The sequence below is a fragment of the Fuscibacter oryzae genome (assembly GCF_016765795.1).
GTDB lineage: Bacteria > Pseudomonadota > Alphaproteobacteria > Rhodobacterales > Rhodobacteraceae > Fuscibacter > Fuscibacter oryzae.
The window spans coordinates 1-57,671 of sequence record NZ_JAESVP010000014.1; the positions used below are offsets into that span (position 1 = coordinate 1).

46 protein-coding genes (1 of these 46 running past the window's edge) are annotated in these 57,671 nt (G+C 62.2%); 26 read left to right on the forward strand and 20 right to left on the reverse strand.

What is annotated here, in order from left to right; translation table 11 throughout:
- Positions 1 to 1,369, forward strand: a 1,369-nt coding sequence (locus JI744_RS18350; RefSeq protein ID WP_202662635.1) for an AAA family ATPase, incomplete at its 5' end; no start/stop codon positions are given.
- Positions 1,370 to 1,426: 57 nt separating this feature from the next.
- Positions 1,427 to 2,482, forward strand: coding sequence for a ParB/RepB/Spo0J family partition protein (locus JI744_RS18355; RefSeq protein WP_236019549.1), 1,056 nt, complete (start codon positions 1,427 to 1,429; stop codon positions 2,480 to 2,482).
- Here JI744_RS18355 and JI744_RS18360 read toward each other — a convergent pair.
- The 3 genes from JI744_RS18360 to JI744_RS18370 all read right to left on the reverse strand — a co-directional run bounded on the left by JI744_RS18360 (position 2,479) and on the right by JI744_RS18370 (position 5,313).
- Entirely contained in the window at positions 2,479 to 3,900 is a 1,422-nt protein-coding gene (locus tag JI744_RS18360; protein ID WP_202662636.1) for an efflux transporter outer membrane subunit, read from the reverse strand. The two genes, JI744_RS18355 and JI744_RS18360, sit on opposite strands and share 4 nt — an antisense overlap.
- Positions 3,901 to 4,066: 166 nt before the next feature.
- A complete protein-coding gene (locus JI744_RS18365) occupies positions 4,067 to 4,795 on the reverse strand; it encodes an SGNH/GDSL hydrolase family protein (protein WP_202662637.1) in 729 nt (242 codons plus the stop codon).
- Positions 4,796 to 4,809: 14 nt separating this feature from the next.
- Positions 4,810 to 5,313 carry an acyltransferase gene (locus tag JI744_RS18370; RefSeq protein WP_236019550.1) on the reverse strand — a complete coding sequence of 168 codons (504 nt, stop codon included), beginning with the start codon at positions 5,311 to 5,313 and terminating at the stop codon, positions 4,810 to 4,812.
- A 258-nt stretch (positions 5,314 to 5,571) separates the two neighbouring features.
- Between JI744_RS18370 and JI744_RS18375 the strand changes: the two genes are divergently transcribed.
- The 6 genes from JI744_RS18375 (at position 5,572) to JI744_RS18400 (ending at position 12,121) form a co-directional block, all read left to right on the forward strand.
- Positions 5,572 to 6,678: an acyltransferase family protein gene (locus JI744_RS18375; protein ID WP_202662639.1), complete on the forward strand. Its 1,107-nt coding sequence runs from the start codon at positions 5,572 to 5,574 to the stop codon at positions 6,676 to 6,678.
- A gap of 81 nt (positions 6,679 to 6,759) precedes the next feature.
- A complete protein-coding gene (locus tag JI744_RS18380; protein ID WP_202662640.1) occupies positions 6,760 to 7,785 on the forward strand; it encodes a glycosyltransferase family 2 protein in 1,026 nt (341 codons plus the stop codon).
- Positions 7,786 to 7,831: 46 nt separating this feature from the next.
- Positions 7,832 to 9,280, forward strand: a complete 1,449-nt coding sequence (locus JI744_RS18385) for a lipopolysaccharide biosynthesis protein (RefSeq protein WP_202662641.1) — start codon at positions 7,832 to 7,834, stop codon at positions 9,278 to 9,280.
- A 291-nt stretch (positions 9,281 to 9,571) separates the two neighbouring features.
- On the forward strand, positions 9,572 to 10,117 hold the full coding sequence (locus tag JI744_RS18390) for a hypothetical protein (RefSeq protein ID WP_202662642.1): 546 nt from the start codon (positions 9,572 to 9,574) through the stop codon (positions 10,115 to 10,117).
- Positions 10,118 to 10,442: 325 nt separating this feature from the next.
- Positions 10,443 to 11,528, forward strand: coding sequence for a DegT/DnrJ/EryC1/StrS family aminotransferase (locus JI744_RS18395; protein WP_202662643.1), 1,086 nt, complete (start codon positions 10,443 to 10,445; stop codon positions 11,526 to 11,528).
- A gap of 176 nt (positions 11,529 to 11,704) precedes the next feature.
- Positions 11,705 to 12,121 carry a hypothetical protein gene (locus JI744_RS18400; RefSeq protein WP_202662644.1) on the forward strand — a complete coding sequence of 139 codons (417 nt, stop codon included), beginning with the start codon at positions 11,705 to 11,707 and terminating at the stop codon, positions 12,119 to 12,121.
- On the opposite strand, the gene JI744_RS18405 is transcribed toward JI744_RS18400, so the two are convergent.
- The 3 genes from JI744_RS18405 to JI744_RS18415 all read right to left on the reverse strand — a co-directional run bounded on the left by JI744_RS18405 (position 12,071) and on the right by JI744_RS18415 (position 13,707).
- Positions 12,071 to 12,289, reverse strand: coding sequence for a hypothetical protein (locus tag JI744_RS18405; RefSeq protein ID WP_202662645.1), 219 nt, complete (start codon positions 12,287 to 12,289; stop codon positions 12,071 to 12,073). The two genes, JI744_RS18400 and JI744_RS18405, sit on opposite strands and share 51 nt — an antisense overlap.
- Positions 12,290 to 12,473: 184 nt before the next feature.
- A complete protein-coding gene (locus JI744_RS18410) occupies positions 12,474 to 13,145 on the reverse strand; it encodes a rhomboid family intramembrane serine protease (protein ID WP_202662646.1) in 672 nt (223 codons plus the stop codon).
- 103 nt (positions 13,146 to 13,248) lie between these two features.
- The gene (locus JI744_RS18415; RefSeq protein WP_202662647.1) at positions 13,249 to 13,707 is read right to left on the reverse strand and encodes an Lrp/AsnC family transcriptional regulator; all 459 of its coding nucleotides are present in this window, start codon (positions 13,705 to 13,707) and stop codon (positions 13,249 to 13,251) included.
- Between the two features lie 179 nt (positions 13,708 to 13,886).
- Between JI744_RS18415 and JI744_RS18420 the strand changes: the two genes are divergently transcribed.
- Genes JI744_RS18420 through JI744_RS18445 form a run of 6 tightly spaced genes read left to right on the forward strand, consistent with a single transcriptional unit; the run spans position 13,887 to position 23,750 of the window.
- Entirely contained in the window at positions 13,887 to 17,336 is a 3,450-nt protein-coding gene (locus JI744_RS18420; RefSeq protein ID WP_202662648.1) for an indolepyruvate ferredoxin oxidoreductase family protein, read from the forward strand.
- 12 nt (positions 17,337 to 17,348) lie between these two features.
- On the forward strand, positions 17,349 to 18,515 hold the full coding sequence (locus JI744_RS18425; protein ID WP_202662649.1) for an isovaleryl-CoA dehydrogenase: 1,167 nt from the start codon (positions 17,349 to 17,351) through the stop codon (positions 18,513 to 18,515).
- Complete coding sequence (locus JI744_RS18430; protein WP_202662650.1) at positions 18,512 to 20,119, forward strand: carboxyl transferase domain-containing protein; 1,608 nt, start codon at positions 18,512 to 18,514, stop codon at positions 20,117 to 20,119. The genes JI744_RS18425 and JI744_RS18430 overlap by 4 nt, the downstream gene beginning before the upstream one ends.
- Before the next feature lie 7 nt (positions 20,120 to 20,126).
- Positions 20,127 to 22,130 carry an acetyl-CoA carboxylase biotin carboxylase subunit gene (locus tag JI744_RS18435; RefSeq protein WP_202662651.1) on the forward strand — a complete coding sequence of 668 codons (2,004 nt, stop codon included), beginning with the start codon at positions 20,127 to 20,129 and terminating at the stop codon, positions 22,128 to 22,130.
- On the forward strand, positions 22,123 to 22,980 hold the full coding sequence (locus tag JI744_RS18440) for a hydroxymethylglutaryl-CoA lyase (RefSeq protein WP_202662652.1): 858 nt from the start codon (positions 22,123 to 22,125) through the stop codon (positions 22,978 to 22,980). The genes JI744_RS18435 and JI744_RS18440 overlap by 8 nt, the downstream gene beginning before the upstream one ends.
- A complete protein-coding gene (locus JI744_RS18445) occupies positions 22,977 to 23,750 on the forward strand; it encodes a crotonase/enoyl-CoA hydratase family protein (protein WP_202662653.1) in 774 nt (257 codons plus the stop codon). The genes JI744_RS18440 and JI744_RS18445 overlap by 4 nt, the downstream gene beginning before the upstream one ends.
- A gap of 889 nt (positions 23,751 to 24,639) precedes the next feature.
- On the opposite strand, the gene JI744_RS18450 is transcribed toward JI744_RS18445, so the two are convergent.
- From JI744_RS18450 to JI744_RS18475, 6 genes are all read right to left on the reverse strand, one after another.
- The gene (locus JI744_RS18450; protein ID WP_202662654.1) at positions 24,640 to 25,809 is read right to left on the reverse strand and encodes a nucleotide sugar dehydrogenase; all 1,170 of its coding nucleotides are present in this window, start codon (positions 25,807 to 25,809) and stop codon (positions 24,640 to 24,642) included.
- A gap of 73 nt (positions 25,810 to 25,882) precedes the next feature.
- Positions 25,883 to 27,475 carry a VPLPA-CTERM-specific exosortase XrtD gene (xrtD, locus tag JI744_RS18455; RefSeq protein WP_202662655.1) on the reverse strand — a complete coding sequence of 531 codons (1,593 nt, stop codon included), beginning with the start codon at positions 27,473 to 27,475 and terminating at the stop codon, positions 25,883 to 25,885.
- A gap of 165 nt (positions 27,476 to 27,640) precedes the next feature.
- Positions 27,641 to 29,053: a porin family protein gene (locus tag JI744_RS18460; protein ID WP_202662656.1), complete on the reverse strand. Its 1,413-nt coding sequence runs from the start codon at positions 29,051 to 29,053 to the stop codon at positions 27,641 to 27,643.
- Between the two features lie 4 nt (positions 29,054 to 29,057).
- Entirely contained in the window at positions 29,058 to 29,699 is a 642-nt protein-coding gene (locus JI744_RS18465; RefSeq protein WP_202662657.1) for a polysaccharide biosynthesis/export family protein, read from the reverse strand.
- Between the two features lie 144 nt (positions 29,700 to 29,843).
- Entirely contained in the window at positions 29,844 to 32,297 is a 2,454-nt protein-coding gene (locus tag JI744_RS18470) for a tetratricopeptide repeat protein (RefSeq protein ID WP_202662658.1), read from the reverse strand.
- Between the two features lie 73 nt (positions 32,298 to 32,370).
- Positions 32,371 to 33,069 (reverse strand): sugar transferase, encoded by a 699-nt coding sequence (locus tag JI744_RS18475; protein ID WP_202662659.1) that lies wholly within the window; start codon positions 33,067 to 33,069, stop codon positions 32,371 to 32,373.
- A gap of 663 nt (positions 33,070 to 33,732) precedes the next feature.
- On the opposite strand from JI744_RS18475, the gene JI744_RS18480 reads away from it, so the two are divergent.
- From JI744_RS18480 to JI744_RS18495, 4 genes are read left to right on the forward strand one after another with little or no spacing between them, the layout of a single operon-like run.
- Positions 33,733 to 34,590, forward strand: a complete 858-nt coding sequence (locus JI744_RS18480; protein ID WP_236019551.1) for an ExeA family protein — start codon at positions 33,733 to 33,735, stop codon at positions 34,588 to 34,590.
- Between the two features lies 1 nt (position 34,591).
- Positions 34,592 to 36,106, forward strand: a complete 1,515-nt coding sequence (locus JI744_RS18485; protein ID WP_202662660.1) for a GumC family protein — start codon at positions 34,592 to 34,594, stop codon at positions 36,104 to 36,106.
- A gap of 51 nt (positions 36,107 to 36,157) precedes the next feature.
- Positions 36,158 to 36,994, forward strand: coding sequence for a CpsD/CapB family tyrosine-protein kinase (locus tag JI744_RS18490; RefSeq protein WP_202662661.1), 837 nt, complete (start codon positions 36,158 to 36,160; stop codon positions 36,992 to 36,994).
- Positions 36,969 to 37,865 carry a glycosyltransferase family 2 protein gene (locus JI744_RS18495; RefSeq protein ID WP_202662662.1) on the forward strand — a complete coding sequence of 299 codons (897 nt, stop codon included), beginning with the start codon at positions 36,969 to 36,971 and terminating at the stop codon, positions 37,863 to 37,865. The genes JI744_RS18490 and JI744_RS18495 overlap by 26 nt, the downstream gene beginning before the upstream one ends.
- Before the next feature lie 54 nt (positions 37,866 to 37,919).
- Here the strand turns inward: JI744_RS18495 and JI744_RS18500 are convergent, their stop codons facing one another.
- Positions 37,920 to 38,483 (reverse strand): VPLPA-CTERM sorting domain-containing protein, encoded by a 564-nt coding sequence (locus JI744_RS18500; RefSeq protein WP_202662663.1) that lies wholly within the window; start codon positions 38,481 to 38,483, stop codon positions 37,920 to 37,922.
- 566 nt (positions 38,484 to 39,049) lie between these two features.
- Between JI744_RS18500 and JI744_RS18505 the strand changes: the two genes are divergently transcribed.
- The 3 genes from JI744_RS18505 to JI744_RS18515 all read left to right on the forward strand — a co-directional run bounded on the left by JI744_RS18505 (position 39,050) and on the right by JI744_RS18515 (position 43,077).
- Positions 39,050 to 40,420, forward strand: a complete 1,371-nt coding sequence (locus JI744_RS18505; protein WP_202662664.1) for an O-antigen ligase family protein — start codon at positions 39,050 to 39,052, stop codon at positions 40,418 to 40,420.
- 14 nt (positions 40,421 to 40,434) lie between these two features.
- A complete protein-coding gene (locus JI744_RS18510; protein ID WP_236019553.1) occupies positions 40,435 to 41,568 on the forward strand; it encodes an acyltransferase family protein in 1,134 nt (377 codons plus the stop codon).
- Between the two features lie 219 nt (positions 41,569 to 41,787).
- Positions 41,788 to 43,077, forward strand: a complete 1,290-nt coding sequence (locus JI744_RS18515; protein WP_202662666.1) for a hypothetical protein — start codon at positions 41,788 to 41,790, stop codon at positions 43,075 to 43,077.
- On the opposite strand, the gene JI744_RS18520 is transcribed toward JI744_RS18515, so the two are convergent.
- Positions 43,019 to 44,347, reverse strand: coding sequence for an HlyD family type I secretion periplasmic adaptor subunit (locus JI744_RS18520; RefSeq protein WP_202662667.1), 1,329 nt, complete (start codon positions 44,345 to 44,347; stop codon positions 43,019 to 43,021). The genes JI744_RS18515 and JI744_RS18520 overlap by 59 nt on opposite strands.
- Complete coding sequence (locus tag JI744_RS18525) at positions 44,344 to 46,320, reverse strand: type I secretion system permease/ATPase (RefSeq protein ID WP_202662668.1); 1,977 nt, start codon at positions 46,318 to 46,320, stop codon at positions 44,344 to 44,346. The genes JI744_RS18520 and JI744_RS18525 overlap by 4 nt, the downstream gene beginning before the upstream one ends.
- 118 nt (positions 46,321 to 46,438) lie before the next feature.
- On the opposite strand from JI744_RS18525, the gene JI744_RS18530 reads away from it, so the two are divergent.
- From JI744_RS18530 to JI744_RS18540, 3 genes are read left to right on the forward strand one after another with little or no spacing between them, the layout of a single operon-like run.
- Entirely contained in the window at positions 46,439 to 47,413 is a 975-nt protein-coding gene (locus tag JI744_RS18530; protein ID WP_202662669.1) for a glycosyltransferase family 2 protein, read from the forward strand.
- Complete coding sequence (locus tag JI744_RS18535; protein WP_202662670.1) at positions 47,414 to 48,277, forward strand: glycosyltransferase family 2 protein; 864 nt, start codon at positions 47,414 to 47,416, stop codon at positions 48,275 to 48,277.
- Positions 48,278 to 48,320: 43 nt separating this feature from the next.
- On the forward strand, positions 48,321 to 49,127 hold the full coding sequence (locus JI744_RS18540) for a hypothetical protein (RefSeq protein ID WP_202662671.1): 807 nt from the start codon (positions 48,321 to 48,323) through the stop codon (positions 49,125 to 49,127).
- 6 nt (positions 49,128 to 49,133) lie between these two features.
- On the opposite strand, the gene JI744_RS18545 is transcribed toward JI744_RS18540, so the two are convergent.
- The 3 genes from JI744_RS18545 to JI744_RS18555 form a co-directional block, all read right to left on the reverse strand.
- On the reverse strand, positions 49,134 to 50,996 hold the full coding sequence (locus JI744_RS18545; RefSeq protein ID WP_202662672.1) for an SGNH/GDSL hydrolase family protein: 1,863 nt from the start codon (positions 50,994 to 50,996) through the stop codon (positions 49,134 to 49,136).
- Positions 50,996 to 51,256, reverse strand: a complete 261-nt coding sequence (locus JI744_RS18550) for a spike base protein, RCAP_Rcc01079 family (protein ID WP_202662673.1) — start codon at positions 51,254 to 51,256, stop codon at positions 50,996 to 50,998. The genes JI744_RS18545 and JI744_RS18550 overlap by 1 nt, the downstream gene beginning before the upstream one ends.
- A gap of 109 nt (positions 51,257 to 51,365) precedes the next feature.
- On the reverse strand, positions 51,366 to 52,787 hold the full coding sequence (locus JI744_RS18555; protein WP_202662674.1) for a right-handed parallel beta-helix repeat-containing protein: 1,422 nt from the start codon (positions 52,785 to 52,787) through the stop codon (positions 51,366 to 51,368).
- Positions 52,788 to 53,029: 242 nt separating this feature from the next.
- On the opposite strand from JI744_RS18555, the gene JI744_RS18560 reads away from it, so the two are divergent.
- Positions 53,030 to 54,709 (forward strand): LamG-like jellyroll fold domain-containing protein, encoded by a 1,680-nt coding sequence (locus JI744_RS18560; RefSeq protein ID WP_202662675.1) that lies wholly within the window; start codon positions 53,030 to 53,032, stop codon positions 54,707 to 54,709.
- Positions 54,710 to 54,786: 77 nt separating this feature from the next.
- On the opposite strand, the gene JI744_RS18565 is transcribed toward JI744_RS18560, so the two are convergent.
- Positions 54,787 to 56,022, reverse strand: coding sequence for a glycosyltransferase family 2 protein (locus JI744_RS18565; RefSeq protein ID WP_202662676.1), 1,236 nt, complete (start codon positions 56,020 to 56,022; stop codon positions 54,787 to 54,789).
- Between JI744_RS18565 and JI744_RS18570 the strand changes: the two genes are divergently transcribed.
- Positions 56,014 to 57,255: a glycosyltransferase family 4 protein gene (locus JI744_RS18570; protein WP_202662677.1), complete on the forward strand. Its 1,242-nt coding sequence runs from the start codon at positions 56,014 to 56,016 to the stop codon at positions 57,253 to 57,255. The genes JI744_RS18565 and JI744_RS18570 overlap by 9 nt on opposite strands.
- Here JI744_RS18570 and JI744_RS18575 read toward each other — a convergent pair.
- Positions 57,252 to 57,671 carry the 3' portion of an acyltransferase gene (locus JI744_RS18575; RefSeq protein WP_202662678.1) on the reverse strand. 141 nt of this gene lie beyond the right edge of the window, so only the last 420 of its 561 coding nucleotides appear in the window; its start codon lies off the right edge, out of view; the stop codon is at positions 57,252 to 57,254. The two genes, JI744_RS18570 and JI744_RS18575, sit on opposite strands and share 4 nt — an antisense overlap.

The following is a 57,671-nucleotide window of genomic DNA, read 5'->3' on the forward strand; positions in this document are numbered from 1 at the left end:
CCCCCCCCCCTATTTCAACATTCAGCCTGATGCGGCCCTTGCCGAGTTGGGGGATGCCACCGACACCGCCAGCTTTGCCCGCATCGCCGAGGCTTGCGGCCGGGGGCGCGATGACCTGATCGGACGTGGCCTGAACGACGAAGGCCGCAAGACCCTGCGCCTGTTTTCGACCTGGGAGATCACCCGCTATCTGATTCCCGTCGCACAGGCTCATTTTCGCCGCGTGCTGAAACAGAACCCTGATCTGCCGCAGGGCGCATCCGAAACCGAGGGCGGGGCCAAATGGTTCACGCTGGACGAGGTGCTGCGCCTGCGCGCCCATTTCGCCGCTGAAGGGTCCAAGGCCAAGGAATACCTGCCTTGGCGGCCAAAGGGCCTGCCCGCGAAGATCGTGGCGGTGGCGAACTTCAAGGGTGGCGTGGGCAAGACCAGCACCTGCGCCCATCTTGCCATGTCGGCAGCACTGGATGGCTACCGCGTGCTGGTGGTGGATCTGGACAGCCAGGGTTCGATGACCTCGATCTTTGGTGGCAAGGTGGCGGATGAATGGGGCACGGTCTTTCCACTGGTTGCCCGCCATTACGCCCGCCACCTGCGCGCCAGCAATCAGGGCCGGATTGACCGGGGAGAGCCGCCGATTCCGATCGACGACACCCTGGCCGAGGCGCTGAAGGTCACCGCGCCCGATCTGGTGCAAAAAACCCATTGGCCCAACATCGACCTGATCGGCGCGCAGCTGAACCTTTACTGGGCCGAGTTCCAGATTCCGGTCTGGCGGATGCAGGGACGCGGCTGGAAGCTGTGGGATGCGCTGACCGAAAGTCTGGAGCAGGACGGTCTGCTGGACCAATACGACATCATCTTTGTCGATACCCCCCCTGCCCTTGGCTATCTGACGATCAACGGCCTTGCCGCCGCCGATATCCTGCTGGTGCCGCTGGGGGCCTCGTTTCTGGAGTTCGATTCCACAGGTCGCTTCTTCGATATGCTGCATTCCACCTTCTCCAGCATCGAAGAGGGCGAGAATATCGCTGCCCGCGCCCTGGGGCGGCCAGAACTGTCGTTCGAATGGGATGCAGTGCGGGTTCTGGTCACAAGGTTTGATGGCAACCAGCAGGCCGAACTTGCGGGGCTGATGCAGGCCTATCTGGGCCGCACCCTGTCCCCCGCGCGTCAAGGCTTTACCGCGCTGATCGGGCAGGCGGGCGAACAGGTGAACGGAATCTACGAGGCCGATTACCGCGACTTCAACCGCGACACCTATATTCGTGGCCGCGAGACCTTTGACGCCACCTATGCCGCCTTCAAAAAGCTGCTGATCGGCACCTGGCGGCGCGATGAACTGGCCGAACAACAGGCGGCGGAGTGATGGGAATGTTTCGCGCGCGAAACATTTGCCTCAAGACCATGGGCGAGGAGAGCTGAAATGGCGAAACGCAAACGTCTGAGCCTGCCGGGGGATCTGGACGAAGGCACCCTGCCCGCCTTGCATGCCGAACCCTATGCCGCCGGTCCCCTGACCCGCGCGCTGGAAACCAAGGCGATGCACCCTTTCGGCGTCGCCCCTGCCCCGATTTCGCGAGAGGCCGCCGATGCCGCCGCCATGGCCGCGTTGCGCGAACTGGCCGAAGAGGTGTCGAATGCCCGCGCCGAGGGGCGCTTTGTGCAGGCCCTGCCGCTGGATCAGGTGGACGAAGGCTGGCTGGTGCGTGACCGGGTGACTGTGGATGCCGAGGCGCTGTCCAGCCTGACCGAGAGCTTGCGCGCCCATGGCCAGCGCATGGCAATCGAGGTGGTCGATCATGGGGCAGGAACCGCGCCGCGCTATGGCCTGATCTCGGGCTGGCGGCGGCTGTCGGCCCTGCGCGCCCTGCACACTGAGACCGGCGAGGCGCGGTTTGCCACCGTTCTGGCGGTGCTGCGACGACCGGAAACCGCAGGCGATGCCTATGTCGCCATGGTCGAAGAGAACGAGATCCGCACTGGCCTGTCCTATTACGAACGCGCCCGCATTGCCGCCAAGGCGGTCGAGGCGGGAGTTTTCGCGTCATCCAAGCTGGCCTTGCAGCGGCTTTATGCCAATGCGAGCCGCGCCCGCAGGTCCAAGATCGGGTCGTTTCTAAGTCTCTATTCGGCGCTTGGTGACACTTTACGCTTTCCCGAGGCAATCCCGGAGCGGCTGGGCCTTGCCCTTGCGATGCGGCTGGAGGCGGAGCCGGATTTCGCTGCCAACCTGGCGCAGGGTCTTGTCAAGGCTGACCCCGCCGATGCGGCGGCGGAAATGATGGCGTTGAATCAGGTGTTGAAGCCGGTGCCAAAAGGGCAGGTGGCCAGCCCTGCTATTACCCAGGAAAACAGTCACAAACCGGGCGATAGTGTCACATTCAGCTTTCGCAAGGGCGAGATAAGGCTGACCGGCCCCGGCGTGGATGCGGGGTTGCGGGACAGGCTGGAAATCTGGCTGAAAGGGCAGGGGTTTTAGTTGCCCGGTGGTGTGGCCGGGGCAGGGGCTTCGCCCGCCGCACTGCCCGACCCCAGCCGCACGTTCAGCGCGATGAAATCCAGCGCCTGCTGCCGTTGTGTCTGGGCAAGGGTGTTCGAGGCATTGGTCACCGACTGGTCGGCATCGATCAGGTCGCCCACCGTCGCTCCGCCAGATTGCACCAGATCGCGCGTCATGGTCTGCGCCTGACGATAAAGGGTCAGGCTGCGCTCGGTCGCGGCGCGGGCGCGGCGGCTGCCGTCATATTCGACAAGGGCATTCTCGACCTCCATCACCGCATTCAACACCGTGGCCTTCCAGTCAATATGCGCCTGACGTGCCGCCGAATAGGTGGCTTCGACCCCTGCCTTGGTGCTGCTGTTCGGAAACTCTGGCAGCGAAACCGAGGGGCCAAAGTAATAATCGCGGCTGGAGCCACCCTTGCGCACTGAAGTCAGGTTGATCGCCCCGGACAAGGACAGGCGGGGGTAAAGAGCGGCGCGCGCCACATCCACCTGATTGACAGCGGCGTAATACAGACGCTCGGCAATACGGATGTCGGGGCGGTTGCGCAGAAGGTCGGCGGGAATGCCGATGTCGGCGCTCATCCGCGCCTGAGGCATCCCCTTGCCAGGCTCACGCTCGGGGCCGGAGGTGCCGGGCTGGCGTCCGGTCAGCACCGCGATCTGGTTTTGCTGCACGCGGATTGCCGCCTCGATCAGCGGCAGATCGGCTTGGGCCTGGGCCAGTTCGGCTTGGGTGCGCGTCACATCCAGTTTCGTGCCCGAGTTCGTATCAAACAGGCTCTGTGCAAGGGAAAGCGTGCTGCGGCGGCTGGCGATTTCCTGCTGGCGCAGGGCCAGAAGGCGCTGCTGATAGCGCAATTCCACATAGGCGTTGCACAGGTTGTAAAGCACCAGCAGGCGCGCGGCATCCGTCTCGGCATCCGCGGCCTCTACTCGCGCCCCGGCGGCGGCCTTGCGCGCGCGCCGCTCGCCATAAGGGTCCAGCATCCAGGAAAGCCCCAGATCTCCCTCGGCAGAGGAGGTCACATCGCCGCCCTTTTCCCCTTGCTGACGGCCCGCGGCGGAAGCGGACAGACCGGCCCTGTCGGGCACCCCCCGCGCCTCGGCACGCGCTTGGACCACCCGCTCTCTCGCCGCCGCGATCGAGAGGTTTCCGGCCAGCGCCTGCGCCACAAGCTGGTTCAGAACCGGATCCTGAAACCCGTGCCACCATTCGGCATTCGAAAGCAGAACCGGGGCCGCCTGTTTTTGGGAATAAGAGCCAAAAAAGGGAAAATGCGGGGTTTTGTAGTCTTCCTTTTGCGCGCAAGCCGCCAGTGCCGTGGCCAGCGCCAGGGCAGAGATTGCAAAAGGTCGCCCCCAAGGGTGACGGGCTTGGCGCTGCGGCGCCATGCGATGTAGGTCCATGTGCCTGCTGCCGGTTTCCGGCTGTTGTTCCGGCGGTGGCCCGCCTTCTGCTCGGGCGAAAGGATGCCGCAGGGGAGGGTAGGCGGCAAGCCGGGTGTCGCAGGTTGGGGGGCGGGTGAGGCATCCTTGCCGCAAATTATGCAGCCGCAACCTATCTTGTACGCCAGTCACCACAGGATTTTGTGGCGGCCTGCCCGATATAGGCAACCAGAACAGGCACGATGACCTCTGTTGCAATAAGGGGGTCGGGGTGCTGCCCGTCACTCTGAAGACCCCTTTCTTGCCAAGGCAGGGCAAGCCATCGGGGGTAGAAGTCAAGAAGCCCGGTATCGAGTTGCCCGGCAAGAGCAGGGTAGATTGCCGTATAGCGCGGCAAGAGGGGGCGCATCAGGCTGGGCAAGCCGTATTTGGGGCTCATGACCATCAGGATGACCGGCAGATCGGGTCGGGCAAATCGCAATCCTGCGATCAGGTTGCGATGGTTTTCTTCGCTTTTGGCAAGGGAAACGCCGTCATGAAGGTCGGCATCATTTCCCGAGAATTCGATGGTAACGAGATCGGGCTTCGTTTGTTTGATCGCCTCAAGTTGCGCCACCCCCCAGTTCGAGTTCATGCCCGCGCGGGCGATGCGGGTGATGACCACATCCCTGCCGAGGCATTGTGCCAGCCTGTGTTCAAGGCTCTCGGGCCAGCCTGGGCGCGAAGTCAGGCTGGTGCCGATCAGCGTGACGCGAAAGGGCTTGGCCTCAAGGGTAACCGGGGCAGATAAGGCTCTGTCAGCGGGGGGAAGTAGCCGATGTTGCCACAGTTGCAGGCCCCAGAGAACCATCCCGACGAGGACGATCAGAACACTTGCCCCTATCTGCCAGCGGCTTGTCACCGTCTTGCTTCCGGTCAGGTCAGGCCGGCCTCGACCAAGGCACTTTCATTCGCATCCGCCTCCAGAAAGCGCCCCCCTACGATCGTGATGCCCTCACGCAGAATCTTGGCGGGATTGCCACCTACCAAAGTACGCGGAGGCACGGATTTTGTAACAACCGATCCAACGGCGACCATGCTGCCTGCCCCTATCTCGACCCCCGGCAAGATGATGCTGCGCCCGCCGATGAAGGCATCTTCCCCGATGCGGGTATGCAGGTAAAGACCGCGGGTCCGGTCATGTGTCATGATCCGCACCTCAAAGGCCAATCGGGCGCCTCGCGCGACATGCACACCCTTTGGGAAGGTCTTGTCCAGCTTGGCCGAGAGCGAGATCATGGTGTCAGGATGAATGTCCATGCCCCAGACCTTCACCAGCCAGAACCGCCGAATCCATATGACTGCGTTCCGCAATTCCTTGAAGTAGTTCAGGCCCTGTCGAGAAATCTTGCGGTGCTTTTGCGGGGTTGGCTGCGTCATGGAGGGTGCCTGGTCTGTTGCTCGGTTCATTCTGCGCTCAAGGTTAGGGGCCTGCTTGCTGCCCGGCAAGCTGCACTTGGTCAACACCGTTTCCAGCCCCAGGGCCCCGGAAATCAGGCAGGTCTGCCGTGGGCCTCGCTTTGGGGGGGATCTTTGTTCGGTGGTTAATGCTCTATTAACGATTGAGTAAGGTTTCCCCGGCTAGTCCTTGGGGAGATTCTGCGGCGCGGCAGGGTCATTAACCCTGCGGGTGGTCTTATGGGCAAGATCAAGGAGTTGGACGGTCTGCGGGGCCTTTTGGCCGTCTGGGTCGTGGTCGTGCATCTGTTGCCCTCGGTCGGGATAGCCCCAGAATCATTTGGCCTTTTCGCTCCGCTGTTCGGGTCTTTGATCCGGGTGAAGATCTTCTGTATCCTCAGTGGCTTCGTGATATTCCTGATGCTTGATCGGCGTCGGCAGGGCTACGGAGAGTTCATCCGGGGCAGGTTGCTGCGGATATATCCGGCCTATCTTGTTGCTTTCTTGCTGTCCCTTATGGTCGCGCCTCTGGCTGTCGAGGCGCTGAGGCAGGCCCCGTTCGAGGGCGCGCGCCTTTCAGATCGGTTGTCAGCATTTGAGAGCGGGCTAGATCGTCTTCCTGCACATGTGGTCGCGCATCTTACCCTTTTGCATGGTTTGGTTCCGCGACAGATTCTGCCCAATGCGGCCTATACGTTCTTGGGGCAGGGGTGGAATATCTCGACCGAGTTCCAGTTCTACCTTGTGGCCCCTCCGCTGTTTTTGGGATTGGCGACCGGCGCGATCTGGCGGCGGTGGACTGTGGGGCTTGCCTGTCTGCTGGCTTGGGTCTTTTTGCGGCACTGGCCAAATCCGGCCAACCTGGTAGCCTATGCCCCCTATTTTGGCCTGGGCATCGCCAGTTTTGCCTGCTGGCGAAAAGATTGGGCGGGTCGGGGCTGGCTCACCCCGCTTTCGGTGACGGGGTCTGCCATTGTGGCTTGCCTTCTGGCGGACATGGCCATCGGGATTTGGGGCCTTGTTTTGGGCTGGCTGTTGTTGGCGCGTGATCGGGGCGTGTCGCGACGACCCATTGCGTGGCTGTCGTCGCGCCCCATGCTGTGGCTGGGGCAGTTGTCTTACTCGTTGTATCTTCTGCACATGACCCCGCTTTATCTGGGGATGTACCTGTTGAACGACCAGAATCTTGACCGCTGGAGTTATCTGGGTCTGCTGGCAGCCTTTACCTTTACTCTTTCGATCCCGATGGCCTGGATATGTACCAACTGGGTTGAGCACCCCTTTTATCGCAAGGCGCGGCGCAAGCCTGTCTATGTTGCCGGACGCTTGCAGGAGACTGCGGGTTGACGGCATGCTGCGCCGCAGTATCGACAGCCATGTGCGAGGGCTGATAGTGTCCCGGCGTGATTTGAAGGAAAGTACGCGCTGTTGGCCAGTTTTGATCCAGATGCCTGCAAGGCCGTATCGCCAGATGGGGCAGGATGCAGTTTTTCGGTTGTGATCCCGGTCTATAATCGACCCGATCATGTTCGAGCCTGCCTGGCCCCATTCCTTCTGCCGGAAGCATCTGGTCTGGATGTGGTTGTAGTGGACGATGGCTCGACCGACGAAACGCCAGAGGTTGTCAGGGCCTTGGCGACCCAAAGCCGGGGGGCAACCATCCGGCTTGTTGTGCAGTCGAACAGTGGTCCCGGCCCCGCGCGGAACCGCGGTATGGACGAAGCGCTAAACGACTGGGTTGTTTTTCACGACAGCGATGACATCTGGCTGCCTTGGGGTGTTGGTGTCATGAAAAATGCCCTGGCTTGCCCCGAAGCCGCCAAGGCAACGGTCCTTTTCATCGAAGCAGTCCGCTTCCATGAGAATGCAGAGCTTGACCGGGTGACCGAGGCACCTGTGGCCCTGCGCCTGCATGATACGCTGCTGGACATGCGCCTTGATGATCCCATCACAACGGTATCATCGTGCAATGTCGGCTTCCGGCGATCTGTGTTTCAGGCACTGGGCGGTTTCACCGGCGCAGTGCGCCACAGTGAGGACACCGATCTGTTCTATCGCGCGAACGAATGCGGGCCTGTTCTGGTCATCGGTCAGCCGGCCATCATGGGCTATCGGCAAAGCCTGCCGGGAAGCGTCACACAGACCAATTCGGGCGATGCAATCCGCTATGTGCGCACAAGGTTTCTGATCGACCGTAACAAGGCAGGTCTTTATCCGGGCCCTGCGGACAAGCGTAATTTGGCGCTTGCCCGCACAGTCGCCTTCACGGTGCGGGATTATTTTGCCGAAGGGCACCTGGGGGCGGCCTATCGGGTTTGGTGGCAGGGGGTGGGCCTGTTCCTGGCGGCGGGGCAGTGGTCGTCTGTGGTCAAGCTGCCTCTTACGCCGTTGCTGCATTATCTGCGTCCTGGGCGCTATCGTTTCCGCTGGTCGCGCAAGGGTGGCCCGGCTTGATCCGGCCCATGCCCGCTGTTGAACAGGCCGACTGGATACATTCAGAATGACGCAGCAGAACCTCAGATCCAAGGCCATGAAGGGCGCCAGCTTCACCGTTGCGGGGCGGCTTTTGCGCGCCTTTCAGGGGGTGGCGGTCCTTGGAATTCTGTCCCGCTATCTTTCGCCTGCGGAGTTCGGCCTGATCTCGATGGTCGCCTTCGTGTCAGGAATAGCCCAGATACTGACCGATTTCGGCACTCGCATTGCGCTGGTGCAGCGCGGCAATGTGACCAAGCTGGAAGAGGATTGCGTTTTCTGGTGGAACCTTGGCATCGGGGCGGTGATGACGATGGCAACCATGATGTTTTCGCCCTGGATCGCCCAGGTGATGGGGGACAGCCGGATTGTTGGCCCCTTGTTGTGGGTCGCCCCTATATTTGTTTTCGGGGCTTTGCAGGGTGTTCCACAATCCGTGCTGGAGCGGCGTCTGGCCTTTGGCCATCTTACCATTTCAGAGGTTGCCGGAGCTGTGTCCAGTTCAGCCGTCGCTGTGGCCATGGTGCTGCTTGGTTTCAAGATAGAGGCCTTGATTGCCCAGATGATGGCTGGCCCCATCGTGACCATGCTGTGCATCATGTGGTTTTCGCGTTGGCGCCCCCGCTTGCAGTTCAGTTATTCCGTCCTGCGACCACTGCTGTCCTATGGCAGCTATGTTACGGCGGCGGGCGTCGTGCAGTTCCTCAGCTCGCAAATTGACCGTCCCATCGTCGGGAACCGGCTTTCGACCACCGATCTTGGTTATTCCCGGATGGCGGACCAGATCGTTTTTACCCCCCTGCGGATCACGGTGCAGATGGTGCGCAAGGTGATGTTCCCGATCATGGCGACCATCCAGGAGGATGATGCCCGGATGCGGCGGGGCTATCTGACCATGCAGCACGGCTTGATGGTGGTCATGGCTCCGGTTGCCTTCGGCTTATGGGCGGTTGCCCATCCCGCAGTCCGGCTGCTTCTGGGGCCGGGTTGGGACATGGTGGCGGTTCTGATGGGGCTTACGACGATCAGATCCATGTTCGGCACCGTAAATGACCTGAACAGTGTGATCTTTTCTGCCAAGGGTTGGGCAAAGTTCCAGTTCAAGTGGAGCATCTTTTCCGCATCGATGACGATCTGCACGCTTTTGGTGACCGTGAATTACGGAATTGTCGCTGTCGTGGCCGGCAAGCTTGTGTTGACCATTCTGCTGACGCCGATAAATTGCTCTTTCGCGCTGCGCCTCATCGGGCAGCCCCCGATGGAGGTCGTCAAGGTTCTGGGCCGGCCGGTCTTGTCAGCGGCGGCAATGGGCCTGGCGGTGGCGGTGGTGCAGGCCCATCTGACCATTAGTCCACTGCTGCAACTTGCAGTTTGTATTCCGCTGGGGGTGGCACTTTATGTCGCCGGGCAGCTTTTGCTGGATCGGGCGCGCTTTGTCCCGCTGCTGCGGCAGATTGTGACGCGGGGCCGCCGCTGAAGTTGCTGCATGGCGGAATCTGACAGGAGAACGCATTGGGGTTGTATTTTGGCTGTCCGAATCACCCGTGATGGGGAGTCGCGGCTTTTTTGTAAGCGGAAATCTGGCAAAGCTGCGGCCTTTAAGAACAATGCCTTGGCTATTGTTTCCGTGATCTGCCCATTTTTCGCGCTGTTGCGGCATTGTTTCCATCATATGTGCGTAATCTTGCCGGACCGAAAGATATTTATCGTTTTGCCATGCTGCATGTGCTAACTGGAAAATGAAGTTTTTCGACAGGAGTCCGCTTTCATGACGTTCCTCAAATCCCTCGTCCTTGCGGCTGCTCTTTTGGCGCCTGCCGCTTCCAACGCTGCCCCGATCTATGCGGATTCGGTGGTTTCCTATAACAAGGGCCTTTTCAAGAAGACCCTCGCCGGGCGTGACTACCCGACGGCCGCCCTTGGTGCCGAAGACGGCCTGTTCGTCTCGCTGGGCATCGGTGGTTCGATCGTTCTGTCCTTTGCGCAGCCCTTCCGGGCCGTGGGCAAGATTTTCGAGGTCACCTTCAACGACCCGAAGAAACAGCCGGAATTTGCCGACGTCTATGTTGGCGATGGCACGACCTGGACGCTGATTGCGTCGCTCAAGAACTACTTGGCCACCACTTTCGCGGCCAAGGGTGTTTTCACCCAGATCAAGATCGTTGATACCACCCCAAAGAAGGGCAAGTCCTTCGATGGTTTTGATATCGATGCCGTTTCGGTCTCGCCGGTTCCGGTTCCGGCTGCGGGTCTGCTCTTGGGCGGTGCCTTGCTGGGTCTGGGCTCGCTGCGTCGTCGCGGCAAGCGCGCCTGAAACCAGCCAATTCCTGATGATACTGTCGGGCGCCTTCGGGCGCCCGATTTCATTTGCATGAAGTGCTCGGCTTCACAGGAATAATTCTAAACAATATGGCAATATTCGTCTGATTGTTTCCGCTATGGTTGCAATTTGTAGGATGCCACAACTTCCACTCGACTCGGCGGCGGATTTCCGCTCACATCGCCAAATCCCCCGGTCTTGCCGCGGCGGATCAGCTTGGGGGAGCTGCGATGAAGGGTGGGATTTGGCCTTCCTGCGGTCTGGCTATTGGCAGGTCGTTTGTGTGGTTTCACAGGTGCTTGTGCGGTGTCGTGTTCAGATGAAAGTCAGTTTCATTGAAGACAAGCGGCCCGATCTTGCGCGGGTCGGTCGGTTGCTAGAGGCGAGTGCTGCCCGCAACCACTGGGCCAATGGCGGGCCGCTGTGGCATCGCCTGAGGGATGAGATGTCGGCCCATATGGGCTTGCCGTCCGATGTTTGCCTGATCCCTTGCGCCAATGCCGGCATCGCGCTGGAGGCGATGGCGCGACTTTGGGCCATGCGGTTTGGTCGCCGCTTGCGCTGGTTGGCACCCGCCTTTGCCTTTCGCAATCTGGGGCGCGGCTATTTCGCCGATGTGACCTTTGTCGATTGCGATGGCGATGCGATGCTGGACATGGCGGCGCTGCGGGCGGTGGACCCCGGCAGCTATGATGGCATCATCGCCGTCAATCCGATGGGCCATGCCCTGGGGTTTGACGCGGTGATCGCCTTTGCCAGGGCGCGGAACCTGCCCCTGCTGTTGGACAATGCCGCCGGCATCGGCACCCGGATGCCCGATTGGGGCTGGCAGGCCTTTAGCCTGCACCATACCAAACCCTATGGCATGGGTGAGGGCGGGCTGATCCTGGTGCCTGCCGAGGCGGTGGATGCGCTGGAACCCCTGATCACCTATGGCGACCGCCCGCCAGAGCCGCCCGAGGCCTGGCTGAACAACGGCAAGATCTCTGACATCTCTTGCGCTTTCCTGCTGGACCGGTTGCAGGATGCGCCGAACTGGATCGCCGCCTCGACCGAGCAGCGCCAGCGGATTGTGGCGCTGGCGGCAGAGGTCGGTCTGGTGCCCCTGTGTGGCGGCGGCGTGCCCCATGTGGCGCTGACTAGCGTTGCGCTGTTGTCGGATGCCACGGTGCCCGAAGATTTGCCTGGCCGGTTGCAGCATTTCATGGCGGGTAAATATTACCGCCCGCTGGCCGACCTGCCGCAGGCAAGCGACATCTTCCGCCGTATCATCAGCGTGCCCACGCATGGTGGCATGGCGGTGCTGTCGGATGATCAGATTCGCACCGATCTGGCCCGCATTGCGGGCGAGGGCAGGGCGGCGCCTGCCCCTTGGATGCTTTCGGGCACGGCTGCGGCTTCCTGACCCACCGGTTGACGAAAGTTAACCCTTTCCGAAGGCCGCGCGCGGCCGGTTCGGGCCTTGTCCACATTCCTCCCCCACCTTCGCCGCGGAAATGCCCCATCCGCGCGGCAGGTTGGGGCAGGGCATGCCGTTGCTGCGGCGGCTTGCCTTGGTGATCAGTATGAGAGGACGGGGGAGTGGACGAAAAGGTGCTGCGCGCGCGCCAGCTTTATGAGGCGCTGACCAAGGGGGGCCGTCCGCCCGAAGATCGGGTTCTGGCCCGGTCGCCCGAATATCGCGAAATGCTGGCCCTTGGCATTACCCTGTGCCAGGAGTTGGGGGCAGCGGAATTCGAAGCATTGTCGGGTCAGTTGTTCGGCCCCGAAGATCCCCGGTCTGCCGTTGCCGCCGGGGTGCTGCGGCATTGGTGGGCGGGCCTGTCGCGGCTCTATGGGCAGGACGATCTGGGGCGCAGCCGCGGAGGAGAATCTTCCTCCGCTAATGAAGATTATGTCATACTCAAGCTGGCGATGCCCCGGCATGCCGGGCGTCGGTCGCCTAAATCAGGCCCGGGCCTGCCGCCGAGCCATGGCCATCCGGTCAAGCTGCATTGAGATCAGCATTGCCGCCACGGCCAAGGGCCACAGGGCGCAGATCAGGTAGGCCAGCGGGGTGAAAACCTTGCTGCGGGTGGTCGTCTGGTGTTGCTCGACATAGGTCATGGCGCCCGCGAAAATCGCCACAAGCAGGTAAAGGCCCATGAAGATCGTGAAAACATCCATCTGAGGGTTCCTTCTGGAAATCTGTTCACAATAACCAGATCAAACTCTTACCCCCAAAGGGTGACAGACTTCCCGCCAAGGTCCAGCTTTTCCTGCGCGGGGTGGGGACAACCGGCGGTTTAGGCCCACTTTTGCCGCTATCGGGGGCGGAAATTTGCCAGATGCCCGATCTGAAGCGCCGCCTCTAAACCACGTCCGGCAGATCGCGGTCTGACGAATCGTCCGGCTCCGGGTCCAACCACAGGGCCAGAAGCCAGCCTGTGACAAAGCCCCCCAGATGGGTTTCCCAGGCCAGTTGCCCGTTCATTGCCCACCACAAGACCAGATTCAGTGCCACCAGCCCCAGGATCGCCCGCAGCACCGGCAGCTGTGTGGCATGAACTGCCCGCCGCGCCCGGTAATGCAGCGCCACATGCGCCCCTGCGAGGCCAAACAGCGCGCCCGATGCGCCGACCATCGGCAGGACGGCAGAGGACAGCACCGCGAACCCCAGCGCGCCCCCCGCGATCGAACCGGCATAAAGCAGCACCAGCCGCCGCCCGCCAAAGGCATCGGCCAAGGGCGGACCCAGCGAGATCAGCGTTGTCATGTTGACGATGAAATGCACCGCCCCGGCATGCAGGAAGCCATAGGTCAGAAACATCATATAGGGCTGCAGAACATAGTTCGGCCGCCAGTTGTGCAACAGCCCGGCCCAGAACCCGGCATTCTGAAATGCCCAAAGCCGCCAGCGTGGATCGCCCCACAGCCCCCAGTCGGCCCCCGACAGGATGACTTCTGGTACAAGGCACAGGATGAAAATGGCCAGCACCACCGGATGCCGCCAATCCGCCTGCTCTTGCCCGTCGCTGTCCATGCCTGCCCCGTTTTTCCTAGCGGTGACGCGTTCCGCGGCGGGCTGCAAGCAAAACCCGAACCGGGGCGTCCTGTTCGGGTTCAGGGGGACCGTTCAAGGGGTCTCAGATTGGCACGTTCAGGCTGTTCTTGACGCGTTTGAGGGTGAAGCTGGTGTTGACCGACTGCACATTGGGCAGTTCGACAATCGCATTCTTCACCGTCGCCTCATAGTCGCGGACGCTGGTGGCGATCACTTGCAGCACATAGTCGTATTCGCCGCTGAGCGAGTAGCACTGCATGACCTCGGGCACCTTTGCCACGGCCTCCTCAAAGGCGCGAAGCCGATCGCGCTGGTGATGCGAAATCTTGACGAAGCACAGCACAAGGATGTCGAACCCGATCGCCTCGGGATCGACGACGAACCGCTTGGCCCCGATCGCCCCCTCTTGCTGAAGCCGCTGCAGCCGTCGCCAGCAGGGAGAGTGGCTAAGGCCTGTCACCTCTCCCAGCTCGCGCAGCGTCAGTTCCGGCTGCTCTTGCAGGGCGCGAAGGATGCGCCGGTCCGAATCGTCAAGCTGCATACCATCCCCTTGCGCGACAGGATCATCAAGAAGTGATGCCTTTCATAACGGGTTACCGATTTTTACCGCCTATATGGTACAATGTTTCACGAACTGCGGCAACAAGGTCAGCATTAGAGACCCTGTTTCCAAGGCCGGGCGTAAAGTGAGCGGGAGGAGAGTCAGGCGGAGGAGATTGCATGTCTGTCTCGCTGGACGACAAATATGTGGCAGAGAGCGGTTCGGTCTTTCTGACCGGCACGCAGGCCTTGGTCAGACTGCCCATGATCCAGATGCGCCGCGACCGGGCTGCCGGGCTGAACACCGCGGGCTTCATCTCTGGCTATCGCGGCTCTCCCTTGGGCGGCTATGACCAGCAACTGGTCAAGGCCCGCAGGTTTCTGGATCGGCATGATGTGGTCTTTCAACCAGGCCTGAACGAGGATCTGGCGGCCACCGCCGTCTGGGGCAGCCAGCAACTGCATCTCTCGCCCGGTGCCCGCAAAGAGGGGGTTGTCGGCATCTGGTATGGCAAGGGGCCGGGGGTGGACCGTTCGGGCGACGTGTTCAAGCACGCCAATGCGGCCGGTTCGGCCCGCCATGGCGGGGTGCTGGCGATTGCGGGCGATGACCATACCTGCAAATCCTCGTCGATCCCGCACCAGTCGGATCATGCCTTCATCTCGGCCCTGATGCCGATGCTTTACCCTTCTTCGGTGCATGAGTTTCTGGAGATGGGCCTCCTCGGCATCGCCATGTCGCGCTATTCCGGCTGCTGGGTCGGCTTCAAGGTGATCTCGGAAACGGTCGAGATTTCTTCGGTTGTCGATCTGGCGCAAGAGGCGCGGCAGTTCGCTCTGCCCGATGATTTCGACCTGCCGCCCGGCGGGTTGAACCTGCGCTGGCCCGACCCGCCACTGGTGCAGGACGAACGGCTGCAAGAGCACAAGGGCTATGCCGCCCTCGCCTTTGCCCGCGCCAACGGGGTGGACCGGCTGATCGCTGATCATGGCCGCGCCCGCTTTGGCATCGTCGCCTCGGGCAAGGCCTATGAGGATGTGCGGCAAGCGCTGGCGGAACTGGGCCTTGGACCGGCAGAGCAGGCGGTGGTCGGCCTGCGGCTTTACAAGGTCCGCATGCCCTGGCCCTTGGAACCGGAAGGCATCCGTTCTTTCTCGCGGGGTCTGGAAGAAGTGCTGATCATTGAAGAGCGCCGCGAGATCATCGAGAACCAGATCAAGCAGGAGCTGTTCAACTGGCGTGCCGATGTGCGCCCCCGCATCGTTGGCAAGTTCGACGAGGCGGGCCGGCCCTTCCTTCACCTGTCCGCCGGGCTGACCGTCGGCATGGTGGCGGGGGCGATTGCCGAGCGGCTGTTGCGGCTTGATCTGCCCCACGATCTTGCCGACCGGCTGCGCGCCCGGGTGGAGGCCCTGCACAAGACCGAGGCGCGGGCCGCAGCCCATGTGCCCCCTGTCCTGCGCCTGCCGCATTACTGCGCCGGTTGCCCGCACAACACCTCGACCCGCGTGCCCGAGGGGTCGAAGGCAATGGCCGGGATCGGCTGTCATTTCATGGCGCAGTGGATGGATCGGCGGACCGAGACCTTCACCCATATGGGGGCCGAGGGCGTTCCCTGGACGGCGATCAGCCGCTTTACCGACGAGAAGCACCGCTTCGTCAATATTGGTGACGGCACCTATTTTCACTCGGGCACCCTTGCCATCCGCCAGTCGGTCGCGGCGGGGGTGAACCTGACCTACAAGATCCTTGTCAACGATGCGGTCGCCATGACCGGCGGCCAGCCGATCGACGGCGAGCTGACGCCCGAGCAGATCACCCATCAGGTCTATCATGAGCGGGTGGCGAAGATTGTGCTGATGTCGAACCGCCCCGAGCTTTACCGCGCCGCAGACCTTGCACCCGGCACCGAAATCCGCCACCGCGACGAGATCGACGCCGTGATGCTGGAACTGCGCGAGGTGCCGGGTGTCACAATCATCGTCTACGAACAGACCTGCGCCGCCGAATTGCGCCGCCGCCGCAAGCGGGGCACGGCACCAGACCCGGACCTGCGGCTGTGGATCAATCCGGCGGTTTGCGAAGGCTGTGGCGATTGCTCGCAGACCTCGAACTGTATCGCGGTCGAGCCGCTGGAGACCGATCTGGGCCGCAAGCGGAAGATCAACCAGTCAGCCTGCAACAAGGATTATTCCTGCCTCAAGGGCTTTTGCCCTTCTTTTGTGACGGTCCGTGGCGCGGCCCTGCGCAAGACCCTAGGACAGGGCGGGGCGGATGTCTCGGCGCTGCCGGATCCCGTGCTGCCGCAGATCGAGCGCGCCTGGAACCTTGCCCTTGCCGGGGTTGGCGGCACCGGCGTTCTGACCATCAGCGCCATTCTGGGCATGGCCGCCCATGTCGAGGGCAAGATTCCGATGGTGCTGGACATGGCGGGGCTGGCGCAAAAGGGCGGCGCGGTGATGAGCCATGTCCGCATCTCGCGGCCCGACCGGCCCATCGCCGCCCCTCGCATCGCCGCCGGGTCCGCCGACCTGCTGCTGGCGGCGGATGCCGTGGTGGCGGCATCGCGGGATTGCAACCTCTTGTGCAGCCCCGACCGGACCGAGGCCGTGCTGAACACCCATGTCACCCCGGTTTCCGATTTCATTCGCCAGCGCGATTTCGACTTCAAGGAGGCCGGGTCCGAGGCTGCTGTTGCAGGCTCGGTACGCTCGTCTCGGCATTTCCTGAACTTCTCGGGCCTTGCTGCCCGGCTGACGGGAGATGAGATCGGCGCAAACCTGATGATGCTGGGTTATGCCTGGCAAGCTGGGCTGGTGCCCTTGTCCAGGGCTGCGATCCTGGAGGCCATCGGGTTGAATGGCACGGCGGTCGATGCCAACACCAAAGCCTTCAACTGGGGCAGGCTTCTGGCGCATGACCCGGCGCGGGTGGTCGCACTGGCAGGCGGGGCGGCGGATGCACCCGCCCCCTCCCTGCCTCTGGAGGAACTGGTCGCGGCCCGCGCCCGTCATCTGCAAGCCTATCAGAACGCAGGCCTTGCCACCCGCTACCGCGAAAGCCTGGCCCGGATCACCGCCGCTGCGGAAGGCATTGGCACCCATGACCTGCCCCGCGTGGTGGCCGAAACCTATGCCAGGGTTCTGGCCTACAAGGATGAATACGAGGTCGCGCGGCTTTACAGCCTGCCCGCCTTCCGCAAGGGGATTGAGGCCGAATTCTCTGGCCCCTACCGCCTGTCGTTGAACCTTGCCCCGCCGATCCTGCCCGGCAAGGCCAGCGATGGACGCCCGAAAAAGCGCGAATTCGGCCCGTGGATATTGCCCGTCCTCGGCGTTCTGGCCCGGCTCAAATTCCTGCGCGGCACCTGGGCGGACCCCTTTGGCCACAGCCATGACCGCAGGTTGGAGCGTGAGCTGATCGCGCGCTACGAAGACGATCTGACGTTGGCAGAACAGGCTGTGACGGCCGAGACGCTGCCCTTGATCGCCGAGCTTCTGGCTCTGCCGCAAGAGATCCGCGGCTATGGCCCGGTCAAGGAGGCGGCCTGGCACAAACAGATGGCGCGGCGCGACGGCCTGCGCGCGACCTTGCTGGACAACAGACCCGTGGCCATGGCTGCGGAATAAGGAGGGACGGGGATGTTTCTGGCATCGCTGAAATTCGATCTGGGCGATGAGGTCGGTGCCTTGCGCGATATGGTCCACCGCTGGGCGCAGGACCGGGTCAAACCCCTTGCCGCCGAGGTGGACCGGCAGAATGCCTTCCCCGCCGAGCTTTGGCCGGAAATGGGCAGCCTTGGCCTGTTGGGCATCACCGTGCCGGAGGAATATGGCGGGGTGGGGATGGGATACTTGGCCCATGTCATCGCGGTCGAGGAAATCGCCCGCGCCTCGGCCTCGGTTGCCTTGAGTTATGGCGCGCATTCCAACCTGTGCATCAACCAGATCAAGCTGAACGGCACCCCGGCGCAGCGGCGGAAATACCTGCCCGGGCTGATCGCGGGCAGCCATGTGGGTGCGCTGGCGATGAGCGAGGCGGGCGCAGGGTCTGACGTGGTGTCGATGAAACTCCGGGCCGAGCGGAAGGGCGAGTGCTATGTGCTGACTGGCACGAAATACTGGATCACCAACGGCCCAGATGCCGATGTGCTAGTGGTCTATGCCAAGACCGACCCCGAGGCCGGATCGAAGGGTATCACCGCCTTCCTCGTGGAAAAGACCATGAAAGGGTTCAGCACCTCGCCCCATTTCGACAAGCTGGGAATGCGCGGATCGAACACGGCAGAACTGATCTTCGACGGGGTCGAGGTGCCCGCCGAAAACCTCTTGGGGGCCGAGGGCAAGGGCGTGCGGGTGCTGATGTCTGGCTTGGATTATGAACGGGTCGTCCTGTCGGGGATCGGCACCGGCATCATGGCCGCCTGTCTGGACGAGATCATGCCCTACATGGTCGCCCGCAAGCAGTTTGGCCAAAGCATAGGTCAGTTCCAACTGATGCAGGCCAAGATCGCCGATATGTACACCAGGCTGAACTCGGCCCGCGCTTATGTGTACGAGGTGGCCCGCGCCTGTGACCGGGGGGTGGTCACAAGGCAGGATGCGGCGGCTTGCGTGCTTTACGCCTCGGAAGCCGCGATGGAGGTGGCGCATCAGGCGGTGCAGGCCATGGGGGGCGCAGGCTTCATGAATGAAACCCCGGTCAGCCGGATCTTCCGCGATGCCAAGCTGATGGAGATTGGTGCCGGCACCTCGGAAATCCGCCGGATGCTGATCGGGCGCGAGCTGATGGGGGCGATGACGGTATGACGGTGCTTGCCACGAACATCTCGCCCCGCAGCGAGACCTTTCGCGCCAATCAGGCGGCGAACATGGCCGCGCTTGAAACCGTCCGCGCCGCCGCCGGACTGGCGCTGGCTGGCGGCGGCGACAAGGCCCGCGCCCTGCACCAAAGCCGGGGCAAGCTCTTGCCGCGTGAGCGGATCGACCGCCTCTTGGATCCCGGTTCGCCCTTTCTGGAGGTGGGGCTGTTTGCCGCGCATGGGCTTTACGAGGGCGCCAGCCCCGCGGCGGGCCTGATCGCCGGCATCGGGCGGGTCGAGGGGCAGGAGGTGATGATCCTGTGCAACGACGCCACCGTGAAGGGCGGCACCTATTTTCCGATGACGGTGAAAAAACACCTTCGCGCGCAGGAGATCGCCGCCGAAAACCGGCTGCCTTGCGTCTATCTGGTGGATTCCGGCGGTGCGAACCTGCCCAATCAGGATGAGGTGTTCCCCGACCGCGACCATTTCGGCCGCATCTTCTTCAATCAGGCCAATATGTCGGCCCAGAGCATCGCGCAGATCGCCGTGGTGATGGGGTCTTGCACGGCGGGCGGCGCCTATGTGCCCGCGATGTCGGATGTCACCATCATCGTCAAGGGACAGGGCACGATCTTTCTGGCCGGTCCGCCCCTTGTGCGCGCCGCCACGGGCGAGGTGGTCAGCGCCGAAGACCTTGGCGGCGGCGATGTGCATACGCGGCTTTCCGGCGTGGCCGACCTGCTGGCCGAGGATGATGCCCATGCGCTGGCGCTTGCCCGCCGGGCGGTCGCCAGCCTCAACCGCCGCAAATCCCCCGCCGTTGTCCTGCAAGCACCCGAAGACCCGCTGTACGACCCCGCCGAAGTGATGGGCGTTGTCCCACCAGAGGCCAAGACCCCCTATGACATCCGCGAGGTCATCGCCCGCATTGTCGACGGCTCTCGTCTGGATGAATTCAAGCCGCGCTATGGCACCACGATTGTCTGCGGTTTTGCCCATGTCATGGGCATGCCGGTCGGCATTATCGGCAACAACGGGGTGATCTTCTCGGAAAGCGCGCTGAAGGCCACCCATTTTGTCGAACTGTGCTCGCAACGCGGCATCCCATTGGTCTTCCTGCAAAACATCGCAGGCTTTATGGTCGGGCGCACCGCCGAAAACCGGGGTATCGCCAAGGATGGTGCCAAACTGGTGACGGCGGTTGCGACCAGCCAGGTCCCGAAGATCACGCTTCTGGTCGGCGGGTCGTTCGGGGCGGGCAATTACGGCATGTGCGGCCGCGCCTATGGGCCGCGGTTCCTGTGGACATGGCCCAACAGCCGCATCTCGGTGATGGGGGGCGAACAGGCGGCGGGTGTTCTGGCCACTGTCCGGCGTGACGCCATCGAGCGCAAAGGTGGCAGTTGGTCGCCCGAGGAGGAGGCCGAATTCAAGCGCCCGACGGTGGAGATGTTCGAGCGCCAGTCGCACCCCCTTTACGCCTCTGCCCGGCTTTGGGACGATGGCATCATCGACCCCCGCCGCACGCGAGAGGTGCTGGCCCTGTCGCTGTCGGCCACGCTGAATGCCCCGATCCTTCCGACGCGCTTTGGCGTGTTCCGCATGTGAGGCCCCGATGTTTCGCAAGATCCTGATTGCCAATCGTGGGGAAATCGCCGCCCGTGTCATCGCCACCGCGCGCCGCATGGGCATTGCCACCGTCGCCGTCTATTCCGATGCCGATGCGGGGGCCAAGCATGTCGCCATGGCCGATGAGGCGGTACGCATCGGGCCTGCCGCCGTCGCCGAAAGCTATCTGCAAGGCGCGGCGATCATTGCCGCCGCCCTGCGCACCGGGGCCGAGGCGATCCACCCCGGCTATGGGTTCCTGTCGGAAAACCCCGGCTTCGTCGAAGCGGTTCAGGCCGCCGGGCTGGTTTTCATCGGCCCGTCGGCCAGCGCGATCCGGGCCATGGGGCTGAAGGATGCCGCCAAGGCGCTGATGGAAAAGGCCGGGGTGCCGGTGGTGCCGGGCTATCACGGTGCCGACCAGGACCCTGCGCATCTTGCCGCCGAGGCCCGCACCATCGGCTATCCGGTCCTGATCAAGGCGCGGGCGGGCGGCGGCGGCAAGGGGATGCGCCTTGTCGAGGTGCCGGAAGATTTCACGGCCGCACTGGAGAGCGCGCAGCGCGAGGCGCAGGCGAGCTTTGGCGACCCGGCCTGTCTGGTCGAGAAATACATCACCCGGCCCCGGCATATCGAGATTCAGATCTTTGGCGATGCCCATGGCAATGTCGTCCACCTGTTCGAGCGGGATTGCAGCCTGCAACGCCGCCACCAGAAGGTGATCGAAGAGGCCCCTGCCCCCGGTATGACCGAGGAGGTTCGCGCCGCCATGGGCAAGGCCGCAGTCGAGGCCGCCCGCGCTATCGGTTATCAGGGCGCCGGAACGGTCGAATTCATCGTCGATGGCTCTGGCCCGCTGCGGCCCGATGGTTTCTGGTTCATGGAGATGAACACCCGGCTTCAGGTTGAACATCCGGTTTCCGAAGCCATCACCGGGCTTGATTTCGTTGAGTTGCAACTGCGTATCGCCAGTGGCGCGCCCCTGCCCTTCCGGCAGGAAGACCTGGGCATCGACGGCTGGGCCTTCGAGGCGCGGCTTTATGCCGAGGATGTCGCCAAGGGCTTCCTGCCCGCGACCGGGCGGCTGGACCATCTGTCCTTTCCGTCGGCGGCAGAATTCACCCGCAGCTCGGTGCGCATCGACAGCGGCATCCGGCAGGGCGATGAGGTTTCCCCCTGGTATGACCCGATGATCGCCAAGATCATCGTCCAAGGGCCGGATCGCGCGTCGGCTCTGGCGCGGCTGACCACGGTGCTGGAACAATGCCGGATAGCCGGTTCGACTACCAATCTTGAATTTCTGGCCGCGCTGTCACGCCATGACGGCTTTCGCGCCGGACAGGTTGATACCGGGTTGATCGCCCGCGATCTGGACCGGCTGATCCCCCCTGTCCCGCTGCCCCCCGAGGCTGCGGCGCTGGTCGCCCTTGCCGCGCTGAACCTGCTTGACCAGCCGCAAGCCCCCGACCCGTGGGACAGGCTGACCGGCTGGCGCGGCTGGTCGCAGGCGGAAAGTTTCGTGATGCTGGAGCATGACGGCACCCCCCTTGCGCTGCGGGTCATCCATCTTGGCCTTGGGCAGTTCCGCGTGACCGGCGAGGGGCGCGAGATCGTGCTGACCCTTCTTGACCATCAGGGCGGTGCCCTGCGCTTTGCCTGCAACGGCCTGCAATCCACGGCGCATCTGGCGGCATCGCCGGGCCGGATCAGCCTGTTCCTTGGCGGGCGAAAGCACGACTTCGCCCTGCGAGGTCCGCTTGTGACGGGCGATCATGACCATGGGGGGGGCGATGCGGTCCTTGCCCCGATGCCCGGCCTTGTCGCCGCCCTGCACACCCGCGCCGGGGCCAGGGTGACCAAGGGCGACCCCCTCGTGATCCTTGAGGCGATGAAGATGGAGCATGTGCTGACCGCCCCCCGCGATGGCATCGTGGCGGAGGTTCTGGTGGCGACCGGCGATCAGGTCAGCGACGGCACGCTTCTGGTGCGGATGGAGGGCGCGGATGGCTGAAGCCGTCACGCTTTACGAAATGGGGCCGCGCGACGGGTTGCAGAACGAGGCCCGGCTAATCGCCACCGCCGACAAGATCCGGCTGGTCGATCTGCTGTCCGGTTGCGGCTTCAGCCATATCGAGGTGACGAGCTTTGTCAGCCCGAAATGGGTGCCGCAGATGGCAGATGCCGCCGAGGTCATGGCGGGCATCACCCGCAAGCCCGGTGTCACCTATGCTGCGCTGACCCCCAACCTTCAGGGTTTTGAGCGTGCGGTTGCGGCCGGGGCCGACGAGGTGGCGGTCTTCGCCTCGGCCTCGGAAGGGTTCTCGCAGCGCAACATCAACTGCTCGATCGCCGAGAGTCTGGAGCGGTTTCGCCCGGTGCTGGATCTGGCCCGAACGGCGGCGGTCCCGGTCCGGGGTTATGTCTCTTGCGTGACCGATTGCCCCTATGACGGGCCGGTCGCCCCCGAGGCGGTGGCCGAAGTGGCCGAGGCGCTGGCAAAAATGGGGTGCAGTCAGATCAGCCTTGGCGACACCCTGGGGTCTGCTACGCCAGACCGGATCGGTGCCATGCTGGAGGCTGTTCTGGACCGGATTTCGGCCAGCCGTCTTGCCGGGCATTACCACGACACGCGCGGCTTTGCGTTGCAGAACATCACCGCCAGCCTTGACCGGGGGCTGCGGGTCTTTGACAGTGCGGTCGGCGGTCTTGGCGGCTGCCCCTATGCGCCCGGCGCCAAGGGCAATGTCGCCACCGAAGCTGTGGCGGCCCTGCTGGATGACATGGGCTTTGACACCGGGCTTGACCCTGTCCGGCTGGCCCGTGCCGCCGCCTTTGCCCACAGCCTGAGGAGGCCGGCATGACCTGGCAAACGCTGGATGTCCGCACCGATCCGCGCGGTGTCGTCCATGTCACGCTGAACCTGCCCGAGCGGCGCAACGTGTTGTCCCCTGCGATGATCGCGGAGCTGACCGAATTTGCCTATGCGCCGGGCGCGGCCCGCGCCATCGTGCTGTCAGGCGCAGGCCCGGTGTTTTGTGCCGGTGGGGATCTGGTCTGGATGAGAGCCCAGATCGAAGCCGACCGCCCGCAGCGCCAGCGCGAGGCGCGCAAGCTGGCCGAGATGTTGCAGGCGCTGAACACCATGCCGGTCCCGCTGATCGGCCGGTTGCACGGCGGGGTTTTCGGCGGCGGTATTGGCCTGGCGTCTGTCTGCGATGTCGCCCTTGCGGCGCGGGGCACGAAATTCTGCTTTTCGGAAACCCGGCTGGGGATCATTCCGGCCACGATCGGCCCCTATGTTCTGGCCCGCATGGGCGAAGGCCGCGCCCGCCGCGTCTTCATGTCGGCCCGCGTCTTCGACGCGGACGAGGCCGAAACCCTGGGCCTCATCTCTCGTGTGGTTGATGAGGCGAGCCTTGATGTCGCGGTCGAGGCCGAGGTGGCACCCTATCTTGCCACCGCCCCCGGCGCGGTGGCTGCCGCCAAGGCCCTTGCCCGCGCCCTTGGCCCCCGCATCGATGACGCGGTGATCGACGACAGCATCCGGCGTCTGGCAGATGCCTGGGAAAGCCCCGAGGCCGCGACCGGCATCCGTGCTTTTCTGGACAAGAAGAGCCCTCCGTGGAACTGAGGGGGAAGGTCAGGACAACATCACCTGATCAGGCCCGCTTCGGCGGGCTTTTTCATTGGCGTCGCGATGGCTAAAACCACTTAAGGGGGGGGGTAGGTTTTGACACTAGGCCCCCTATGGGAATCCACGACGGAAAAAACAGAGGCACCAACCCCCACGGTCAAAACCATATACACACAAATCATCATATATATCTATTTGATTATATTATGTTTTTTATGGGTAGGTTTTGACGAAAACCATTGTCAGAACCCTGCCAAAACCTATTTCGCCCCAAACCCACGTCGAACCGTCACTTTCGAGGTTTTTAGCGGTCAACTGGCGTGACACCCTATGATACCTCATGAGCCTCTATGAGTATCAGTGATAACCAATGAGCCTGAGTCCGGCAAAAGTCGGTGTTCCGCATAAAAGTCTGGTGAACCGGGCTCAACGAGACCCCCCGGAAGCCGATCCACCCAGGAGGGACCCGTAGCGCCCCGCCTGGCTTCATCCGGCAGCATCCAGGCATCACGTGCAACGCATGAAGCAATCATAATATGTTGCATGCGGTCTCATGGCGTCTCATCTGGTGTCACCCCTGATTAGCCCGTCAAACCGTTATACCTGATATAACATAACGATATACTCGATCATCAACGGCGTAATTTAAGCGCCCATGTCCCAGATCATCAGCCCGATATATTCTATAGGACATAACGCAAATCACCAGCTATCAGGCAAAGGTGCAGCATGGGGGTTTAGGAAAGGTCTAGGCTGATCGGGCGCTAGGCTACGTTGCACCATGGCAGCACGGGCACGCCCAGGGCCGCCGCCGCCCTGACCTTCGATCCGGGCCTGTCACCGGCTACGACGAAGGCGGTCGATTCCCCTATCCGCACAAGACCGCTCAGTCCGAACCGAAGATGTCGCGGGTAAAGACTTTGTCCGCCACATCCGCCAGTTCGGGCGCATGGCGGTTGGCGATGATCACGTCGGACTGCGTCTTGAACGCCCCGAGGTCGCGGATCACGGGCGAGCGGAAGAAGGTGTCCTCGGTCAGCGTCGGCTCATAGATCACCACCTCGATCCCCTTGGCCTTGATCCGCTTCATGATGCCCTGGATGGAGCTGGCGCGGAAATTGTCGGACCCGGCCTTCATGGTCAGCCGATAGACCCCCACGGTTTTCGGGCGCGCCGCGATGATGCGGTCGGCGATGAAATCCTTGCGGGTGGCGTTGGCCTCGACGATGGCGCGGATCAGGGTCTGCGGCACATCGTGGTAATTGGCCAGAAGCTGCTTGGTATCCTTGGGCAGGCAATAGCCGCCATAACCGAACGACGGGTTGTTGTAATGGCTGCCAATACGGGGATCGTGGCCGATGCCCTCGATGATCTGGCGGCTGTCCAACCCCCGCGCCAGCGCATAGCTGTCCAGTTCGTTGATATAGGCCACCCGCATCGCAAGATAGGTATTGGCGAACAGCTTGATCGCCTCGGCCTCGGAGGGGCCGGTCAACAGCACCGGCACATCGGGTTTCAGGGCGGCGGCCTTCAACAGGTCGGCAAAGGCCTGACCGCGGGGCGACACCTCGCCCACCACGATGCGGCTGGGGTAAAGGTTGTCGTAAAGGGCACGGCCCTCGCGCAGGAATTCGGGGCTGAAGATCAGGTTTCTGGTGTTGTGCTGACGGCTGGCGGCTTCGGTAAAGCCCACGGGGATGGTGGATTTGATCACCATCAGCGCATCGGGAGCCACCTTTTTCACCTGATCAATCACCGCCTCGACGGCGCGGGTATCAAAGCGGTTGGTGTCGACGTCGTAATTCGTGGGCGTGGCGATGATGACGTAATCGGCGCCCCGATAGGCGGCCTCGGCATCGGTGGTCGCGGTCAGGTTCAGCCCGCCCTTGGCCAGATGCGCCTCGCATTCGGCATCGACGATGGGCGAGCGGCCGGCATTGACCAGATCGACCTTGGCCTGCACCACATCGACGGCCACCACCTGGTTCTGGCGCGCCAGCAGGATGGCGTTCGACAGGCCCACATAGCCCAGGCCCGCAACGGCGATTTTCGGCAAGGTCGTCTCCTTCGTCGGATGGCGCGCTTGCGCCGCAATGCAGCATGACAGGCCTGCGGCGGCCTGAAAAGGGTCAGATCGGCAGGAAGCGCGGCAGTTTGGCCATGGCAAGGCCCATCAGGCGTTGCAGCCGGGCCTCGGCATCCGCCTCGGTCTCATTGGGGTTGATGGGGGTGGTAAAGCGCACCAGCGCCCCGTCGGTCCGCCCCAGCATGACGCCATCGGCGATCACGCTGACCTTGGCCAGAACATCATTGGTCATCCGCTTGCCGCGCTGTTCGAACCAGTAATAGACCAGTTGCTTTGACAGCCCCTTCTGGATCACGGCGCGGTTCACCTGAAACGTGCCATAGGGCGTGCCGGGCAGGGTGACGGTATGGGGTTCCAGCGAGAAGATCTCCCACCCGCCGACCGGCAGGCAAACCTCTGGCGAATGGATGCCGTCACCATTGGTCTGGTTGGCATAGAAGGCGGAAAAGAAGTTGACCTGATCGCGCTCGCCCGGTGCGCTATAGGTGATGTTGGCATAATCGGTCGCGGCCAGAACCTTGGCAATATCGGCGTCCAGCACCGTGGACGAACCTGACCATTCCCCCATCCGCTGGGGGAAAAGGGCAAAGCTGTCACGGGTGACGGGCACGACCTCGGCGGTGCCGCGCCAGGCCCAGAGACCAGAGAAGGCCAGCGTGATCACGGCGGCCAGCGCCATCGCGGTCGAGGGCCGGATCATCGTGACCCGCCCCAGAATGCCGCCCAGGCCCTGGGTATCAAGGTCGATCGCATCCATCAGCGGCAGGGGGTTGGGCGTCAGCCGTTGCAACGCCACCGCCAGCAGCGCCAGCAGGGCGATGCACAACAGAAAGATCACCCAGCCTTCGAAGAAATGCAGGAAGCCTTCGGCCTGCTCGATCCCGTAGGAATTGACCAAAATGCCGATCACCCCGATGCGGAACGAGTTCATCAGCACAGTCAGCGGCACCGCCGACAGCATCAGCACCGCCTTGTGCCAGAACGGCCCGCGATACAGGATCGCCGTCAGATAGGTGAAGGACAGGATCGGGAACAGATAGCGCAGGCCCGAACAGGCCTCGGCCACTTGCAGCTTGTAGACGCCAAGATCGATGATGTTGCCTTCAAGGAACACCGGCACATCGGCAAGCCGCACGAACCACACCCCGATGACCGAGGAAACCTGCTGCAGGAAGATATTCATCTTCCAATAGATCATCTGCGGCAGCGGCAGCATGAAGATCAGGTGCAGCACGGGCAGCTGGTGGCGGATGCCGCGCTTCCAGCCGAAGATGGTCAACACCACGCCGCCGGTCCAGATGATCATCGCATAGGTCACGATGTCGGGCACGCGGGCCAGATTGCCCAAAAGGGCGACCAGCAGGCCAAAGACGATCACCCCCACCCCACGGGCGCGGTCGGTCGGCACCTCGGTGACGGCGGGGCCATTGCGCAATTCGCGCAGGAACAGATAGAGCGAAATCATCGGGATCAGCGGCCCGTGGCTGTATTCGGGCGTGGACCACGCCTGCCCCAATGACACGATGCCGATCCAGAACAGCGGAAGCGAGCCTGCGACCAGCAGGATGAACCAGAACAGTCCCGGTGCGTTCAGCGAGGCCGTCAGCGGCCGCCCTACCCCGTTGGCTGTCGTCATGGGCCGTCCTTTCCCGTCACTCAATACCTTGCCGCCTCTTGCGGGGCGCGAATGCAACCCGGCGAAGATAGCGTGCAAACGCAGAAAAAGCGACGCGGAAAAGCCCGCATCCCCCCTGCCCCTCACCGGGTTGTGAGCGGGAAAAGCGGCAAGCCTTGGCCCCAATCAGGGCGCGAAGCTGACCGAACGGCCGAGGGTGACAAAGACCGAGTTCGACTGCGCGGTGCCGGTGATTTCCTTGTCGCTGTAGGTATGGGCGTAACCCGCCGACAGCTGCCAGTCATTCACCAGATCCAGCGTATAGGATGCTTGCAGGCGCGCGCGCTCTCGGTCCTGACCGACGGCATCGCTGTCGATGTTCAGGTAATCAAGGCTCAGGTCCAGCCCGCTTGACGGCGTGAGGTCATGGCTCCAGCCCAGGTTAAGCCGGGTGGTGTCGATGTTCTCGCTCTGGTCGTTGGTTGCAAAGCGGCGGCTGACCTGGGCGCGCAGCGCGCCCTGCGGCAGATCGCGGCCATAGCTGAGCGTGCCCGCCAGCCCGTTCTTGCCGCCCGACTGAAAGCTGGGCCCGATGGCCAGCGACAGGGTGCCGTTCGGCAGATCCATGGCGCGGGTCAGTTGCAGGTCGGTCCGGGTCTTGCCGTCGGTGCCGATGTCATGGGCCAAGGACAGGCCCACCGTGCCGTTGACCAGCTCATGCGACAGCGCGAGATTGCCGTTCAGACCCGAGTCCTCGGTATGCACCCGGCCAGGGCCGATGCCCTGATCTTCCTCGATCCAGGTCTGGCCCAAAGAAGCATTCAGCGTGGTCGCATCGTTGATGGCATAGCTCAGCCCCAGAACCGCGCGGCGGGTGGTGCGGTCGGTCTGGTCAATATCCTCGGCGCTGTAATCGGATTGTGAGACGGTAAAGCTGAGGCCCGTGCGCGCGCCGGGGCGGAAGGTGGCGCCGACCGACAGGTTGGTGCGCGTGGTGTCGTAAAGATCGGGATCAACCGTATCCTGAAACCGCCGCTCGTTGCGGCTGGCGGCAAAGTTCATGCCGAAGGGGCCTTCCAGCCCGGTTTCGAATTTCAGCGAGGCTTGCCGGGTTTCGCGCGATCCTGCCGCCGCCGTGGTCAGATCGCCGGAATCAACCGGGTTTTCCGGGTCGGGGATCAGCAGCAGCGGGTCAAAGAACGCCACATCGACCTTGTTGTACTTCGCACCAAAGCTCAGCTGGCTGTTCGCGCCCTGCCGGGCATAGTTCAGGTTCAGCGTGCCGTTGTCGAAGGCGCTGTCCTGCCCCTGCCCCGCCATGTCGGACAGGCGCAGCACGCCGCTGGCCCCGAAGGACAGCTGACTGGTTGCGGTTTCGCTGGAATAGCTTAGCCCCAGCTTGTTATCGAGCCAGGTGCTGGTGCCCGCCGAGGTCGGATCAAGCCCCAGGTTGTCATTGGCATTCAGGGTCGAGCTGTAGCTGAAGGTCACCGCCGGGTTTGGCAGATCCTGCGCCAGGGCTGCAACCGAGGTCAGCGCAACCCCCGCAAGCCCTGCCCCGGTAAGGGCAAAGGACCATGTGCGGTTCATCTTGCGCATCGGCTTACTCGAACAGCTTGCGTTGCGGCACCACGATGACATCGCCATCGGCCAGCTGGGTCATGCCGCTGATCCGGCCCGTGCCGCCGCCAACCTGCTTCATGCTGAAGAGCCACACCTCATCGGCGCCGGTCTTGGCATTCTTGCGGTGCAGCTCGATCCGCTTGTCGGCGGCGAATTTCGACAGCGCCCCGGCTTGCGCCAGGAATTGCAGCAGATTGGTATCGGGTTCGACCTTTTTCTGGCCCGGTGCGCCGACCTCGCCCATGACATAAACGCTCATCGTGGCGGGGTCTGCCGCGACGCCACCGCCAACGGCCGGGGCCGCAGCTGCGCCGACACTGGCGACCGAGATATAGACGGTGGGCGGAGAGGCAAAGCTGGGGGCCAGCGCTGCGGTCAGGGCGGCGCGCACCTGATCGGGGGTCTGGCCCCCGGCGCGCAGCGTGCCCGCCTGCGGGAAGGTGATCGAGCCGTTGGGCAGCACCAGAGTCGAGCGGTCCAGGCTGGGGTCTTCGACCACCTCGACCTGAAGCACGTCACCGGGACGCAGAAGATAGCCCGCATCCTGCGCGGATACCGGATGCGCCATCAGCGCGAAGGCGACCGACAGGAAAGCGGCCAGGCGATAGAAGAGCTTCGTCATGGTAAGATCCGGTCCATGCTGAAAGGTTTGGCACAGCATCGAAAACAATCGTCCGACCTGCAAGCAGGTCTTGCACGAAGACGCGGCAGTTGATGCCTTTCTGCCGCGTTTTCTGTCGGTTTTCCGCTTATGCGTCGGGGATGGTCAGTTATTCCCCTGGGTGGCCGGGGTGGTTTCAAGCCGGGTGATCTCGGCCTGAACCTTGTCGGCCAGCGCCGCTGGCGGGGCGGGAACCGTGCTGGCCACCTTGTTCAGGATCGCCAGCGCCTCGTCCTTGCGGCCCATCGCGCCATAGGTCATGGCCAGATGGTACTGCACCGCCGGATCGTCGGGCAGGCCCTTGGCGGCAGGTTCCAGCGCGGACAGCGCCTCGTCCAGGCTGCCACGGCGGAAGGAGATCCAGCCATAGGTGTCCTGGAAGGCGGGCTGATCGGCACCGCGCAGGCGCCGCGCGATCACATAGGCGCGGTCAAGGCTGGCTGCATCGTCGCGGTGATCGGCCAAGAGGCTGGCCAGGTTGTTGGCCACAACCAGCCAGTTGCTGTCTTCGGTATAAAGCGTCTCGTAAAGCGCGATCGCGCCATCCACATCGCCCGACCGTTCCAGAGCGCCGGCCTTGGCCCACCGCAGAAGCTTGCTGGCAGGCACGGCTTGCAGCGATGCGTCCAGCGATGTGGCTGCCCCCGCCGCATCGCCCGAAGCGGTCTGGATGTTCACCAGCGCCAGCCAGCCTTGTTCAAAGGTGGGGGCTTTGATCGTCAGCTCTTGCAGGCGGGCAATCGCCTCGGGCACCTTGTTGGACGAGGACAGCACCAAGGCATGCAGCAGCCCGACGGCGGGCTGATCGGGGTATTTCGTCTCCAGATCCGCAATCTGGGCCAGCGCCTGATCGTAATCGCCGCGCCGCACCGCATCGCGCACCAGAATCATCTGGGCATCGGGGCGGCTGTCTTGTGAGGCGAGGCCTTCGAGGAACTGGGTCAGCTCTGTTTCCTGACCGCTGGCGGCCAGAAGGCGGGCCTTGAGCGCGTCGGCGGTGCGGTGGGCGGCATCGGTCTTGCCCGCCTCCAGCGTGCGCACGATATGATCGGCGCGGCCCCAGTCCTTCATTTGCAGATACAGGCCACCAAGGGCCCCCAGAATATCAACATTGTCCGGCTCGCGGCGCAGCGCGTTCAACAGCGTATCTTCGGACGGCTGCAACTTGCCTTGCGTCTGCAACAGGCCCGCATAGCGCAAGGATTCCGCCGGGGCCTGCCCCGAAGCCTCGACCGCCTGCGACAGCATGTCGGCCATCAGTTCGGTGTTGCCCTCGCGCTCATGCGCGCGGGCCATCAGCGTCATTACCTCGGCATCGCGGGGGTTCTGCTCCAGCGCGGTGCGCAGTGCGATCAGCGCATCGCCGGTCTTGTCATCGTCGATCAGCCACGAGGCTTTCAGCTTCAGCGCCTGGGCATTGCTGGCATCGGCCTGCAACACCTCTTCCACGATGGCGCGGGCCCCCACTTCGTTGCCGGTTTGCGACAGCATCTGCGCCAGAGAGATGCGGATGGCGGAAATCTCGGGGGCGGTGGGGTTGCCCTCGACGATCTTTTGCAGCGCGGCAATCGCCTCGGCCTGCTTGCCCGCCTCGAAATCCAGCCCCGCCAGCATGGATTGAAGCAGGGGTGCATGGGGCGAAGACGGCATGGCCGCGATATAGCCTTCAATCTCGGCGCGGGCAGCATCGTTGCCCTTGGTCTGCAACAGGAACTGGATCATGCGCAGGCGGGGGGGCAGGTCGTCCTTGGCGGGGTCGATCTCGGCGCGGATCGCCTGTTCGGCGGCCTCGGTATTGTTCTGCGACATATACCAGGCAATCAGCATTTCCCGCGTCTTGGCATCATCGGGCTTGCGCGCAATCATCGCCTTGAGATGTTCGGTGATCTTGTCGGTCTCGCCCATCTGGTACAGCAGCGCCAACCGCAGGGTGTAGAAATCGTCATAACCGGGATCGACCTTGATCCCCTCGTCGATCAGGGTCAGCGCCGCCGCATAGTCATTCTTGCGGCTTTTTTCGTCGGCCAGGAACTTGCGCAGCAAGGACAGCTTGGGGTTGGCCGCAAGCAGCGTCTCTGCCTCGGTCACCAGCTTGTCCGTGATCGTGTCATCCTTGACCAGCAGCGCCTTGCGGTAGTCACTGATCAGCACCAGAGCCTTTGCCCCGGCATCCTCGGGCTTGGCCTTGGCGGCAGCGGCGGCATATTTCTCGGCATCATCCCAGGCGCCGTTGGTCATGGCCATTTCGGCCAGGGCGACATTGCCTTCGAAATCGTCGGGATATTGTTCGACCAGACGCAGATACTGGCCATAGGCTTCGCGCAGATTGCCCTTTTCGCGCTGGATGCGGGCATAGGTCTGGCGCGCCTCGCGGTGCTGGCCGTTCAACTGAAAGACGTTGCGCAACTCGACCAGGGCGCGGTCTGTGTCGCCCTTCTGCAAAAGCTCCAGGCTCGCCTGATAATGCGCTTCGGCCTTTTCCTCAGAGGACTGGCAGGCTGAAAGCAGGCTGATGGCCAAAGCCATCGTCGTTCCCAAGGCAATACGTCTGATCGTCAATTTTCTCGTCCACACCAAGACCCCGCCGCCCTTGCGGGCCGCGAGCGTCAACCCCAGCAATGCGGGAAGTATCTCAGTATCCGGTCCCGCGCACAACGACCGAGACGGTACGGACCAAAATCGACAAATCCGTGACCAGAGAAAGGTTGGCGTAATAGTCGGCATCAAACTTGGCGCGGCCGGCAAAGGTGCCGTGATTGCGGTCCGAGATCTGCCACGGCCCGGTGATGCCGGGGCGCAGCGCATAATAGGCGCGGCCGGGGTACAGTTCTTGCTGGTCCACCATCATCGGGCGCGGGCCGACCAGCGACATGTCGCCCTTCAGCACGTTCCACAACTGCGGCAGCTCATCCAGCGAGGTCTTGCGCAGCAGGCGGCCCACACGGGTGATGCGCGGATCGTCCTTGAGCTTTTGCGTCTCATCCCATTCGCAGCGCGCGACGGGGTTCTTGGCAAGATAGGCCGCCAGATAGCCCTCGGCATCGGGCACCATGGTGCGGATCTTGACCATGTGGAAGATGCGGCCGTTCTTCGTCACGCGCTTTTGCAGGAAGAAGGGCGAGGCGCCGTCCCGGGCGACCAGCAGCGCCATGACGAGGACGACGGGCAGCGTTACCGGCAGGGCGATCAGGACAAGAAGTGTATCGAGCGCACGCTTGAAGACACTGCGATAAATATGGCCGGTCTGAATTTTCGGAAGGGAAGGAAGCGCGTCGGCCGCAGTGGTCACGATGGCTTCGGGGGTGCTGAAATTTTGGAAATGAACAACCATAATCAACCTCTGCTTGCACCAGTGATGGTAGCTTTGAAAGGGGCAGAACTATCAGTTTAGCGGGATGGAGGATGGGCCGGGACCACGTTTACCACCTGTCAACTATCCTACCAGCTATCGCGTCTTAGTGAACCTACGGTAAAACCTACTCGTCGTTTTTTAGCCGTATTTTCTGTTCTTTGCGACTATTTTCTGGCACTGCACAATCGTTATGCACTTGCAGCACGAGGTGTGGTTTCTGCGATGTGAACAATGCAGCGTTTGTTGGGGTTTTTAGCGATTTCAGGAACCAATGGTGCCCGTTTTGACCGAATCCTCAAGAATCACATCGGCAGAAAACCACCAATCCCCCTGTCTTTTCGGCAGGCATCTGCCGTGGGCTTCGGGGCTGATGCTGCACACGCCGCAATTCGGCTATATAATTGTCCTAAACGCCTTGTTAGCATTCTTGGGGCAGCTTGCCGGGTCGAACCGGGAGGTCGGTTTTGCATGACCGCCCCGGCGTCAGGGTTGGCGCGGGTGTGAAAGTGGGGCGCGTAAGATGCAGGATTCCCCTTGGGGCAGACCGCGGGCATCTTCGGCAGGTTCTGTCGGGGCTGCACGGTCTTGTGTATTGTCCGGCTGGCTGTTTCCCGATCTGAAGTTTTGGATTAACTGAACAGCATGATGGCCCGCCCCATTCTATATGCAGATTACTTCGGACTGAGCGAACGCCCCTTCGCGCTGCAACCCGACCCCAGTTTCATCTACTGGTCGGGTCAGCATCGCCGCGCGTTTTCGGTGCTGGAATTCGGCATCATGTCCAGCGCGCCGATCACGCTCATCACCGGCGAGATCGGGGCGGGCAAGACCACACTTCTGCGTGCGCTGCTGGACCGGCTGGATGACCATGTGATCGTCGGCCTGATCTCGAATGCGCAAGGCGGGCGCGGAGAGCTGATCCAGTGGGTGCTGAATGCGCTGGATGTCGATATCGAGCCGGGCGAGACCTATGTGCAGCTGTTCCAGAAGCTGCAGGAATTCATCATCGGCGAATATGCCATGGGCCGGAAGGTCATCCTGATCTTTGACGAGGCGCAAAACCTCTCGATCGAGGGGCTGGAGGAGCTGCGGCTTCTGACCAACATCAATTCGGGCAAGGACGAGCTGCTGCAGCTGATCCTGGTGGGTCAGCCGGAATTGCGCGATCTGGTCTTGAACCCGCGGATGCGCCAGTTGGCGCAGCGCATCACCGCCAGCTTTCACCTGACGCCGATGGACTTGCCCGCGACCGAGCATTACATCTCGCACCGCCTGCGCCATGCCGGTGGCTCGGGTGAGGAATTCACCCCCGAGGCGATCGCCGAAATTCATCAGGTGACCCGGGGCATTCCCCGCCTGGTCAACCAGATGTGCGATTTCGCCATGCTTTATGCCTGGAGCGCGGAAAGCCACACCGTTACCGAACAGATCATCGATGAGGTGCTGAAGGACCAGGTGTTCTTTGGCGCCCACGGGATCCCCGAGGAGAAGCCCGCCTGACATGAAATACTATCTGAAGCTTTTCCTGCGCCGGCTGCCGATCTTCATGCTGGTCGCCATGGTGATCTCGGTCATCTCGTTTGGCGTGGCCGTGTCCCTGCCGCCGGTTTTCGTCAGCCAGGCACGGTTCCTGCTGGAATCCTCCCAGATCCCTTCGGCCCTTGCTCCGCCCACGGTGGATACACCAGCACGCGAACAGTTGCAGCTGTTTGAGCAAAGATTGATCAATCGGGCAAACCTTCTGGATATTGCCCGCAGGCTTGAGGTGCTTCCCGATCAGGGCCGTATGACGCCGGATGAAGTCTTCGCGGCGATGCGTGACCAGACTACGGTGTCATCAAGCGTTACAAAAGATGGCGCCTCGATCATGACCGTCAGCTTCCAGTCGCGGTCGGGCCGCAAGGCGGCGGCGGTGATGAACGAATACATGGCCGTCATCCAGCGCGAGGACGTCGAAAGCCGCACCGGACGCGCGGGCCAGACCCAGGATTTCTTCCAGCAGGAAGTAGACCGGCTGAATGCTGATTTGGCGACGATTTCCGCCAAGCTGATCGAGTTCAAGACCACGAATTCCGATGCCCTGCCGGATGGCCAGCCCTATCGTCTTGGCCAGCAGGGTATTCTGCAAGAGCGTATAGCCCAGTCGGACCGTGAGGTTTCGACCCTGAAAACCCAGCGCGCGCGCCTGATCGAGATCTTCAATACGACCGGCCAGATTCAGGGGGTCGAGGGCGTCAAGCTGACACCAGAGCAAAAGCAGCTTGAGGATCTGCGCAACCAGTTGAGCCAGGCTCAGGCCGTCTATGCGCCGACCAATCCCAAGATCAAGGTGCTGGAAGGCCAGATCAAGAAGATGGAGGCCTTGGTGGCCCAGCAACTTGGCACGGTTCAGTCCGGGGCCTCGCCGCTGGATCTGCAATTGGCGGACATCGATTCTCGGGTTTCGGCGCTGGAAGATCAGAAGGCCCAGACGCAGACCGTGCTCGACAAGCTGAACGATGCCATCGCCCGCACCGCCGCCAACGGAGTGCAGCTGGAGGCGCTGGAGCGCGATTATTCCAATATTCAGGGCCAGTACAACGCTGCCGTGGCCAATCTGGCCAAGGCCAGCACAGGCGAACGGATCGAAACCCTGTCACGCGGTCAGCGCCTGACCGTTCTGGAGCAGCCCATCGTGCCCAATGCCCCGGCCAAACCCAACCGGGTGTTGATGGCCGGGGGCGGTACGTTGTTCGGTATTCTGGCGGGTCTTGGCCTGATCGTGCTGATCGAGAAACTGAACAGTGCGCCGCGTCGCCCCGAGGCCATCGTGCGCAAGCTGGGGATCACACCTTTGGCCACGCTGCCCTATCTGCAATCGCACAGCGAACAGGTGCGCAAGCGCCGCCTCAGCATGGGGGTGACCCTTGCTATCATGATTGGTGTGCCGCTCGCGGTTTGGGCAGTCCACACTTATTACATGCCATTGGATCTTCTGGCGCAGAAGGTCGGGAACAGGTTCGGGTTGCGCTGGTAAGCGCTGCCCCTGACTGGCCCTGAAGGGGCCGGGCATTGACGGAGAGAGCAGATGGAACGGCTTCAGGCGGCAATCGAAAAGGCCAGGGCGCAGCGGGAAGGCGCAGCACTGACACCGCAAGCGGCAACCGCTCCGGCGGCGACGGCCCCCTCGGCACCGATCTCGGTCGAAACCTCCGATCTGTGGCACAGCTTGCGCCCCCTCGACATGGAGGGCCTGCGCCGTCAAAGCCGCCAGCTGGTGACGTTGCAGCCCGGCGCGCCCTCTGCCCCCTTTGACATCCTGCGCACGCGGATCACTCAGCAGGCCCAGGCCAATGGCTGGAAACGCATCGCCATCACCTCGCCGCACAGCGGCTGCGGCAAGACGATGACCACGGCGAACCTGGCCTTCAGCTTTGGCCGCCATGCCGAACAGCGCACCCTGGTGATCGATTTCGACATGCGGCGCGGCACGTTGGCCAAGACGCTGGGGCAAACCCCCGCCCACAACATGGGCGATGTGCTGGAGGGGCGGGTTTCCTTTGCCGATCACGCCCTGCGCCATGGTGACAACGTGGCCTTCGGCTTGAATGGCAGTTCGGTCAAGAACCCGTCCGAACTGCTGCAAAGCACGCTGACCCGCGATGCGCTGACCGCAATCGAGGCGGCCTGGCAGCCCGATCTGGTGCTGTTCGACGTGCCCCCGCTGCGCGCCACCGATGACAGCATCGGCTTTCTGCGTCAGGTCGATGCGGCGATCATCATCGTTGCCGCCGAAGAGACCCCGATGAACCAGATCGACGTGGCCGAGCGGCAGGTGGCCGAGCTGACCAATGTCATGGGCATCGTCCTGAACAAATGCCGGATCATGGACGGGGATTATGGCTACGAATCCTACGACGCCTGATCTGGCGGCGGTGGGCAGTGCAGCGATTGCCGTCATCATCCCGCATTACAACGATGTGGCCCGTCTGGCGCGCTGCCTGACGGCGCTGCAACCGCAACTGGCCCCGGATGTGGAGCTGGTTGTGGTGGACAATGCCTCGACCGACAGCCTTGATCCGGCCCGCGCCGCCCTGCCCGGGGTGAGGATCGTGACCGAAACGGCCAAGGGCGCGGCACTGGCGCGCAATCGCGGCGTGGCCGAAACCTCGGCGCCCGTTCTGGCGTTCCTTGACAGCGATTGCCTGCCTGCCGCCGACTGGCTGGCCATGGCCCGTGCCACGGGCGCGCGGACAGATGGTGATCTGTTCGGCGGCCGGATCGACGTGTTTGACGAAACCCCGCCCCCCCGTTCGGGGGCCGAGGCGTTCGAGGCGGTCTTTGCCTTCGACTGGCGTGGCTATATCGAGGAAAAGGGCTTTTCCGTCACCGCCAATCTGGTGACCCGGCGGGATGTGTTTAAGGCCACCGGCCCTTTCATCCATGGCGTGTCCGAGGATCTGGACTGGTGCCACCGGGCGACGGCGCAAGGGTTCCGGCTGGCGACCGCGCCTGACTTGCGGGTGGGCCATCCGTCCCGTCAGGATTGGCAGGCCCTTCGCAAAAAATGGCTGCGCCTGACGCGTGAGGCGTTCAAGCTGGAACCCAGCCGCGCGGCCTGGGCGCTGAAGGCATTGGCGATGCCGGTCAGTGCGCTGGTGCATCTGCCGAAGGTGATCGCGTCCCCACGGCTGATGGGCCCGGCCGAGCGGTTCTGCGGGGCAGCAACGCTGATCCGCCTGCGCCTTGCCCGCATGGTCTGGATGCTGCGACAGGCGGTTGGTGGCAGGGTCTGAAACGCAAAAGGGCGACCCGAAGGTCGCCCCCTGCAAGTCCATGGGCCGAAAGGCTCAGGCCTTCTTGGCGCGACGACGCAGAGCGCCGAGGCCAGCAACGGCACCAGCCAGCATCAGGCCAGCAGCCGGAACCGGCACGGGCGAGAAGCTGATCGAGTCGACGTCGAAACCGTCACGACCGGCGCGAACCGGGCTGGCGTCGACCAGTTTCACATAACGGAAACCTTCGGTCGCGAAGGTAAGGGTCGTGCCGCCCGGCAGACCAGCCTGCTGGTTAGAGACGTAGGCAACAGCCGGAGCGCTGAAATCAAGCGTCTTGCTGACATAGACCCACATCCGCTCGATATAGCCTTCAAGGTTGAAGGTCACTTCCGAGACGGCACCGGGGGTGGTTGCCATGCCGACACCGAAGTCAAGCACCAGATTACCACCGAGGCCGAGCGAGTAGAACACGCCATCCGCAGCACCGATAACGGCATTGGGGTTCGAACGGTCAAGGGCGACGGTGGTTCCGTTCTGGTCCGACGAAACAATAGCTTGGGCATAGACGGGAGCGGCGTTGGCGGCACCGGTCGATGCTGCAAACGCGAGCGCAAGACTCAGGAGGGTTTTTTTCATAAGCAGCGTCCTCTTTACATGGGCTCCCTGTCGGTGGGGGCCAGGGGGAGAAATTTTGGCACAATGAGCGAGTGGAAAAAAGAAACGCTCAACCGCCCGCTGACCATAGCCCGAAAAGCGGATTCCTTCAAGTTTTCGCTACCCAGAAATGCGGAAACATTAAGGCGGAAGCGTGAAATACCTAGGGTAATGTTGTGAAAGATTTTGACAACTCAGAGTTGTTTATCTTGTGCCTCTTGCGCGAAAGATCTGCCCATTTGGTGGACATGCGGGCACAATATACGCGGACAGTTTCTCATTTCGATACAATATGCATGAAGCGCAAAAAGCGGCCTTCTGTGGCTGAGGCGCATCGGTCATCGGGTTTGGCACAAAAGGGTTTTGTCTGGCACCGCCTTGATTCGGCAGATGCAGAATCCAGCGCTGCACCTGCAAGAAGTTACATGTTCAACCCCTGCCCCTTCGGTGTATGCTGGGCTTCCGGCTTGGCGGTCGGGATACCGCCATAGACCTAGATCCCGCCCGACCATCAGAACGACGACGACCCGCGAAGAAAGCACCGCCCCTTGTCCGACAGTGTCTCCTCTCCCCAGGCCAGCGCCGTCCGTAGCTACCCGCAGGAAGAGCCAAAGCCGCCTTTGGCGATCTTTCTGCTTTTGATCCTTGTGGTGATGGTTCCGATTGAGTTCAGCCTCAAACTGGGCAGTCTGTCATTGACGGCCTCGCGGCTGTATCTGGTTTTTCTGACCTTTATGATCCTGCCCTATCTGGGCGAGTTGAAGCTGCGCGCTTTCGATTGGTTCTTCATCGGCCATGTGGCCTGGACCTGCGTCGCCTATGCCAAGATCTATGGGGTAGGCGGCGCGGTGGAAATGTCGGGTTCCTACTTTCTGGAGTTCCTAACAGTCTATCTGGCTGTGCGCATCTATCTGCAACGGATTGAGCAAATTCGCGCAGTCGTTAGCCTTTTGTTTTTGCTGGCCTTTATATCTGGCGTGTTGGCCTTGCCCGAGGCCTTGACCGGTGTGCACTTCATACATGATCTGGGTACGTCGATTACCGGCATTGTCTACAGGCTGAACAACGAGATGCGCATGGGCATCTATCGCGCTTCGTCGTTCTTCGAGCACCCTATTCTTTACGGCGTCTTCTGTGCATCCAGCTTTGGTCTCATGTGGTTTACAAGTTCCGCAGTCCAAAGGATGTATCGGGCACCTGTCCTGATGCTGGCAACTTGGTTTTCCGCCTCTTCGGCCCCACTTCTGGTACTTTTAATCCAGATATCGCTGATAATTGCAGAGAAATTCACCCGCCATCTGAAGCGGCGGGACAAACTTCTTGCCTGGGCTGCGGGGGCTTTCGTGCTGGCTATGCAGACCTTTACCGGTCGGGGGGTCGTTGGCATCGTGACGATGATCACCATCAATCCAGGCACGGCCTATACTCGGCGCGCGCAATGGAATTTCGCTATTGATGACGTCATGCGCCATCCTTGGCTGGGCTTCATTCCCAGCACCTATACCCGCCCGTTCTGGTTGGCCCCCAGCATCGACAACTGGTGGCTGCTGGTCATGATGCGTTCGGGAATTCCCTCGCTGATCCTTCTGGCCCTCAGCGTTCTGTTCATGTGGATCGCCATTGCCAGACGGCAAGATGTGCCACTCCTTTTCAGCCAGTTGAGGACGGGTTGGGGGCTGATGATGATTGCTGTTCTGCTGGGCGCGGCCACCGTGACTTTCTTTGGCAAGTTGCAGCCGCTATTTTCCTTTTATCTGGGTATGGGGGCAGCGCTGGCGACCTGCACTCTGCCTGCTGCTAATGCGGGCACTCTGCCTGCCCCACAGGGGCGCAGCGAGCTAAATTATACACGCTTTCCAAGGTCATCAACGCGTACGCCATCTGTCCCACCCACCGCAAGGAAACCTGCCAAGCCATGACTACCACCCCGGACATGCGGCCCCTCAGCCCGCGGCTGCATCATCTGGATGCCTTGCGAAGTGCTGCCATCCTTTACGGGGTCCTTGTTCACACGGCCACTTTGGGAGTGACCTGGCCCTTGACGCTGATTTCGGACATTTCGGGCTATTTTCGAATGGGAACCTTTTTCCTTGTGTCCGGATTCTTTGGGGCCATGGTTTTGCAACGGTTTGGCACGGCGGCTTTCCTGAAGAAACGTGCGCTTGCGCTGCTAGTGCCCTTGGCGTGTGGATTGTTGTTTCTAAATCCTGTCACCAACTGGCTTGTCTGGAATTGGCACAACCCCCCCCTGCCCTTGCAGGACTTTCTGCGGCAGGCTTGGGCCGGATCATTGCCCTTCCCGCGCAACGGGCCAATGGTCTGGCACCTGCATCTGTGGTTCCTGATCTCGCTTACTTTCTATGCTTTGATGGCACCTGTGGCGGTGACGCTGGCGCGCCGCCTTGGCAGAGTTGTGGTTCCCTTGGGTGATAGGCTCGCACAACTACCGGGCTGGCTATGTGTGATGCTCACAGCGGTTTTTCTCGCGCTGACTTCCCTTGGTTTGCGCGGTTTCTACGAAATTGCGCTGGAGCGTATCTTACCGCATGACGGCTGGAACATTCCCTGGTTGGTTCGAACAACCTTCTATTACTGGCCAATGTTCCTGACAGGCATGGCAGTATTCCATCATCCGGGCTTTGCGGCGCGGTTTCAGGCCGTCAGCTTGCCAGCATTGGCTTTGGGCGCGACGGCGGTGATTTTCACGCGCGAGACAATGGTTCAGGATGGCATGCTGTGGGAGGTGGTGCAGTTGCTGACCCGTGCCTTCCTGACTGTTTCTGCCATTGCAGCCCTGATGGCGGTATTCGGGCGCTGGTTCAGCCAGCCGGGATTCCTGTCGCGCAGCGCGGATGCCGTCTATTCAATCTACATCCTTCACTTCCTGCTGATCTATCTGATTGCTTCCGCCCTGAAACCCTTTGACCTGCACGAGGTGCCCCGCTTCTTGCTTGTGGCCGGGCTTACTATCGTGGGGTTATTCGCCCTTCATCGCTTTGTTATAAAACCAAGCGCCCTTCTTAGTTTGATGTTCAACGGGAAACCCCTCTCATCCAGAAAGAGATAGGGAAAGGTGGAGACGGTTCGAAGCCCGGCAGCAGCAAGATTTACACCCACAGGCTGAATTTCATGCATAGAGCACCCGCTGTGGCCTGCAAGCGGTCCAGAATTGGCATTGAAATGTTTCCAGAAGCGCGCTCGCATTAATGTGCCTGAGTGCTAGGGTTTCACATTCTGTTGAACATTGCAGGGGTTGCGGTGTGTCTGATCCGCCGGGGGGCAGGGTATGATTGTTGCAGGCAATTTTCGGGTCGAGGACAGGCATCAGGGCATTGAGGTTTCCTGCGCGCTGCGGGGCGAGGGCTTTCCCGATCGGCTGACCTTTCACGCCCCCCATGCCACGGCCCATACTGTGGATGTTGCACAGCCGAACTGGGCGGCGATGGCGTTGATCTGGCCGGCCATGCTGATGGGGCAGGATCTGGTGATCGAGGCGGACCTCTCGCCGCTGCTGCTTTACAACATGCAGAACGACCTGATGGCTTTGATGCGGAATTACGAGCCGCGGCTGAAACCCATCCGTATTACGGCGGGGCTTTCCGGGGATATCCAGCCGAAGGCGGGGCGCGATGTGATGACGGGGTTTTCCGGCGGAGTGGACAGCTTTTCCACCTTTGCCCTTTATACCCGGCCCCAAGTGCCGCCCAGCTTGCAAATGACAGCGCTGGCGGTGTTTCAGGTGGGTGCCCTTGGCCCCACGGCGCGCAGTGAGGAACTGTTGCCCCCGGCGGTTGCCCATGCGCGGGCCCATGCCGATGACCATGGGCTGAAAACCTATTCGCTGTCGTCAAACATGGATGAGGTCTTTGCCCCGGCCAAGCCCTTTGGCCCGGTGGATTTCCGCACCACCGTGGGCTTTCGCAATGCCGCCGCCGCCCTGCTGATGCAAAACGGCGTGGGCACCTATCTGCCTTCGGGAACGGTGGCCTATAACCGCGCGACCTTTGGCCCCTATAGCTGCACCGAGCCGCTCGACCCTGCCTTGCAGCCCCTGTTTTCAACCGAAAAGCTGCGGGTCCAACCGGCGGGCGCAGGACTTAGCCGGATCGACAAGATTGCCCTGATTGCCGACGATCCACAGGCGCAGCGGCGGCTGAACGTCTGTATCAGCCCGCCGGGGCGTCCGCGACCGACCACCACGCTGAACTGTTCGGCTTGCTGGAAATGTATCCAGACCCTGCTGGTGCTGGAGGCGATGGGCAAGCTGGAGGGTTTTGCCCCGGTCTTTGATCTGGGCTTTTACCGGGCCAACCGCCGCCGCCTGCTACAATCCTTGTCCGATCTGGCCTTTGGCCAGAATTACCTGACCGCGCAGGAACAGATCCTCTATGCCCGCGCCCATGGGCTGGAGGTGCCCCGGGCGCGCGGCAAGGCAGAGCGTCGGCTGCGCAAGCTGGCCCGGGCCGTGCTGCGGCGGGGACAGGGCAAACCCTATGCCCCCGCCCATGCAGGCGCGATCACTCCTCCCGGAAGGCGCGCATCACCTGATGCGACATCGGCGCCAGAAGGTAGCTGAGAACCGAGCGGTCGCCGGTTTTCAGGAAGGCTTCCACCGGCATTCCCGGCAGGATTTCCACGCCCTTCAGGCGATGCAATTCCTCTGGCGTGACGGCCAGTGTCAGGCGGTAAAAGCTTTGCCCGGTTTGCGGATCGGCGATGGCGGCAGGCGAGATGCTGGCCACCTGCGCCTCAAGCCGCGGGGTGCTGCGGGGATCAAGGCTGGGGAACACCAGTTGTGCGCCCTGCCCGACATGCACGCGCTCGATATCCTGCGCGCCAAGGCGCAACTCGAATTCGACAGCCCCTGTTTGCGGCACGATCTGCATCATCACGGCCCCGGGGGCGACGACGCCGCCTTCGGTGGTGACCTGCAATTCATGCACGATGCCGGTGGCCGGGGCCTTGATGTCCACCCGCGATAGCTGGTCGTTCAGGGTGATGATCTCCAGCACCAGCTCTTCCACCTCGGTGCCGGTGGTGCGCAGATCGGTCGAGACCTGTTCAAGGAAAGCGCGGTCGGCCTGATCCACCTCAAGCTGGGCATCGCGGATCGCGTTTTCCAACCGGGCGCGTTCGGCCTTGTCGCCGGCAATCTCGCCCATCAGGCCGGCGCGGTTGCTTTGCAACTCCAGCTTCTGGCTTTCGCGCACCATGCCTTTTGCGAACAGTTGTTCGGTCGTGGCCAGTTCCTTTTCGACAAGGGTCAGCTGTTCCGCACGGGCGGCGATCTGGGCATCCATCCCGTCAATCTGGTTATTGAACTGGGCGATCCGTTCGGCCAGTTGGGCACGACGCCCGTCGCGCTGTGAGGCGCGGGCGGCAAAGATCTGGCGCTGGCCCGCCTCGGCCTGAGCCGTATCCGGGGCGGTAAAGGGCAGGGTGGCATGGGCAAAGGCCGGCTGGGCCAGCCCGGCTTGTTCCGATTGCAGCCGGTCGCGCAGCGTCAGCGCCGCCGCAAGCCGGTTCATCGCCATGTCGCGCTTGGCCTTGATCAGCGTGGGGTCCAGCCGCAAGACCACCTGGCCCGCCTGAACATGATCGCCATTGGCAACCAGAATGTGCTGCACCTCGCCGCCATCCAGACTTTGCACCACACGCGGTTTGCCGGGCACCACGGCCTGACCGGGGGTGACGACGGCGCCGCTGATCGGGGTGAAATGGGCCCAGGCCAGAAAGACCGCCATCATCGCCAGGCTGCCCAGCATGCCGATGCGGGTGGCGCGGCCAAGTTCGGTGCGGGGCTGCGCGCCATGGGGGGCAGCCAACGGAGCAAGAGCGGCGGTCATGCGTGGCTCTCCTGTGCGGCGGCTTGCTGGCCCCGGGCGTGCAGGCGGCGGAACAGGGCGGCGGCCCCGGCAACGGCGGTGGCCTGTGCGGCGGCGGGGCTGGTTTCGGTGTCATCCTGATCGGCCAGCGGGCCGGGAACGGCCTCGGCCATCAGATCGGGGGCCGTTTCTGGCACCGGGGTGAACAGGTTGTTCTGCCACAGTGGCCGCACGTTTGACCCCGGCAGGCTGCGGCCCGGCTCGGCAGGCACCGGGCGCACCTTTTGCAGCACCTCATCGCGCGCGCCATAGCGGGCCACGGCCCCTTGCGCCAGCACCAGCACCTTGTCGGCCGAGGACAGAACGGCGGCGCGGTGGGTCATCAGGATCACGGTCGCCCCGCGTGCCTTGAGCCCGGCAATCACCGACAGCAAGGCCGCATCACCATGGCTGTCAAGGTTCGAGTTCGGCTCGTCCAGCACCACGATTGTCGGCTGGCCATAGATGGCGCGGGCAAGGCCAAGGCGCTGCATCTGCCCGCCCGACAGCGGCTGCAAACCGCCGCCCAGCCGGGTGGAATAACCTTCGGGCAGGGCAAGGATCATGTCATGAACGCCAGCGGCCTTTGCCGCCTCGATCACCGCCTCATCCGTGGCATCGGGGGTAAAACGGCTGATGTTGTCGCGCACCGTGCCGGGCAGCATGTCGACCATCTGCGGCAGATAGCCAATGTGGCGGCCCAGCTCGACCGGATCCCAGTGGCTGCGCAGGGCACCATCCAACCGTATCTCGCCAACTTCGCTGGTCCAGGCGCCGACCAGAATGCGCGCCAGCGTCGATTTGCCGGCCGCACTGTCGCCGATCACACCCAGGCATTCGCCGGGTTCCAGATCAAAGCTCACTTGCGTCAGGATGCGCTTGCGGTCGGCCCCGGCCACGGGCGGGCCAAGGCGGGTCAGGGCTTTCACCTCGATCCGCCCGGTGGGGGCAGGCAGGCGCAGGGCGCGCGGGGTGGCGGTTTCACGGTCGAAGAATTCGGTCAGGCGGCGATGGGCAACGGCAGCGCGCGAGATGGCCCGCCACTGACCGATGATCTGGTCCACCGGGGCCAAAGCCCGCCCCGACAGGATCGAAGTAGCAATGATCATGCCCGCCGACATCTGATGGCCCAAGACCAGCCAAGCGCCCAGCGTCAGCATCGCCGATTGCAGGAAATTGCGGAATGCCTTGGAGAAGGAAGAGGTCGCCTCGGTCACATCGGTGCCCTGCTGATTGGCGGCAAGGCTGGCGCCCTGCAATTCACGCCAGCGCGCGGTCACATCGGCCTGCATGCCCATCGCCTCGATCAGCTCGGCCTGACGCTGGCCCTGATCGGCAAAGCCGCGCGCCTGCGCATCGCCCGCCATGGCCCGGTCGGCAGACCCCCGCGTCATCCAGTGATTGACCAGCGCCACGACAATGGCAACGCCCGCGCCCCCCAGCGTCAGAAGGCCCAAGAGCGGATGGATCAGCCACAGGATCAGCACATAAAGCGGCATCCACGGCAGATCGAACAACCCGCCGATGGCCGGGCCGGAAAGGAACCCGCGCAAAATCTCGAGGTCGCGCATCGGCTGGGCCTGGCCCTGCCCGCCTTGCAGCCCCGATTTCAGCCAGGCGCGAAAGGCCACCGGGGCCACTGCCCCTTCCAGCCGCATCGCCGCGCGCGACAGGATGCGCGCGCGCAGGAATTCGTAAAGGCCGTAAAAGGCGTAAGCCAGCGTCACGATGACGAACAGGCCCTGCAAGGTGGCGACCGACCCCGAAGACAGCACCCGGTCATAGACCTGCAGCATGTAGAGAGAGCCGGTCAGCATCAGAAGGCTGATCAGCGCGCTGAAGAACCCCGCCGCCATGACCGGGGGGCGCATCCCGCGCAGGGCGCTGCGATAGGCGTTCAGCTCTGGCTGGCTGGCGGCGGAGGGGGCGGGTGCCTTGCCTTCAGTCACGGCCATCTGACGTTCCTTTCTGCGGTCGGGTGCTGCCCACAAGCTGCGGTGCAGCATCCCCATTGCGCCCCAGGGCTTTCCCTAGGATATTCAGGGCAAGGGACCTCCCGATCAGGGCAAATTGATGACCAATTCCGTTCAGTCCAGTGACCAGTTGCCCGAGGTTTCGGTGATTGTTGTCAGTTTCAATACGCGAGAGATGACGCTGGACTGCCTGCGGTCTATCGCGGAACAGACGAAATCGGCGCATGAGGTCCTCCTGATCGACAACGCCTCGGGGGATGGAACGGCGGCGGCGGTGGCGGCGGAATTTCCCGGCGTGCGGCTGATGGCCGAGGCCGAAAACCACGGCTTTGCCCGCGCCAACAACCTCGCGGCCAAGGGCGCGCGGGGGGAATATATCCTGCTTTTGAACCCCGATACCGTGGTGCTGGACGGCGCGATTGACCAGTTGCTGGCCTTTGCCAAGCGAGAGCCACAGGCGAAAATATGGGGCGGGCGCACGCTTTACGGCGATGGCAGCCTGAACCCGACCTCTTGCTGGGGCAAGATGACATTGTGGAGCGTGTTTTGCACCACAACCGGCCTTAGCAGCATCTTGCAGCAGAGCCGCCTCTTCAACCCCGAAGGCTATGGCAACTGGCAGCGCGACAGCGCGCGCGCTGTTGATATCGTCACCGGGGCATTCCTGCTGATGAAGCGCGATCTGTGGAACCACCTGGGTGGGTTCGACCTCAGCTATGTGATGTATGGCGAGGAGGCGGATCTTTGCCTGCGCGCCTGCGCCATTGGTGCGCGCCCGATGATCACGCCCGAAGCCACGATCATCCATTATGTCGGGGCCTCGCAACAACTGCGCGGCTCCAAGCTGGTGATGCTGTTGAAGGCCAAGATCCGCCTTATCCGGGACCACTTTCCTGGCTGGCAAAAGCCGCCCGCCATGTGGATGTTCCGCCTTTGGCCGCTGATGCGGCTGTGGGGGACCAAGGCACGGGCGCGGCTGAAAGGCAGCAGCGCCACCCGGCAAGACAACATCCTGAAGCTGAAAGAGGTCTGGTCGCGCCGGGCCGAATGGTGGAACGGCTGGGCGGATATCTGAATGACCAATACTCCCCGCGTTTCCATCATCCTGCCCGCCTATAACCGAGAGACGCTGGTGGCGCGCGCCATCGACAGCGTGCTGGCCCAGACCTATGGCGATTTCGAGCTGATCATCGTCGATGACGCCTCGAAGGACGGCACGCGTGCGGTGCTGGAAACCTATCGCGACCACCCCAAGGTGCGGCTGATCCTGTCGGATGTGAACCGCGGTGGTTCGGGCGCGCGCAATCTGGGGATCGAGGCGGCAAAAGGTGAATTGATCGCCTTTCAGGACAGCGACGATGTCTGGCTGCCCCATAAACTGGCAGCCCAGGTGGCCGCGCTGGATGCCAACCCGCAGGCGGGCCTGTGCTATTGCGGGTCGCTGTTTTTCAGCCAAAAGCGCACCCATTACATCCCCGAGAGGGCTTCGGCCCGGTTTGAGGGCGACATGTCGGCCGAGATTCTGCGGCGCAACACGACCAGCACGCAGGTGTTGGTCATCCGCCGCACGGTGCTGGACTCGGCAGGCCATTTCGATGCCACGCTGAAGCGGTTTCAGGACTGGGATCTGATGATCCGGGTGGCACAAGAAACCGAGTTTGTCTTTCTGCCTGAACCGATGGCGGTGATCTTTGCCACCGCCGGAAACATCTCGTCCTTCGTGGAAAACGACGCCATCGCGCGGGCGCGGATTCTGGAAAAATATGCCGACATCTTCGCAAGGAACCCCGATCATGCCGCGCGCAATCACTATATCACCGGGCGCGTGTGGCAAAAGCTGAAGAAACAGGCAGCGGCGCGCGTCCATCTGCGCGCGGCGCTGGCGCTGCGGAAGAACCCGAAAGCCGCGCTGAGTTTTCTGCGCAGCCTGCTTTCCTGAGGCCAAAACCCGGGGATCATTGGCAAAAATGCCGGGGCATATCATGGATTGCAGTCTCTATTTCGTCATACCGATCCGGCACCACGCCACGATCCGCGACTGGGACGTGGTGCAGCGCAACCTGAGCCAGACGCTGGCCTCGATTTCGGCCCAGACGACAGCAAACTGGGAATGCCGGCTGGTGGCCAGCCATGGTTCGGTCCTGCCACCCTTGCCACCACGCTGCGTGGCCCGCTTCATCGACCTGCCGGCCCCGGTCTTGCCCGATCGTCGGACCGACCCCGAGGCCTATTTCGACGAAATCCGCCGCGATAAGGGCTTACGCATCCATGAAGGGGTCCGGGATGTCCCGCCTGAGGCCTTTGTGATGCCGGTCGATTACGACGATTTCGTCAGCAACCGGCTGGCCGAATTCGTCTTGCGCAACCGGGCGGCGGCGGGCTGGTATTTTCCGCAAGGCTATCTGCATTCCGGGGGTCGCTGGGTCTATCTGACCCACCGGCTGCACAAAACCTGCGGCACCTCTCACATGATCCGGCGCGGGGTGCTTGGCGCGTTCAAAACCCCCGAGGGGACCCCCGATATTCCCGCCATCAAGCGGCGGCTGGGAAGCCATCTGTTCAACCTGCCCGATCTGGCGAAGACCAGAAATGCGCTGGCCCCCCTGCCCTTTCCCGGTGCAGTCTACCGGATCGGCGATCCGCAATCGGCCATCGGCACCGGGGCGGGCATCTTTGCCACAATGACCCCACCCGCCCATCTGCTGCACCACCCGATCAATGGCCTGCGCCGCGTTGCGCGCTATCGCCCGCTGACTGCGAAAATCCGCCAGGAATTTTCGCTGCTCTAAGCCGCCTTACGCCCCCAGCCGGCCCACCCTTATGCCGGTGTAGGGTGCCCCATTGGCCGAGGTCCAGGCCGTGGTGCCCGCCCCGATCCGCAGGCCAAGCCCGGTGCCCGTGGTGCCAAGCCCGCTGTCGGGTTCGGTCGTCGTCAGCACCAGCACATCGTTGCGGTAAAGCCGCTGGATGCCGGTTTCCACCTCGAACCGCATGGTGGGCAGGGCGCCCACGCTTTCGGCAAAGGTATAGGTGCCCAGAACCGTCGCCGTGCCCGCCACATATTTCAGAATCCGCCAGGCCGAACCGTTATAGCCCGCCGCCAGAAAGGTCAGATCAGCCGAGGAGGCCCGCGCCACCCCATAGCTGGTCAGTTGCGCATTGTTGGTCAGAACCTTGTAATCCAGTTCGACAAACACCCCCGCCCCCAGCGCCTGATTGGCCAAGGTCGCCACGCAGAACTGGCTGGTCGTCCCCGGCCCGCGCAGTGCCACGGAATCCGAGGTGATGGCAGCATTTCCGGTGCTGCTGGCGTGGCGCACCCAGGTGCCCAGCGTTGGCACCAGCGCCTCGACCAATGTGCCCGCCACCTTGCCGGTGAACGTGTCCTGCCCTGTCACCGTGCGGGCGGGGGGCGCCGTATCGCTGACCGTGACCGGTGTGGCCCAAAAGCTCCATGGCCCTGCTCCATCGGCGAAATTCGCCCGGATACGGCCAACATAGACCCCCGCCGCCAGCCCGGTAAAGCTGTTGGTCGTGCCGCTGACCGTGGCGGTCTGGGCAAAGCCATAGCTGCCCGAAAGCCCCGCCTCGACGGTATAGCTGATGGCCCCTGCCACGGCGGTCCAGCCCAGCGACAGGGTTTGCAGGCTGGGCGCGCTGGCCGCCCCAACAGTCACCGCCGCGCGTGCATTCACCTGCGCGGCGGTCAGGAAGGCATGGGCAATCACCTGATGGCCCGCGTCGTTGCAATGCAATCCGTCCGCGCTCATCAGGGCCACGCCGCCCAGATCGCGCAACTTGCCATAGACATCAGCATAGGCCACGCCATATTCCGTGGCAATTGCCAAACATTCATTCACATAAGCCTCATGGATCGTCCGGTTCGACCCGGTGAAGCCCGCGCTGCCCACTGAATAGGTGCTATCAGGATACCAGTTCGGCGACCCGATCACGATCTCGCCCCGCGCATAGCCGCCCCGCAGCAGGCCGTTCATCACCTCGCGCATATCCGTCGCAAAACCCGCAAGGTTGAACGTGGCAGGCGCCCCGGTATAGCGCAGGTCATTGGCCCCATAGAGGATATAAAGCCGGTCCGACCTGTTCGCCCCCAAAAGGTCGGCAACAAACCTGTCGCGCCCATTGCTGGCCAGCGGCACCCCGCCCGAGGCCAGGCTGTTTTGCAGCACCGTCCCCGCAATGCCCTTGTTGCGAATGGTCCCTGCCCCCATCGCGCCGCCGATCAGGCTCAGCGCATAGGCCGCCGTGCCTGATGCCCCGTCACCCTCGATTGTCGAGGATCCGAACCCGCTGATCGTGGCCACCGTGGGGCCCGCGGCAACCGTGCCCGACAGAGTGGTGCTGGCCGTGCCCTCGGTCGTGGTGACCGAGGCTGCAGCGGCAATCGCCCCGGCGCGGGCCACGAAGGTCCGGCTTAGGCCGCTGCCCGCCAGCCCCACTGCCGTGCCGCCAATGGTCAGCGACAGGCTGGCAAAATCGGTGGGGGCCGGGTTGCCGCCCGCGATCCCCGTGATCGTGACCAGGTCCCCCACCGCAGGTGTCGCCGGGGTCAGGGTCAGCGTCAGGGTCGGTGGGGAAAGGGGTGCCACCCCCGCCACCGACACCGGCCGCCCAAGGCCGATGCCAAAACCGATCCGCATCAGACCCAGCCCGTGATGCCGGTGGCCGTGGTGCCGGTGGCATGGATGCGCGTGGCCGACAGCGCATAGGAACCGGCAGGCAGCGCGGCGGTGGTGTTGACCGTGCCGTCCCGCCCCGTCCAGCGCAAAGTGCCGCCCAGGTTCAGCGTGACCTGCCGCACCGGTTCGGCCAGATCAAGCGTATCGCTGGGGGTGACGGCAAAGGCGGCAATGGCCGGCGCATTGATGCCGCCGGCGGTGTTCTGGAATCTGTCAGGCATGGCTGTGTCCTTGTCCGCCGCCCGGATGGGCGATTGGCGGCAAGGTTAGGGAACAGGGGTAATCGCCCCCCTACCCCAACGCACGCTGCCCCTTGCGACAGCGCAACGCCTATTCGGACCAGTCCGGCCCAAGGCGCGGCCCCCCCTTGGCGCCGGGCTTTTGGGCGGCCAGAAGTTCGCGCAGAAACCCCGTCGCGCCAAGGCCCGGCTTGTCCGGCCCGGTGCCCAGAACCGGCAGGAAATCTTGCCAGCGGGTGCCAGTGCCAGAGAAGAGGGCGGGAATTTTTGCGCCGCGGCCGTAAAGGTAATTCTGCCTGACCCGCGCATCCTTGGTTTCATCCAGGATCTGCTTGGCTATGTTCTCTTCAACACTGGTCCCGGAATTGCTTTGCCGCGCCTTGCCGACCAACCTGATGATGGCTCCGCCATCCCCCACCCCCGGCAATAGGGTGTTGTTTCGCACCACCACGTTCTTCTGACCGCCATTGATATAAATGGTGTTGGCCGAACGCGTGTTGATAACATTCTCCTCGATCAGAATATCCCGATATCCCCCTCCCGCCGGATCTGACACGAAGATGCCCTGTGCTGTCCGCTTCGGAGACCCTGTCGCATGGTCATCGCGCAGAAGGTTCCGGCGGATCGTGATCCGGGCTGGCGTCTTGCCCTGGGCCCCGAACATCTGGATCAGGTCAGGATGCGTCGGGGGATAAGAGATCACGTCATCAAGAATATTGCCCTCAATCAGGCCGTCATGGCTGTCCCCGGTGACGCGCATGACATCCTCCGACACCTTGCCGACCCGGCTTTGCCGGATCTCGAAATCGGCCACACTGTTGAAAATCACCCCGAATTGCCCACCCGAAATATCGCAATCCTGAATCCGCAGATGGCTGACATTGCGAAAATACAGCATGTTGTCGGACAGACAGCCACGGATGGCGATATTCTTGCTGCTCTCGACGCGGAACTGCTTTTCCAGCCTGATACCTTCGAACTGCAAATTTGAACTGTTCATCAACCGCACCTGCCCGAAAATCGCCTTGCGCGGAACTTCGGCCCGCAACGTAACGGGGTTTTTGAAACTCCGGTCCCGCAGCACCAGATCGCCATACCGGCCCGGAGCAAGAACAATTGTCCCACCCTGTATCTCCCGCAAGGCGATGACAAGCTCATCAGCTGTGCTGACACGGTGGTCCTGTGCCCACAGCGGGCTTTGCAGGAGGACAAGAGCAAGGCTGAGGCATAGGCAGCGAAGAATGGGCAGATGCGACATCGGGAATATTGACCAGACAAGGGGATGGCAAAAAGTAGCACACCCCGGTTCGATGAGAACTGAAAATCCCAGAAAGTCGCGTTGGTCAGCCACAATCTGCAAGGTTGGGAAGCATTCGATTCGCCGCGCAACTACAGATTTTGCGCGGATTTTCGCCCAATAGTACCGCTTCCAATATGATAGAAATACAATGATCCTTTTGCATTTATCTATGCTCTTGCCATCTCCGTAGCCCCGTATGCGTAACGCCAGCAAAGCGTGAAGATACGTTATCTTATTGATAAATATAAACTATAATAGAGATCGATAGATTTCCATTCTGGAAGGTCATGCCGCGCGCACGGGTAACGGACTTCTCGGAAATCCAGACAAAAATACGGCGTTTTCCGCGCAGTTGAGCGGTTGGCAACCATCGTCCTGCCGCGACAGCGCCTAGAAGATGCGCAACCTCTGCCTGGAAGATGAATTCCTGCCGCTGCTTACGGGGGTTACCAGCGATGGCTACAATCAAGGTCTCTAACCAGACCCAACTTCTCTCTGCGTTGAAAACCGCAAGCGGTGGTGACACCATCCTGCTCGCGAACGGAAGCTATGGCGATATCACCCTGAAGAACCAGTTTTCTTCGGCAGTCACCATACAGGCGGAAAATCCCCTGGGGGCGACATTCGCGAAAATCACCCTCAACGGTGCCAGCAACCTGGCTTTTGATGGCCTGAAACTGCAATACAGTTTTGCAGCCTCATCCTCATCACAGATCTCCCTGACGAACTCGACGTCAAACAGCATCCTCAACTTCCGTGATGTGAACGGCCTTGTCGTGGATAATGTCACCGCGACAGGCGGGCAGTACAGCATCCTGCTGAATTCGATCCAGAACTTTACCGTCACAAACAGCACCTTCGGCAATGTCTCGACGGATGTGATGCGGATCACAGGAAATAGCTACAATGGCTTGGTCGAGAACAATGTTCTCTCCGACACGGTTGCCCTCAGCGGAACGCACCCTGACCTGATTCAGTTTTTTGCCAGCAACGGGATCACCCCGCACGACATCATTATCCGCGGCAACCTGCTTTACGATAACCCCTCGACCGGCGAAGTGATGGCGCAAGGCATCTTTGTATCGGATCCTGCGGCAGGCGGGTACAAGAACATCCTGATCGAAGACAACCTGATCAACGTCAACTCACCCAACTCGATCTACATCAACGGCGGGCAGCAGAATGTCGTGGTGCGCCACAATACCCTTATTCCGGGCGTAGGCGACGGCGGAGCAATCATCCGGCTGGTTGACAAGGCCGGCATGAACAACTCTGGCACAATCATCGAAGGCAATGTGGCCAAGATGATCCTGGACGAGACGAAGGCCTCGGTTGTCACTGATAACTACTTCTATGGCCGCAACGCCGATTTGCCCTCGCTGTTTCATGGCACAAACGGAACCTCTTGGGAAAACTTTGTCCCTGTTGCAGGCTCTGCCATCGACTTCGGAACAGGGCTTGGGGCGCAAGACCGCCTCGCCCATCTTCTGCTGGAACATTTTGGAACCGCCACGCCCATCCAGCAGGCGGAGGCGCCAGCCGTTGTAACACCCGCGGGGCCCACTTCTGTCTATCACCTCGACACGTCCTATGAACTCAGCGGCACCAAATCCGGGGTCGTGAAGCTGGCTGACAACAAGGCGATGGATATCGACACGGGCTCGATCCATGTAAACTTCAATGCCGATACGGTTGCTGGGTCGCGCGGCATCATCTCGAAAGGCGCGATTGGTTACGACGATGATTTCTCGGTCTGGATCAAGGATGGGAAACTGATCCTGTGTGCCGAAAATGATCTGGGCCAGACAATCACCCTGTCGAAAACCGGCATCAAGGCCAACACGGATTATGATGTCCTGATCACCTTTGACGAGCAGAAGGTGAAGCTGTGGGTAAATGGAAGCCAGGTGGGCGAAGCGGCCTTTGATCTCGATCTGTCGGGCAACAGCGAATACCTGGTTCTGGGTGGGGTGAATGGTCAAAGCACCCGAGGAACAACCGACAAGGTTGCGTCCTTCTTCGACGGCACGATCAGCAATCTGTCAGTCTATGACTCGGTGTTGACGCCAACCGAATTTGCAACACTGGAAGCCCTGCGTCACAGCCACGATCTGGCGACCCCGATCACCTACTGACCCGCTGCCACGCTCTTCACAGTCCCGACCCGTTACATCGCATGGGTCGGGAGTCCTTATTTGCAATCGCAAACGCCTTAGCTCGGACGTCTCCGGTAGGGGTAAGCGGCGGGTTTCAAGGCATGTAGCAGAGGTGTCAGAGGCAATCTGACAAGGTGCTTGCGTGTGCGAGAGTTTGCCAGAAGCCGCATATTCCGCAGATACATCCGATACGCCTGCGCGGGGTATCCGGCGGCAAAGGCCGTGCGGATCGAATAGGCGCAAGACCCGGCAAGAAAACTGCGGATTGCCTCTGGACGACCGACATAACGGCCTTCGGCTGCCTTGGTGACCAGCCAATGAAAACCCTTGATAACCTCTTTCACGTTTCCCGACAGGCTTTCATGACCGCTGCGCCGCAAAGCGGCCAGAACCGGGGCAGCAATCGTCATGACCGCATCAGGCACGCGCAGGAAAAGATCGGTATCCTCCATACAGCGTAACTCTGCCGCAAACCCGCCCAACCTTGCAAAGACAGCACGCCGGATTGCGGCATTGCAGGCACCATAGCGCATGGCCGGGACAGCCCGAACTGCATCGACAAAACTTGGGTGAGCCTGGGTTATGGCGTCAACAGGCAGGATGCCGCCAAGTTCAGACGTCTCTGCAAAATTGCGGCCCTGCAAGAAGACAAGGTCAACTTCTGACGGCACGGAAGAGAATATCTGGAAAAGTGTCGGCAAGGTCCATGGAAACCACAGATCGTCGCTGTCCAGAAACACCAGCCACTCCCCCTTTGCTGCGGCGGCAGCGCGGTTTCTGGCGGTACTGGGCCCCGCATTGCCCTGCTCGATCAGCGTTACTTTTGCGAACTGGTTCAATCGGGCCAAAGCCTGCTTGGCCCGTGGAATGGAATCATCCTTTGACCCGTCATCGACGATGATCAGTTCGGCACCGGCAGGTCCAAGGCCGATACTTTCGATGCAGTCGGCGACACACCAGCCGCGATTGTAAAGCGGCATAATGATCGAAATCATGGGTTCTGACATCGCCCTTGTCTCAACCTTCCTATTTCCCAAAGCGAAGGCTAGCAGCTTAACCTGCCGGACCCAAGTAACCCGTCTGCACGGCCGCGCCGCCATCTTCTGCATTGCAGCAACAATCTGTTTCGCACGCGAAACAAAGCCGCCTTCCCTTGCGGCGATGCGGCCAGTTTCTTTGCAAAATACCGCTTTCGCCGATGCAGCATCACCCCAAAGCCTTTCAGGTTGACGCGGAACATGGCAAGACGGCCTATGACACGAAGGAATTTTCAGGCGACAGGCATGCAGCAAGGCGACCAGACCGCGGAGGACAAGCTGAACGCGGCCACAGGGGCCGGGCGGCGTGTTCTGATCGTGGTGGAAAATCTGCCGGTGCCCTTGGACCGCCGGGTCTGGCTGGAAGCCACCACCCTGACCCAGCACGGCTATCATGTCAGCGTGATCTGCCCCACCGGGCGCGGCTGGGACAAGCAATATGAGCTGATCGACGGCGTCCATATCTACCGCTATCCCGAACCGCCCGAGGCGCATGCCGGCGCCAAGGCCTATGCCGTGGAATACGGGCTGGCGCTGTGGCACATGTTCCGGCTGGCGCGCAAAGTGCGGCGCGAGCAGGGGTTTGACGTCCTTCATGGCTGCAACCCGCCCGATCTGATCTGGCTTCTGGCGCTGCGCTATCGCCTTTCGGGGGTGCGGTATCTCTTCGACCATCACGATGTCTGCCCCGAACTGTTCGAGGCCAAGTTCAACAAGCGCGGCCTTCTCTACAAGGTCATGCTGTGGTGGGAGCGGATCACCTTTGCCTGTGCCTCTGTCTCCATCGCCACCAATGAAAGTTTCCGCCGCATCGCGCTGACCCGCGGCCATATGCGCCCGGAGGATGTCTTCGTCGTCCGTTCGGCCCCCAAGGTCGAGAAATTTGAGTTGCGCCCCGCCGATCCGGTCGTGCGCAAGGGGGCAAAAACTGTCCTTGGCTGGGTCGGCGTGATCGGCCAGCAAGAGGGGCTGGACCTCTTGATCCAGGCGGTTGACCATCTGGTGCGCAAGATGGGCCTGACCGATCTGCATGTGGTGATCGTGGGCTTTGGCCCCCATCAGGCCGAGGTGGAACGCGACGTGGCTGCCCATGGTCTGGCCGATTATTTCACCTTTGCCGGCGCGCAATATGGCGAAGACCTGCTGCGGATGCTGAACTCGATCGACATCGGCGTCTCACCCGATCCGAAAAACGGGATGAACGACATTTCCACCATGAACAAGGTCATGGAATACATGACCTTGGAAAAGCCGGTGGTGCAGTTCGACCTGACCGAAGGCCGCGCTTCGGCCGAGGGGGCCTCCCTCTACGCCCGGGCCAATGACCCGCTGGATTTCGCCGCGAAAATCGCCGAATTGATCGCAGACCCCGAAATGGGCCGCGAGATGGGCCGTCTGGGCCGCAAGCGCGTGTTTGACGCGCTGTCATGGACCCATTCGGTGCCGCATCTGCTGGCCGCCTATGACCGGGTTTTTACCAAGCGTTAAGGCTGTCGGCGTGTACCCACAGTCGTGGCCGGGTTGCCTGCCAGAATGGCAAAGGGCTCGACCTTGCCGCGCACCACGGCACCGGCGCCGATAATGGCCCCCTGCCCCACTTGCGCCCCGGCAAGAATCACCGCGCCATAGCCGATCCAGACATCGCGGCCGATGGTTATGTCGGCCTCTTTCATCGCCTGATCGGTGACAGGACTGCCATCGTTGAACCGATAGTTCGCCGCCGACATCATGACACCTGGCGCCAGCATCACATCGGGCTCCAGAATGATCCGCCCCTGTCCCGGCCCGGCCCACAGATAGCAATTGGCCCCGATGCGGCAGCGGTCACCAAGGGTGATGTTCTGGCCGTTGGCAAAGCTGGCCGTGGGGCTGATGATCAGCTTTTGCCCCTTGGTGACTTTGCG

Coding starts and splice junctions, on each gene's coding strand:
- JI744_RS18445 (WP_202662653.1), top strand. CDS start 22,977: ATGACCTGGCAAACGCTGGATGTCCGCACCGATCCGCGCGGTGTCGTC.
- JI744_RS18560 (WP_202662675.1), top strand. CDS start 53,030: ATGGCTACAATCAAGGTCTCTAACCAGACCCAACTTCTCTCTGCGTTG.
- JI744_RS18425 (WP_202662649.1), top strand. CDS start 17,349: ATGTTTCTGGCATCGCTGAAATTCGATCTGGGCGATGAGGTCGGTGCC.
- JI744_RS18475 (WP_202662659.1), bottom strand. CDS start 33,069: ATGGTTGTTCATTTCCAAAATTTCAGCACCCCCGAAGCCATCGTGACC.
- JI744_RS18375 (WP_202662639.1), top strand. CDS start 5,572: ATGGGCAAGATCAAGGAGTTGGACGGTCTGCGGGGCCTTTTGGCCGTC.
- JI744_RS18435 (WP_202662651.1), top strand. CDS start 20,127: ATGTTTCGCAAGATCCTGATTGCCAATCGTGGGGAAATCGCCGCCCGT.
- JI744_RS18525 (WP_202662668.1), bottom strand. CDS start 46,320: ATGGCCGTGACTGAAGGCAAGGCACCCGCCCCCTCCGCCGCCAGCCAG.
- JI744_RS18360 (WP_202662636.1), bottom strand. CDS start 3,900: ATGGCGCCGCAGCGCCAAGCCCGTCACCCTTGGGGGCGACCTTTTGCA.
- JI744_RS18550 (WP_202662673.1), bottom strand. CDS start 51,256: ATGCCTGACAGATTCCAGAACACCGCCGGCGGCATCAATGCGCCGGCC.
- JI744_RS18440 (WP_202662652.1), top strand. CDS start 22,123: ATGGCTGAAGCCGTCACGCTTTACGAAATGGGGCCGCGCGACGGGTTG.
- JI744_RS18390 (WP_202662642.1), top strand. CDS start 9,572: ATGACGTTCCTCAAATCCCTCGTCCTTGCGGCTGCTCTTTTGGCGCCT.
- JI744_RS18385 (WP_202662641.1), top strand. CDS start 7,832: ATGACGCAGCAGAACCTCAGATCCAAGGCCATGAAGGGCGCCAGCTTC.
- JI744_RS18480 (WP_236019551.1), top strand. CDS start 33,733: ATGATGGCCCGCCCCATTCTATATGCAGATTACTTCGGACTGAGCGAA.
- JI744_RS18370 (WP_236019550.1), bottom strand. CDS start 5,313: ATGACGCAGCCAACCCCGCAAAAGCACCGCAAGATTTCTCGACAGGGC.
- JI744_RS18395 (WP_202662643.1), top strand. CDS start 10,443: ATGAAAGTCAGTTTCATTGAAGACAAGCGGCCCGATCTTGCGCGGGTC.
- JI744_RS18405 (WP_202662645.1), bottom strand. CDS start 12,289: ATGGATGTTTTCACGATCTTCATGGGCCTTTACCTGCTTGTGGCGATT.
- JI744_RS18530 (WP_202662669.1), top strand. CDS start 46,439: ATGACCAATTCCGTTCAGTCCAGTGACCAGTTGCCCGAGGTTTCGGTG.
- JI744_RS18460 (WP_202662656.1), bottom strand. CDS start 29,053: ATGCGCAAGATGAACCGCACATGGTCCTTTGCCCTTACCGGGGCAGGG.
- JI744_RS18430 (WP_202662650.1), top strand. CDS start 18,512: ATGACGGTGCTTGCCACGAACATCTCGCCCCGCAGCGAGACCTTTCGC.
- JI744_RS18420 (WP_202662648.1), top strand. CDS start 13,887: ATGTCTGTCTCGCTGGACGACAAATATGTGGCAGAGAGCGGTTCGGTC.
- JI744_RS18535 (WP_202662670.1), top strand. CDS start 47,414: ATGACCAATACTCCCCGCGTTTCCATCATCCTGCCCGCCTATAACCGA.
- xrtD (WP_202662655.1), bottom strand. CDS start 27,475: ATGACGACAGCCAACGGGGTAGGGCGGCCGCTGACGGCCTCGCTGAAC.
- JI744_RS18500 (WP_202662663.1), bottom strand. CDS start 38,483: ATGAAAAAAACCCTCCTGAGTCTTGCGCTCGCGTTTGCAGCATCGACC.
- JI744_RS18490 (WP_202662661.1), top strand. CDS start 36,158: ATGGAACGGCTTCAGGCGGCAATCGAAAAGGCCAGGGCGCAGCGGGAA.
- JI744_RS18355 (WP_236019549.1), top strand. CDS start 1,427: ATGGCGAAACGCAAACGTCTGAGCCTGCCGGGGGATCTGGACGAAGGC.
- JI744_RS18410 (WP_202662646.1), bottom strand. CDS start 13,145: ATGGACAGCGACGGGCAAGAGCAGGCGGATTGGCGGCATCCGGTGGTG.
- JI744_RS18515 (WP_202662666.1), top strand. CDS start 41,788: ATGATTGTTGCAGGCAATTTTCGGGTCGAGGACAGGCATCAGGGCATT.
- JI744_RS18540 (WP_202662671.1), top strand. CDS start 48,321: ATGGATTGCAGTCTCTATTTCGTCATACCGATCCGGCACCACGCCACG.
- JI744_RS18545 (WP_202662672.1), bottom strand. CDS start 50,996: ATGCGGATCGGTTTTGGCATCGGCCTTGGGCGGCCGGTGTCGGTGGCG.
- JI744_RS18495 (WP_202662662.1), top strand. CDS start 36,969: ATGGCTACGAATCCTACGACGCCTGATCTGGCGGCGGTGGGCAGTGCA.
- JI744_RS18570 (WP_202662677.1), top strand. CDS start 56,014: ATGCAGCAAGGCGACCAGACCGCGGAGGACAAGCTGAACGCGGCCACA.
- JI744_RS18510 (WP_236019553.1), top strand. CDS start 40,435: ATGCGGCCCCTCAGCCCGCGGCTGCATCATCTGGATGCCTTGCGAAGT.
- JI744_RS18465 (WP_202662657.1), bottom strand. CDS start 29,699: ATGACGAAGCTCTTCTATCGCCTGGCCGCTTTCCTGTCGGTCGCCTTC.
- JI744_RS18520 (WP_202662667.1), bottom strand. CDS start 44,347: ATGACCGCCGCTCTTGCTCCGTTGGCTGCCCCCCATGGCGCGCAGCCC.
- JI744_RS18415 (WP_202662647.1), bottom strand. CDS start 13,707: ATGCAGCTTGACGATTCGGACCGGCGCATCCTTCGCGCCCTGCAAGAG.
- JI744_RS18485 (WP_202662660.1), top strand. CDS start 34,592: ATGAAATACTATCTGAAGCTTTTCCTGCGCCGGCTGCCGATCTTCATG.